The following is a 57,671-nucleotide window of genomic DNA, read 5'->3' as shown; positions in this document are numbered from 1 at the left end:
TGTGTCTTTTAGTATGGTTCACTTCTATTGGTTTTAGTGGCTAAATCCGATTTTTAACACTAAAAACTTAGGCTTAACTCACTCATTTTTGGGCAAAAAAATACCCCACCTATATAAGGAGGGGCATTGATAAGGCTAAATCACGTGTTGTAAGTGCTCTAACCTATAGCGATAAGTAGAGGAACTACTCTGAGTCGTTGTGCTCTTCGTCTGCTAACTCATCAATGATTTGATCAGCAAGCGCAGGCGCAAACCACTCATCCATCTTGGCACGCAGTTGGTCAACGCCGATGCCCTTCATTGAAGAGAAGACATCAACCGCAACATCACCACCGAAAGATTTTGCATCGTTACGGATTTTCAGTAGCTGTGCTTTACGCGCACCACTTTTCAGTTTGTCTGCTTTTGTTAACAAAACCTGTACTGGGATGCGGCTATCGATAGCCCAGTAGATCATTTGTTGGTCAAGGTCTTTCATTGGGTGACGGATATCCATCAATACCACTAAACCTTTCAGGCTTTCACGTCGTTGTAGGTATTCACCTAGCGACTTCTGCCATTTTTTCTTCATCTCAAGTGGTACTTGAGCAAAGCCATATCCAGGTAAATCGACGATATGACAACCGTCCGTTACCTTAAATAGGTTGATTAGCTGAGTTCGACCGGGTGTTTTACTGGTTTTCGCCAAGCTTTTTTGGTTTGTAACGCGATTTAGCGCGCTAGATTTACCAGCATTGGAGCGTCCTGCAAACGCAATTTCGATCCCTTCGTCTTCTGGTAAATGACGAATATCAGGTGCACTGGTAATGAAATGCGTGTTTTGATAATGAATTTTTACGCTCACTGTTAACTCCATCTCGACTTTGTGTAGTCGATTGATTACTTTTTTGTGAATTTGTGTAAAATAACCGTGCTCGGCATAAGGTCGCCTATTGTACCATGAGTGGCAACATAGAGTGGTACTGGAAGCTTGATAATTATAATGGAATGTCATGAAGAAATTAGCGCTAATTTTGAGTCTTTTAGCCAGCTGCTCAGTATGGGCTCAAGGTAGTATTGAAGCTGGTAAAGCCAAATCACAAACATGTGTTGCCTGCCACGGTGCTGACGGCAACAGCCTGATCACTCAGTACCCTAAGCTGGCTGGTCAACATGAGAAGTATCTAGAGAAGCAGTTAAAAGAGCTTAAGCTAGGTATGACAAGTGGTGGTAAGCAAGGTCGTTACGAACCCGTAATGGGTGCAATGGCGATGCCTTTATCTGAAGAAGATATGGCTGACCTAGCGGCATACTACGCCTCTCTACCTATCTCTAGTAACTCTACTCCTGAAAATGTAGTAGATGAAGGTAAGGTTCTTTACACAGCGGGTAACGCAGAACGCGGCGTAACGGCGTGTATTGCTTGTCATGGCCCTCGTGGTAATGGTACCGAACTTTCTGGTTTCCCTAAGATTTCAGGTCAGCACGCAGATTACATCAAGGCTCAACTTGAAAAATTCCGCGATGGTGACCGTAATAACGACATGAATGCGATGATGCGTGATGTAGCTAAAAAGTTAACAGACGCTGATATTGATACCTTATCGAAGTACGTTGGTGGTTTACACTAATTTGTCGGTTTCTTGCTCTTAGCCAGAGTAAAGGAATGTACGTTCGAGCGAGATTGAAGAGACGCCCCGATCAGTAATGGTCGGGGCGTTTTCTTTTGTATTGGTTTTATTAATGCGTTTTGTGTTTATGTCTGATTTATCAATGTGTGATCGATTTGTGTACAAAAGTGTGAAGTCGCACTCTTGTAGTCTTTTTGTAACACGGTAAAGTAACCGCCATCAGCTAGGAGCTGACTTAGATATGGATGATCATCTAGTCTAACGGTATAGACAGAAATGGATCAGGCTAGGACAGCCCAGCAACAAGGTGTTAGAAAAGGATAGCCAAAACTCATCAGGACGATGAACAACAAACAAATTTGGCATGGAAAGCACCAATAACAAATGGAGATTTGTGTACCAAGTTGAGTATGCAAATTTTGGCCGATATAGGCAGATTTAGAGAGCGATAGGTTTTCCTATCGCTTTTTTTATTGATTTGATGAAAAAACACCCAATACCTCTCCACTATAAACTCAGTTTCTGGTATGTTTCGCATCCCTGTTTAAGGATGTGCTATGTATACTTGTCCCTTATGCCATCACCAAGGCGTGAATCACTATTTTGAAGACAAACGCAGAGCCTATCTGCAGTGTCAGCAATGTGAACTGGTATTTGTTAAACCTGAACAAAGGTTAGAAGCAAAAGAAGAAAAAGCACACTATGATCTCCATGAGAACGATCCTAGTGATGCAGGCTATCGCCGCTTTTTATCTCGCATCGCGGATCCACTAACAGACAAAATTTCATCTAACTCACACGGGTTGGATTTTGGTTGTGGCCCAGGCCCTACGCTATCTATTATGTTAGAAGAAGCCGGACACACCATGGAGTTGTACGATATCTATTACCACCCAGAACCCTCTGTGTTGGAAAAAACGTATGACTTTATGACTGCCACGGAGGTGATAGAGCATCTTTATCACCCAGACAAAGTGTGGCAGCAATGGTTGAATTTAGTTAAACCCAAGGGCTGGATTGGTCTTATGACTAAACTAGTAATAGACGTAGACGCGTTTGCTGGTTGGCACTACAAGAATGACCCGACACATGTCGTCTTCTTTAGTCGTCAAACATTCCAGTTTTTGGCAGAGCGGGATAAGCTCGAACTAGAATTTTTTGGAAATGATGTAATTTTACTGAGGAAAGTGCAGTAATGGGTCGTAGTAAGAAATCAAGAAAGCCGGGAGCACTTGGCGCTCCGGAGCCTATGGTTACTCGTAACCGTAGTGAATCTGATGTTGAAGGTCGTGAACGTAAGCGTGTTAAAAAGCGTAAAGGCCTTAAGTCTGGCAGCCGTCACTCAGATGGTAGCGAAGCAAAACAGCGTAAAGCTGCACAAGCTCGTGATCCACGTTTAGGCAGCAAGAAAAAAATTCCGCTGATCGTTGAACCAGCGAAGAAGCCGACTAAACAAGAGCGCAAGCTATCTAACGAACAAGAGTTAGAGATGCTTGAGAATGACGCTCAACTGAACACACTCCTAGATCGTATCGAAAATGGTGAAAACCTAGGTGCTGGTCTACAGAAGTTTGTTGATGAGAAACTTGATCGTATCGAACACCTAATGGGACGCTTAGGTCTACTAGAGCCAGAAGACGATGAAGAAGAGATCTTCGAAGAAGCACCGGTTGCCTCTAAGAAGAAAGCGAGCTCTGACGAAGACTTGCTATCTCAATTCGAAGATTTCGATTTAGACAGCTTTAAAGGTTAATAGCCAGTGAACGTAACCTTATTAGCAATTGCTGGTGGAATTATCATTCTCGGCTTGGGCTCTTACGCAGGTTACCTTCTACTTCAAGTGAAGAAGCAGACGGAGTTGCAAAAGCAGCATCAAGCACTAGCCATTGAAAAACGCAACGCGACGATTTACGAAAACGTAAATACTTTGTGCTTAGCGGGCATTCAAGGGCAATGTGACTTACCTGAGATCAGTATCCGAGTGTGTATCATTATGGATAATGTTCAGGGTGATGAGCGTGTCGATTTTGATTCTGAGTATCCTGCTCTTTCTGAGCTGTACCATATCGTAAAAGATATGGCTCGCGGAGACGGAAGGCAGGAACTGACGAAGAAAGAGCGCATGCAGCAGAATCTCACACGCCATAAGGCGGAGACTCGCTTGAATGATGCGGTCATTGAAGATTTGAAAAGGTTGCAGGAGAAGGTTAAGCCTCTCAATAACCAAATCAACATTCAGATGATCTAGTCACTAAGACTTTTAAATATAGAGGCTTGTTTAACATTCCGTTTTTAGACGCGCTGCTTTTAATACCTATGCATTTAAGACTTTTCATCTTAAATGCATCTTGTTTTTAAGTCGCCTTATCTTTTAATAGACAATGTTAAATGAGCCTTCTTACCTTTTGCGTCTCGTTAATCCCGACGCTTTGTTAGTGATCAAGCTAGCAGTTCTGAGTTTTTGTCTGAAAAATTGATTTTGTCTTGGAACGACCTTACTGGTCGTGTGGCAAAATAACCCGTCTATATTTTAATGTATGTAAAATGATTTGAGAGACCTTAGGTTCTCGCGGATCTAAATTGGAATTACCGCTATGTCGAGCAAGCCAGTAACAACGAATCAGCAAATCGTTTGGGATCAAGAGATCTTAAACAAGTACAACTATTCGGGACCTCGTTACACTTCATATCCAACAGCGTTGGAGTTTCATGAAGCGTTTACCGTCGCTGATTACGACATGGCGTGTACTCAGTACCCTGAGCGTCCACTCTCTCTTTACGTGCATATCCCGTTCTGTCATAAGCTTTGTTACTACTGTGGTTGTAATAAAGTCATTACTCGTCACTCGCATAAAGCGGATGAGTACTTAGATGTGATTGAACATGAAATCCGCCAGCGCGCCTCTTTGTTGAATGGCCGTGAAGTGACGCAATTGCACTTCGGTGGTGGTACGCCAACGTTCTTGACCAAAACACAAATTACTCGCTTGATGATGATTCTGCGTGAGGAATTTAATTTCACTGCTGACGCTGAAATCAGTATTGAAGTTGACCCGCGTGAGATTGAGCTAGACGTACTTGACCACCTGCGTAACGAAGGCTTCAACCGCCTGAGCATTGGTGTGCAAGACTTCAATAAAGAAGTGCAGAAACTGGTTAACCGTGAGCAAGATGAAGAGTTCATCATTGCGATGGTTAAACGAGCGAAAGAGCTAGGCTTCCGTTCAACCAACCTTGATTTGATCTACGGCCTACCAAAGCAGACTCAAGCTTTGTTCGCTGAAACATTGAAGCAAGTGTTAGAAATGAAGCCGGGCCGTTTATCGGTATTTAACTACGCACACATGCCTCAGCTGTTTGCGGCGCAGCGTAAGATTAAAGACGAAGATCTACCTGAAGCGAAAGAGAAAATGGCTATCTTGCAAGATACCATCGAGACGCTAACGGGAGCGGGTTACCAGTTCATTGGTATGGATCACTTCGCACTACCTGAAGATGAGCTAGCCGTAGCACAGCGTGAAGGTATTCTGCATCGTAACTTCCAAGGCTACACCACCCAAGGTGAAGCTGACTTAATTGGTTTCGGTGTTTCTGCGATTTCTATGGTTGGTGATGCTTACGCACAAAATCAGAAAGAGCTGAAGAAGTACTACGCTCAGGTGAATGACCTGCGTCATGCACTTTGGAAAGGTGTTGCTCTAGACAGTGACGACCTTCTACGTCGTGAAGTGATCAAGCAGCTGATTTGTAACTTCAAGCTTGATAAAACAATGATCGAATCTGAGTTCTCGGTTAACTTTAATCGCTACTTCAAAGAAGATTTAGAGCTTCTACAAACCTTCATCAACGATGATTTGGTTGAAGTCGATGACAAAGAAATCCGCGTTACTCTGCGTGGCCGCTTGCTGATCCGTAACATCTGTATGTGTTTTGATAAATACTTACGTGCAAAGGCTCGCCAGCAGCAATTCTCTCGCGTTATCTAATCGCTCGATAGAGAATAGAACAATAAAAAATGCCAGCATCATGCTGGCATTTTTGTATCTGACTCATTCGATTTCTGCCTGGTTTAGGTGAGACTCTCAGTGGTATTTTGTTTGACCTTGGCACTTTGCTTGGAGTTGATGAGGTCGGTAGGCCATTGGTCAAACGGAACTGGGCGACTGTATAAGAAGCCTTGAGCAAGCGGGCACTGCAGCTGCTTGAGAAGTTCAGCCTGTTGCTGTGTTTCAACGCCCTCTGCCACCAAGCTTACTTTGAAGCCCTTAGTGATGTTAACGATGGCCGCGACGATGGAGCTATCTAGGTTCTCTTTATCAAGTTTGCTGACAAAGCTGCGGTCGATCTTAAGGCAGTCGAATGGCAGTTTGTGTAAGTAAGCCAGTGACGAATAGCCGGTACCAAAGTCATCAATCGCAATTGATATCCCTAGTGCTTTTAGAGTCAGCATGTTATCGATGATGGTCGGGTCGTTGTCGACGATGCGTGATTCGGTGATCTCTAGTGTCAGGTTGCTTGCTGGCAGATTTGTGTCTCGCAACGTGCCTTTTACTTGTTCCACAAAGCCACTTTCACTTAGCTGAACGACCGACAGGTTAACGTGAATAGAGAAGTCCTTGCTCCACTTTCCTGATTCAATCGCGATGGCAGTATCTCGACACGACTTATGTAGAATTTGCTTGCCGATATCGTCAATGAGCCCGCTCTCTTCCGCGAGAGGAATGAACTCGAGTGGCGAGATCACCCCTTCATCCGTTATCCAGCGAGCTAAAGCTTCTGCTCCTATGGTCGAGCCAGATTCCAGATCAATAATAGGCTGATAAAACGGTTCGAACTGTTGAAGCTCAATCGCTCGGTTCATCCGCGCTAACATCTTGGTGCGATGTCTCGATGCTTTGCCCATTTCAAGGCTATAAATACAGACACTGGTTTTGTCTTGTTTCGCATTGCTCAATGCAATGCTGCTGCTGCGTAGCAGGAGTGTAATGTCGTGAAGATTCGAGACATTCACTATCCCCATCGATACCTTAATCACCACGCTTTCCGATTCCATTGAAAATGGGGAAGCGAAGGTTTGAAGTAAGCGGTTAGTCAGCAGCTGAACATCATCGCTTTGCGTTACGTTTGGCGCGTAGATGGCAAACTCATCACCACCAGTGCGAGCTAGTAGGTATTCGGATGGCAGTGTGCCTCTTAAACGAGCGGCCGCAATGATAAGTAGCTGGTCGCCATTGTAATGACCTAGGCTGTCATTGATGTCTCGGAAGCGATCAATACCAATCAAATACAGTGTGCCTTTTTCGTTGTCGGGGTGTTTCTTGGCAGCGTCAATAAAGCCTTCACGGCTGTATAGCTTGGTTAATGAGTCATAGGTAAGTTGAGACTGTAATGCATGAAACGAAGCCTTTAAGTTGTTGGTCATTTCATTGAATGACTCGACCAACATGCTGGTTTCATATATATGCCCTGTTTTTGGCATGCTCGCGTCCCAATCGCCCTTAGCAAGGCGTTTTGCCGCATCCGCTGTCGAGGTGATGGGTTGGGTTGCGCGATTAAAGGCAATTAATCCTGCAATGACCCCAATGCAGCTCAGTGCTAGCCCAAGCAACCAACTGTTTCTTTGATTTTCTGGCAATTCACCGAGCAGATTGCTTTCAGGGATCGACACCCCAATAAACCACGTGAGCCCGTGCTCATCTTCGTATGGGGTGATTTGGTTGAAGTAGCGTTCGTTGTCTAGGCTAAAACTAAAGCGCTGCTCGCCCAAATTCTCGATTAGGTGGAATTGCTCTACGTAGCTAGCACTCTCACGTATGACTGGATTAGCACTCTCTGTTGCTAGTTTGCGTTGCCCTTTGTTGGTTTGTCCTGTGCCCCATGAAACGACACTGCCTCCGCCTGAGTGCGCGACCAAGCGTTGCTGCTTATCGATGATGTAAACAGAGGCATCCGTTCTATCTTTGAGCTTTCTGAGAAACGCATTGAAGGTATTGATTTTGATGTCGCTGACTACGACGGCTTTGAATTCATTATCATCATAGATAGGCGCTAGAGCAGATAAGGTGATTTCTTGACGTTCGTCAGCATTGGCATAAATTGGTGACCATAACGGTTTTTTCTGTGTCGCAATGGGTGTGTACCAAGGACGGATTCTAGGATCGTAACCTGAAATCACCGATCGAATGTCTTCACTAATTTTGCTGCCACGGTAAATGACCAGCTGATCATTGGTGCGTTCGTCTTGCACCATCAAGGTGTAGCCTTTGTTGGCTTCTTTGCGGAAACCGACGTAGTTACCATCTTCAGAACCAAAGCCGATCGCATCGAGTTGAGGTACAGCAGTGTAATGGTCTGAAAACGTATAAAAAATATAGTCTTGGACCTTACTAAGATTGCCTGCTTGATAAAGATGGTGGTAGCCGATGTTATGGCTGAGCGAGAGGTTGGCGTGAAATGGCTTTTCTAAAAAATTAGACAGGCTTTGATGAACATTGTCAGTCAGTGACGTCAGCTGGCGTGCACTAACATCACTCACCATCTCTTTGTAGCTTAGCTTTTGAGTGAAAACCATTACACCCATAGTGAACAGAAAAATCATCACGAATGGCAGAACCACTGCGGTTCTCAAAGTAATTTGTGTTTTCAAAGACATCTTTAGCTACAACTTTGGTGAATAGTGTACTGTAATTGTACCGACACTATTCAAACCAAGCGACACTTTTTTGGTTAAAAAGTAGCTGCATCGAGAATCATATAAGGTCTAGTACAGTTCTTTGAGTTTACGAGTTAGGGTGTTTCTTCCCCATCCCAAAACCTTAGCTGCATCCTGTTTATGACCATTAGTGTGGTGGAGTGCAGCTTCTAGCAGTATACGTTCAAATTCTGGCAGAGCATAAGTTAGCAGCTCTTTTTCTCCTGAATCAAGCGCACACTTTGCCCAATTAGCGAGCAGTTGCTGCCAGTTATCCCCAGAACCTGAAGTGGTCACGACTTTTTCTTCCAACAATTCCGGTGGTAGATCGGAAGGCAGTATCTCGCTGCCGCTAGCCATCACCGTTAACCAACGACAAATATTCTCAAGCTGACGTACGTTACCAGGCCAATTGAGCTGGTTGAGCTTCAAAATGGTCTCAGGATGCAGTGTCTTCACTTCAACACCGAGCTCTTCGGCGGCGGATGCTAGGAAGTGATGAGTCAGCTTTTCAATGTCTTGTTTACGTTCACGAAGTGCCGGGATATGGATTCGGATAACGTTGAGTCGGTGAAAAAGGTCTTCACGGAAGTCGCCTTCATGCACTAAGCGCTCAAGATCTTGGTGGGTTGCGGCAACGATACGAACGTCTACCTTAACTGCAGAGTGACCGCCGACACGATAGAACTGACCATCAGAAAGTACACGCAACAAGCGAGTTTGGATATCGAGTGGCATGTCACCGATCTCATCCAGAAAAAGCGTGCCGCCGTTGGCTTGTTCAAAGCGTCCTTGGCGAACGCTGTTAGCACCGGTAAAGGCACCTTTTTCGTGGCCAAACAGTTCAGACTCGATCAGATCTTTGGGGATTGCTGCCATGTTCAAGGCAATGAAGGGCTTCTTAGCTCTTGGGCTGTGACGATGCAGAGCGTGAGCGACCAATTCTTTACCGGTACCCGATTCACCATTGATCAGCACGGATATGGATGAGCGAGACAAACGGCCAATCGCTCGGAAAACCTCCTGCATTGCCGGTGCTTCACCGATGATTTCTGGCGCGTTGGTGTCTTCAGCGACCTCACTGGCTTGTTCGCGTTTCTGCTCTTGGCTGTGCGCGATCGCTCGTTCGACTAGAGTCAGTGTTTCATCAATATCGAACGGCTTTGGAAGATATTCAAAGGCGCCTTTTTGATAAGCATTCACCGCCGCATCAAGGTCTGAGTGCGCGGTCATAATGATCACGGGCAGGTCGGGAGAGCGTTGATGAACCTGATGCAACAGCTCAATCCCGTCAATGCCGGGCATGCGAATGTCAGACACCAATACGTCCGGTGTCTCGCGCTCAAGCGCAAGCAACACGCTCTCAGCATCAGCAAATGTTTCACACTTAATATCCGCAGATGAAAGTGTTTTCTCTACTACCCAGCGGATAGAGCTGTCGTCATCGACGACCCAAACGTATCCCTTACTCATAATTCAATTCCTTTGCAGCCAAATCTATTGTGATAATCATTGTTGTTTTTATGATGTCTTAATCTTTGTGTTACCGAGCTAAGCCTTTCATCTCGCTGTCCAATAGCGAGGTTCTTATGACCTAAATCGGTAGATAAATCGTGAATGTGGTGTTGCCTGGCCAGCTTTCAACATCAATTTTCCCATTGTGTTGATCGATCAGGTTTTGAGAAATCGATAGCCCCAGCCCTGTTCCACCTTCTCGTCCGCTGACCATTGGGTAAAACAGCGTGTCTTTTAAATCATCGGGGATGCCGGGGCCGTTATCGCTGATCTCAATGCGCGCTGCGAGTTTGTGTCGCTGCCCATGAATATTGGCTTGATGCACCGTTCTGGTGCGAATGGTGATTTTCCCTGATTCTTGGGCCTTTAAAATCTGTGCCGCGTTACTCACGATATTGAGCATCGCTTGTTCAACTTGTGCTGAGTCCATCAGAATGTCCGGTAAGCTCGGGTCGTAATCTCGTTCGATGGCGAGCGTTGAACCCGACTCGAGTTCCACGAGCTGTCTGACTTTCTCAAGTATCTGGTGTAGGTTCTCTTCTGACTTCGTCCCCGGTTTCTGAGGGCCAAGCAGGCGATCAACTAAAGCTCTTAGGCGGTCGGCTTGCTCAATAATGATCTGTGTATATTCATTAAGAGACTGATCAGGAAGCATTTTTCCAAGTAACTGCGCCGCACCTCTTAAGCCACCGAGTGGGTTCTTAATCTCATGTGCTAACCCGCGCACCAACAGCTTAGCTGCTTGTTGTTGTGCGTGTTGGTTGAGCTCTTGGCTGAGGCGTCTTTGCTGGTCTATCTTGCGCATCTCAACCAATAACAGCGTCTCTCGTTGCCAAGAGATTGGGCTAACCGTGACTTCAAGCATCAGTGGGCGGTTATCAACAACGAAGGTAACGTCACTGTCGGTAATGCTCTGGCCACTTTGTAGCGGTTGCGTCAACAGTGCCAAATCAAGTGAAGCGTGTTGGATAAGTTGGCTCAGTGGATGATCAACGATGCGTCGTGCGCTCTGTGAAAAGAGCTGCTCAGCGGCCGGATTGGCGTATCGGACATACAATTGCTCATCGAGCATCAATGTCGAAGTCACCATATTGTCGAGAATGGCGCTGGAAAGATGATGTGTATCTATGCTGTCGCTTTTGGCTGATCGATTCACTATTTCGTCCTTGAACTGGTGTTTTTCTCACTGCACCAAATTGGTGCGTGGCTAAGTTCAAGTATGGCGCATATCAACCAGAAGCTAAAGATAATTCATTAGAGTCGCTGAAAGCTGCTTCGATTAGGTGAAAAGTAGAGGTTATTTGGCCTCTTTTAACACATTGGCCTACTTGAGCGTCGCTCGATGTAAATACACGGTGACTGGACTAGTAGATGCAATAAGCTTGCCGCTTCTATGTGCTTGAATTGCAATGGTGTGAGTACCTCGATCGATACCTTTTAATTCCCAAATAGGTTGGGTCTGTGGGGCGCCATATCGACGGCCATCGAGCATCAATTGTAATTGCTCACCTATACCAAGCTTTCGGTTGAGTTCTATCTGAATCGGGATTAAGCCGCGATTACTACGAATGGTTTGATCATGAACTGGAGTCAACATGGTGAGGGCTAATTGAGTAGGAACCTCGCGCTTTGTGGTTTCGGTTTCTGCCTGAGTTTTGGCTGGCGTTGCCGTTTTAGTTGTAGAGGAAGCAGCAGCGTCAACCGGAGTTGAGGCCTCAAATTTAGGGGCGGGTGCTGAAGCTTGCACATCTGGCAGGCGAAGAGCCTCGGCATCTTGAGCGCTAGGGTTATCACTAAAGTGGAGCACGCCATCTTCATCTATCCAGGTATACACCGTTTGAGCAGAGCACGAGAGCGCGACTGTTAACCCGATTAGGAACAGTATGTTTTTCATATCTTTAGCCTCTTTTCACCGCTAGGTGATTTCACGTTTGGCGTTGGTTTTATTGTATTTAGCGCGACAGCCTCTGAGGGCTTTTGTCTAAGGTATGGTACGAGGAGGGGGGCGTCGAGAGAATAAAAAAAAGGCCCACCTGCGAGGCGAGCCTAATATTTTTTAGCACTTCTTACATGTTGCAGTAAGAGTCACTACACGATTATTAATCGAGGATTAAACTGAGTAGTACAGTTCAAACTCAAGTGGGTGTGTAGCCATGTTCACGCGTTGTACGTCGTCAGATTTCAGAGTGATGTAAGAATCGATGAAATCGTCAGAGAATACGCCGCCAGCTGTTAGGAACTCACGGTCTTCGCTAAGCGCTGCTAGAGCTTCTTGTAGAGATTCTGCAACTGTTGGGATTTCAGCTGCTTCTTCTGCAGGAAGGTCGTATAGATCTTTATCCATAGCTTCGCCTGGGTGAATCTTGTTCTTGATGCCGTCAAGGCCAGCCATAAGCATTGCTGAGTAGCATAGGTATGGGTTAGCTGCTGGGTCACCAAAACGTAGCTCGATACGACGTGCTTTAGGGCTTGGTACTACTGGGATACGGATAGAAGCAGAACGGTTACGTGCTGAGTAAGCAAGCATTACAGGTGCTTCGAAACCAGGTACAAGACGCTTGTACGAGTTAGTTGATGGGTTAGCAAACGCGTTGATTGCACGAGCGTGCTTGATTACACCACCGATGTAGTAAAGAGCCATTTCAGATAGGCCGCCGTACTTATCACCAGCAAACAGGTTAACGCCGTCTTTTGCTAGAGATTGGTGAACGTGCATACCAGAACCGTTGTCACCAACTAGTGGCTTAGGCATGAATGTCGCTGTTTTACCAAATGCGTGAGCAACGTTGTGTACAACGTACTTGTAGATTTGAGTTTCATCAGCTTTCGCTGTTAGCGTGTTGAAGCGAGTAGCGATTTCGTTTTGACCCGCAGTTGCTACTTCATGGTGGTGAGCTTCAACAACTAGGCCCATCTCTTCCATTACTAGACACATTGCTGAACGGATGTCTTGAGATGAATCTACTGGAGCTACTGGGAAGTAACCGCCTTTAACGCCAGGACGGTGACCTTTGTTACCGCCTTCGAAGTCAGAACCTGTGTTCCAAGCTGCTTCTACGTCATCGATCTTGAAGAAAGAACCAGACATGTCGTTTGAGAACTTAACGTCGTCAAATAGGAAGAATTCTGGCTCTGGACCAACTAGAACTGTGTCTGCGATACCTGTAGAACGTAGGTACTCTTCAGAACGTTTAGCGATAGAGCGTGGGTCACGGTCGTAGCCTTGCATTGTTGCAGGCTCAAGGATGTCACAACGGATGTTTAGTGTTGCGTCTTCTGTGAATGGGTCCAGTACAGCAGATGCTGCGTCTGGCATCATTACCATGTCAGATTCGTTAATGCCTTTCCAACCAGCTACTGAAGAGCCGTCAAACATTTTGCCTTCTTCGAAGAAGTCTGCATCAACTTGGTGAGAAGGAATAGAGATATGCTGCTCTTTACCTTTTGTATCAGTAAAACGTAAGTCGATAAATTTAACTTCGTTCTCTTGGATCAGGGATAGTACATTTTCTACTGACATCTTGGATAACCTCCAGTGTTATTAATTCGGTATTAGCTCGATTCGGTTGAAACTAGCATTGATTAATGTCTATAAGTGCATTAATCGATGCTGATTTATCTACTGCCAAAAACGTGCCAAAAAAATTATTCCATTAATTTCAATGATTTACTTGTTTTGCGGTTTTGCTTAATCTGGTTTTTGCACCAAAATGATCTCTAGTTGCACTTTATTGGTGCAGCTGTTTGTCTGTGCACCAATATGAGACATAAGCGAGCACCATTCAGCAATGAATTGCCTAAGTTGTCAATCCACTTTTGTTATTTTGCGGGAGATTTGGCTCGCCACTCGTAGGTGATACTTTTTTAGAGTCCTACGAATTTGGCTGCTCAACACTGTACTGAATCAAAGTTAAGCGGATATGAATCGCTAATAAAGAAAAAAGCCTTGGTTCAGATCACATATTTCTGGGTTTTTGTCTAGAATCTGGTATATTATTGACCGTTTTTTAAATCAAGCTAGCGGTTATTATCCAAACTTTTGAGATAAGTGACGGCTACTTTTATGAGTGAATCGAGAATCCATGTCTACTCCACAGATTGATAAGTTAAGAAATATCGCGATCATCGCGCACGTTGACCACGGTAAAACGACTTTGGTTGATAAACTGCTACAACAGTCAGGCACTCTTGAGTCTCGTGGTGAAGCTGAAGAGCGTGTCATGGATTCGAATGACATCGAAAAAGAGCGTGGCATTACCATTCTTGCTAAGAACACAGCAATCAACTGGAATGATTACCGCATCAACATCGTAGATACTCCGGGACACGCGGACTTCGGTGGTGAAGTTGAGCGTATCATGTCTATGGTTGACTCTGTTCTGCTTATCGTTGACGCAGTTGATGGCCCAATGCCTCAAACTCGTTTCGTAACGCAAAAAGCATTCGCACACGGTCTTAAGCCAATCGTTGTAATCAACAAGATTGACCGCCCAGGCGCTCGTCCTGATTGGGTTATGGATCAAGTATTCGACCTTTTCGACAACCTAGGTGCTACTGATGAGCAACTAGACTTCACAGTTGTTTACGCTTCAGCTCTAAACGGCTGGGCAACAATGACTGAAGGCGAAACTGGCGAGAACATGGAACCATTGTTCCAAGCTGTTGTTGATACAGTAGACGCGCCTGCAGTTGACCTTGACGGTCCACTACAAATGCAAATTTCGCAACTTGATTACAGCTCTTACGTAGGTGTTATCGGTGTTGCTCGTGTTACTCGTGGTTCTGTTAAACCAAACCAACAAGTAACTATCGTCAATGCAGAAGGCAAAAAACGTAACGGTAAAGTAGGTACAGTTCTTGGTTACCTAGGTCTTGACCGTCACGAAGTTGAGCAAGCTAACGCTGGCGACATCATTGCAATCACTGGTCTTGGTGAGCTGAAAATTTCAGACACTATCTGTGACGTAAACAATGTTGAAGCAATGACTCCGCTTTCTGTTGATGAACCAACAGTAACAATGACGTTCCAAGTAAACACTTCTCCGTTCGCGGGTAAAGAAGGTAAGTTCGTTACTTCACGTAACATCCTTGAGCGTCTAGAGAAAGAACTAGTACACAACGTTGCACTACGTGTTGAAGAAACTGATAACCCAGATCGTTTCCGTGTTTCAGGTCGTGGTGAACTTCACCTATCTATCCTGATCGAAAACATGCGTCGTGAAGGTTTCGAGCTAGCTGTATCTCGTCCAGAAGTTATCATCAAGAAAGACGAAGATGGCAACCTAACTGAACCGTTTGAAACTGTGACTATCGACGTGCTTGAAGAGCACCAAGGTGGCATCATGGAAAACATCGGTCTACGTAAAGGTGAGCTAACTGATATGTCTCCAGATGGCAAAGGCCGTGTTCGCATGGACTTCATGATGCCTTCTCGTGGTCTTATCGGTTTCCAAACTGAGTTCCTAACTCTAACGTCTGGTTCTGGTCTTCTTTACCACTCATTTGATCACTACGGTCCTCACAAAGGCGGCGTAATCGGTCAACGTAACAACGGTGTTCTAATCTCGAACGCAACTGGTAAAGCTCTGACTTACGCACTATTCAACCTACAAGAACGTGGTCGTCTATTTGCTGAGCACGCGGATGAAGTATACGAAGGTCAAATCATCGGTATTCACAACCGTTCAAACGACCTAACAGTAAACTGTCTGAAAGGTAAGCAGCTAACGAACGTTCGTGCATCTGGTACTGATGAAGCACAGGTTCTTTCGCCACCTATCCGTCACACTCTAGAGCAAGCTCTTGAGTTCATCGACGAAGACGAACTAGTAGAAGTAACGCCAGTAAGCATTCGTATCCGTAAGAAGCTTCTTACGGAAAACGAACGTAAGCGTGCAGCACGTCCAGCTAAGGCTTAATTGCCAGCTGACTAGCTTCTAGCTAAGTAGATAAGAAAGCCCTGAGTAGCCTAGCTGTTCGGGGCTTTTGTTTTATATGGCATTAGGATAGATACGGGTAAACGAGATGCGGGATACGAAGAGCGTGTTCCATACCTATTCATCGAATCGTCATTCCAGAATCGAGGGACGAGATATCTGGAATCTTTTTACGGCATGGAAGAGATTCCCTATCACGCTCGTTCCTCGCTGTAGGGAATGACGGTGGTTTGTTTAGTGCGAGTAGACGAGATGCGTGATACGAAGAGCGTGTTTTATATCTACTCATCGAATCGTCATTCCAGAATTGAGGGACGAGATATCTGGAATCTAGCTTTTGATTCCTAGGTGGCTTTCAACGAATTGAACTCGCTCAGCTACCGACATAAATGGCACTTCAACGATCTCATAACCTAGCTCTTGATAGACGTTGACCAGCGCGTGGTGAATCTCTAATGCTTCTTCAAAGGGGTAAGGGCGCACTTCATCTTGAACATAAATCGAAGCCTCAGGGCGACAGAACAACACTTGGGGGTGATAACCTTGGCTCGCTTCTCGGTAGGTTGTGTTTATCTCTAGTTTCGCCTGAGCCAAGTAGCCACAGATATCTGGAATGGCGCGATCGAGAAAGGCAACAGGATGCTGACTGGCTTGGTCTTTGTGTTCGCTCATGACGGTTAAACATAGGCGAGCAAAGCCTGGAAGGTCTAACCAAGGCAAGATACCGTTTTCAATCTGACTTTGTTCTTCGATCAGCTGGCGAGAGGACTCTGCGAAGGTTGGGTAACCCATGTCACCCAAGGCATTAATCAGAGTTGTTTTTCCGGCTCCGGGACCGCCAGTAATAATGATAGGCTGCATGGTGTTGTTTCTCTGTAGCGCTACTTCTGGTTCAGTTGAGCTAAGAACTTATCCGATTCTGCTATCGCCGCATTCATCTGTTCTATCGCGTAGGCGATGTCTTTTTCTAAGCTCATAAACTCTCCCTGCAATGAACCAACGGCACTCGCATTGAGGTTGTGCTTGAGATAAAGCGTGTTGTCGCGAAGAGTGTTGAGTACCGGATCCATTTTCTTCTCAGCTCTTTTCATTGCTGATAGCATGGTTTGGTAAGACGATTTGGTTTCACGCAGCTTTTTCTCACTTGAACGACGCAGTGAATCACTGGTGTAGAGATCTAACTCACCCTGCCACTCTTCAAATAGCGCATCGGACACATCTTCAATCGCAGCAATGCGGTCACTGACATTTTGTGCGGCTTTCTCGCTGTCTTGGTATTTATCGTTGATTTGGTTGTACATGTCTTCAAGGTCGCCGCCACTGAAGTTAGTCAGGCTGCTGAGTGCTTCAAGTGCGCTAGTAAACTCTTCCTGAGCATCCTGTTGCGACTCTTTAGCGTCTTCCACTCTATCGACCATAATGTCACGCTTGTGGTAACCCACTTGCTCCATTGCGGAGTAATAAGCTGATTGGCATCCAGTAAGAGCAAAAATAGAGAGGACTATAACTATTAAATAAGGCATCCTAGTTTCCTATAGTTAAGTAACGGAATATTAATTAGGACTATGAACGAGTTACAAGGGAGTTACAAGTTGAAGATAAAAAAGGTCGCCACACTCAGTATTCAGTTTTCTCGCTATCTTTTGGCGCGAATGACGCACGATAGAGTCAACGTGAATGCGGGCTACTTGGCGTACATTACCTTGCTCTCGATCGTACCGATGCTGACGGTTCTGCTCTCTATCTTGTCGTCATTCTCCATCTTTGCAGATGTTGGTATCGTGATTCAAAACTTCGTTATTACCAACTTTGTTCCCGCGTCTGGGGATGCAGTACACGGTGCTTTGTTAGAGTTCGTTGCCAATACCGGAAAAATGACGGCAGTCGGCAGTGTGTTCTTATTCATTGCAGCGCTGATGCTGATCTCGAATATTGATAAGAACTTAAACTACATCTGGCGTGTCGACGAGAAGCGTCGTGCGGTGCTGTCTTTCTCTATGTACTGGATGGTGCTCACGCTTGGACCTATTTTAGTTGGGGCGAGCATTGCAGCCACTTCTTATGTGACATCATTGAGCTTGCTGCAAAACGAGGTGGTGTCTGGCGCCTTTAATACCGTGATTCGCAAACTTCCTTTGATTCTCTCTTTCTTTGCGTTTTTCGGTCTGTATCTGTTGGTTCCCAACAAAAAGATACACTTTTCTCATGCGGCTGCAGGTTCTCTAGTGGCGGCTCTGTTGTTCGAACTCAGTAAGAAAGGCTTCGCGGCCTACATTACTCAATTCCCTTCTTACCAGTTGATTTATGGCGCATTGGCGGCAATACCAATTCTTTTTGTGTGGGTTTATTTGTGCTGGTTGATTGTGCTGGTGGGTGCTGAGGTGACCGCTGCATTGGGTGAGCAGGAACAGTGGAGTGACTCGAAAGAAATGGTACACTCGTCGGATAAAGACAAAATCACAGAGCAAGGAAACAACAGTGATAGCACTGATCCAGAGAGTAAGTGAAGCTGCCGTCCGTGTTGATGGCGAAGTAGTTGGTGAGATTGAGCAAGGCTTATTGGTTCTGTTAGGCGTAGAAAAAGGTGATGATGAAGCCAAAGCTAAACGTTTAATGGAACGAGTGACCACTTATCGTGTCTTTGGAGATGAAGACGATAAAATGAACCTCAACGTGAAGCAGGTAGAAGGTAAGGTATTAGTGGTGTCTCAATTCACTCTGCCGGCCGATACCAAGAAAGGGACTCGAGCAGGGTTCTCTCGTGGTGCTCACCCAGAAGATGCTGAGCGTCTTTATAACTATTTCTCTGACCAGTGTGAATCAGTGTTACCAACGGAACGTGGCCGATTCGCAGCCGACATGAAAGTGTCTTTGGTTAATGATGGCCCAGTGACATTCTGGCTGCAGGTTTAGGCTTAAAGGAATAAGCATGTTTAAACTCATAACACCAACCACCGAAAATCAACTGAACAAGTATTACCATTTTCGTTGGCAGATGCTGCGTGAACCTTGGCGAATGCCGGTAGGTTCCGAGCGTGATGAATATGATGCCATGAGTCACCATCGCATGATTGTCGATGGTCGTGGCCGTCCGATGGCGATTGGCCGCCTTTACATCACTCCAGATCTGGAAGGTCAGATCCGTTATATGGCGGTAAAGAACTCTCGTCGAAGTAAAGGCATGGGCTCATTGATTTTAGTGGCGTTAGAGTCACTGGCTCGCCAAGAGGGTGCCAAACGTCTAGTGTGTAATGCACGTGAAGATGCGATCTCATTCTATGAGAAAAACGAATTTGAGCGTCGTGGTGAAATTAATGACCAGCGTGGTCCAGTTCGTCATCAGCAGATGGTGAAGCACCTTGATCCGATGGCAGACGTTCTGCGTAAGCCTGAATGGTGTAATGAGCTACAACAGCGCTGGGAAAATCAAATTCCGATCAGTGACAAGATGGGTATCAAAATTAACCAATACACGGGTTATCAGTTTGAATGTAGTGCTCAGTTGAACCCAAACCTTAATCCTCACAACACCATGTTTGCAGGCTCAGCTTTCACCTTAGCGACCTTAACTGGTTGGGGTATGACTTGGCTATTGATGAAAGAACGCGGGCTGACCGGTGATATCGTGCTGGCAGACAGTAATATTCGTTATCGTCACCCGGTTGAGCAAAACCCTGTTGCTTCTACTTCATTGGATGGGATCAGTGGTGACTTGGACCGCCTTGCGTCAGGAAGAAAGGCACGTATCATCATTCACGTGACCATTCATAGCGGCGATGTGGAAGCGGTAGAGTTTACGGGAACCTATATGCTGATCCCTGATTATAAGAAAATACTATCGACGGATAGCAAGGCGAGTGAATAACTTCACGCTCGCTTGATGATAGATAGAATTATTGACTGAAAGCGCTACTCCTGAGGAGTGGCGTTTTTTTGTTGGCAGTCGTTAATCTCCGAATACTCAGCTTGGGTGAGCTTTCCTGAGATTTGATGGCATGGGTCCGATAGGGTAATCGAGAGGGTGTGTTGCTCAGCTTTAAGCAAGTCGAGTTCTCCAGAAGCCTCGCCATTGAGCGTTTGAACCCTTTGTTCGCCTTGCTCTGCTGATGATGCACCAATAATATGCATCGGTTCGAGAGTGAAGCGCCCACGGTCAAAATGCGCATTAAGCTCTGGAATTTCAAACACGTTATCAGTCGATGTTTCAGAAAGCTTGTCATTAAAGGTCATCACACCCTGGCGAACGCTGCCAGTGAGTTGCCCTGTGGTTGAGTAACCGAGCATCAGTGAGTCGCCATATAAACCTGCGGCTTGAAGTTCAAACTCGCCATAGCCGGTTGCATCGAGTGGTAATTCAAGTCGCTGCAGCATAGGCGCAATGGGTAACCCATCGGCAGAAATATCTAAGCTCCATGGCTTGCTGATTTGGTTAAAATCGAGCGTTGCATTGGCTTCAATGTAGCCATTCCTGAGTGGTGCAAACAGACGAGTCAGCGTCCATTTTCCTTGTTCGCTATTCATCTCAACCACAGGCTGTGCGCTGAGAATATTTTGGTAGCTGGCATCATTGGCGCTCGCCATCAGCTTCCCTTGCCACAAGCCCAGTTTTCTATCTTGCAGCAGTTGAACTTGATGCCCCTCGACATGTAATCCAGAGACCTGCCAGTAAGGCGTTTGTGCTAGTTGGATAAGTTGGCTGCGTTCTATATTAAGTCGGTTAATCTCGACGTTCTGGAGCTGTGTGAGCCAAGGCAATAGGCGAGCGGCCGGTAGAGGGCTATCTTGGTTTTCGGTAATCCACTTGATGCCTTGCAGGTCGAGCTGCGCCAATTGAATGCTGCTAGGGGCGACTTCGCCATTGAGCTGAACAGTGCCCTGCAGGAATTGAGTATAGAAATCCTCAATCAGAATCCGGTTTGCTTCTAGGTTGAGCTTGAGGCTTGGCTCGATGAACATGTCATCATCAATGGTCACTCCTTCTGCCTGTAGAGAAAAAATGGCTTTCTGTTGTTTCCAGATTTCAAAAGGCAGTTGGATATTTTCTAATGAGGCATCAAAGGCAGCGAGGTGGCCATCTTGCCACTCTACGTCGCTACGCAGAATAACTAAGCTATTGATGTGATTAATCTTAATGCCTGCAACATCCCACTCTTTGCTTAGTAGGTTTTGGGTCTGTTTCTGATTGAGTCGTAAGCCATCGACGGTCACATTCACCAACGACCAATCTTGTTGATATTGTTCAGCTTGCCCAGAAATCTTGGCGCCACGCCAGTCAAACGAAGCACCATAAAGCGTGCTGTCACTCGGCTTGAGGTCTAGATCAATCAACAGATTATCGAATGCCTCACCTTGCCAATACAGTTGTGAGGCAGAGAGTTGGGTTTTTCCATAAGGTAGCAGCGAGTTATCGTTGTTCCACGTTGGGGCGGAGATCTGTAGGTCGATGCCTCGCGCATTAAACTCTGGCGTCGAAAAGTCGAGATTGTTGATGGCCAGCTGGTGGAGCTTGATGTTTGGTTGGGTAAATAAAGAAGTCAGTGTTTTTAGATCGTCTGCCTCTAATTGTAGGCCGCTGATCAAAACAGATTCAAAGACCAGTTTGGCCTCTGTCATCGAGCTGGGGCTGAACCAAAGATCGATCTTGTCGATATACAGAGGTGTTTGCTTTTCTGGTTGGCTTTGGGTAATGCCCATTAAGGTGATGTGATAAGGCGCCTGATACTCAACATCTTCAATGAATACAGGTTGTTCAATCGTATGTTTGATAAAAAAGTTGGCAACATCCGCACGGTATTGGGTCTGCAGGCTTAATAGCAGCGCTGCGATAGTTGCAACGGCGATAGCCAACACAATGCCGAACACCATGAATACCTTTTTCATTCCCTGAAAGCCTTAAATTTCAATAGTCTTAAAACAGAGTGGAACAAAAAGGGTCAAGCATCAACAAAAAAGCCCCTCAAAAGAGGGGCTTGCTACAAAAATATCATTTTAAATTGGGCGTTTGCTTTTGGCTAAGCCCGAGCAGATGGTTGGATTAGTCCAGTTGAGGACCAGCTGCAACCAGTGACTTACCTTCAGCGTTGTCTGTGTACTTATCAAAGTTGTTGATGAAGCGCTCGGCTAGATCTTTCGCTTTGCTTTCCCATTGTAGAGGGTCAGTGTACGTATCGCGTGGGTCAAGGATCGCTGGGTCAACATCGTGCAGCGCTAGTGGCACTTCTAGGTTAAACATAGGGATAACCTTAGTTTCAGCGTTGTCGATTGAGCCATCTAGGATAGCGTCGATGATGCCTCGCGTATCTTGGATAGAGATACGTTTACCAGTACCGTTCCAACCTGTGTTCACTAGGTAAGCTTCAGCGCCAGCTGCTTCCATACGCTTCACAAGCACTTCAGCGTACTGAGTTGGGTGGAGAGTTAAGAATGCCGCACCAAATGCAGCAGAGAACGTTGGCGTTGGCTCAGTAATACCACGCTCAGTGCCCGCTAGTTTTGCAGTGAAGCCAGATAGGAAGTGGTACTTCGTTTGCTCTGGAGTCAGTTTAGAAACGGGTGGCAGTACACCGAATGCATCAGCAGTCAGGAAGATAACCTTTTGAGCGTGACCGGCTTTTGATACTGGTTTAACGATGTTATCGATGTGATGAATCGGGTAAGAAACACGAGTGTTCTCAGTTTTTGAACCGTCATCAAAATCGATAGAACCATCGCCACGAACCGTTACGTTCTCTAGTAGTGCATCACGACGGATTGCGTTGTAGATTTCAGGTTCAGCTTCTTTAGATAGACGAATTGTCTTCGCGTAACAACCACCTTCAAAGTTGAAGATACCATCGTCATCCCAACCGTGCTCATCATCACCGATTAGCTCACGCTTAGGATCGGTTGAAAGCGTAGTTTTACCTGTACCAGATAGACCGAAGAAGATGGCTACATCGCCTTTCTCGCCAACGTTTGCACTACAGTGCATTGAAGCAATACCTTGTAGAGGTAGTAGGTAGTTCATCATTGCGAACATACCTTTTTTCATCTCACCGCCGTACCAGGTACCGCCAATGATCTGAACACGTTCAGTCAGGTTGAAAGCGACAAAGTTCTCAGAGTTTAGACCTTGTTTCTCCCAGTTAGGGTTGGTTGTTTTAGCACCGTTCATTACCACGAAATCAGGTTCGAACGTTGCTAGTTCTTCGTCGGTTGGACGAATGAACATGTTCTTAACGAAGTGCGCTTGCCACGCTACTTCAGTGATAATACGCACACTTAAACGCGTATCTGGGTTAGCACCACAATAACCGTCGATGACAAACAGACGCTTGCCAGATAGCTGAGTTGTTACAAGCTCTTTCAGCTCGTCCCATACTTCAGTGGTAATCGGTTTGTTGTCATTTTTGCCTTGATCTGACCACCACATGGTATCGCGTGTTGTGTCATCTTTAACAATGTACTTATCTTTTGGTGAGCGGCCAGTAAAGATACCAGTATCAACCGCAACGGAGCCTAGTTCCGTTACTACGCCTTTTTCGTAGCCTTCTAGACCCGGCAGTGTTTCTTCAACGAATAACTGCTCGTAGCTAGGATTACGAAGAACTTCGGTAACGCCAGTCAGTCCGTGCTTAGTTAGATCAATTTGTGCAGCCTTAGTATGTTCCATAACGGTCATAGGTGCTCCTTGTAGGATATTTTGTAGGGATTTTGTAATAATTTTTTATTGTTATCTGCTCACCATGCTAGCAACGAGGCTCGGGGGAAACAGGGATACAGCTCAAAAAATATCCATATTAACCTTGGGGTTTTAAGCGCCTCGTCACATATTGGCCCAACTAGTCTATCCTGTACGCAAACCTTTGCGCTAGGGGCGAGAACATTATTAATTGATTAAAATTAAGCGGTGATTTTATTACGAGATGTTACGGAGTTTGCGCTATTTTGATCACAAAAAAGGCCAGCTGAGGGCTGACCTTTTTGGGGTAAATTACGTGTTTTTGGTACGCCGTAAATTAATGAACCGTATTGCTGCCTTTATCTGCTGCTTCTGCGTACAGTGCATCAACATCATTCTTGTCGAACGAGTAGTTTGTGCCACAGTAATCGCAGTGTAGACCAACGCTTCCTTCGGTGCTTAGGATGTCGTAGATCTCTTCTTGAGCAACAGTAATGATTGCTGCTGCACTTCGATCGCGTGAACAGCCACAGAAGAACTCAACCGGTTGTGGTGTGAATAGCTGTACTTTCTCTTGGTTGTACAAACGGTAAAGCAGTTCGTTCGCTTCTAGAGTGAATAGCTCTTCGTTTTTCACGGTGTCTGTTAGTTGCTCTAGGTGCTCGAAGTCGTCTGGAGTGCCGGTGCCGTCAGGCATTACTTGTAGCAACATACCTGCAGCGTGTGCTTTGCCTTCATGCTCGCCAGTGCGCAGCCATAGACGAGTCTTAAGCTGTTCAGAGTTAGCGAAGTAGCCTTCAAGCACTTGTGCAAGCGTGTCACCTTCAAGACCAACGATACCTTGGTAACGCTCACCTTTCTTAGGATCGATAGTGATCACTAGATGACCTTTACCCATTAGGGCGTGTAGACCTGCGTCGTCTGCGATATCGCCTTCAAAGCGAGCAACACCACGGATCTTCTGATCGTGATCGCCATTGATAACTGCTAGAGATACTGGGCCGTCACCTTGCAGCTGCATCGTGATAGAACCTTCAAACTTTAGGGTCGCCGTTAGTAGCGTCGTTGAAACCAGTAGCTCACCCAACAGCTTTTGTACTGGAGCTGGGTATTCCTTGCTAGAAATAATCTGTTGGTACGCTTCGTCCATCTGTACCAATTCACCACGTACTGATAGGTCTTCAAATAGGTAGCGATTTAAAACATTACTTGTAGACATTGGGTCTGCCATTTGGCTATTCCTTCTAGCTTATTGAGTCTTGAACTTGATGATGTCACGACGTTGCTTTTTATCTGGGCGACGTTCTGGTGCTGGGCTATGAGCATTTAGCTTGCGCTGTTGTGCAAACTCTTCTCTTTTTGCCAAGCTTTCGGTGGTTTCTTCATAGAGGGTTTGAGCGATCGGGGCTCCACCACGATGGGCTGAGATTTTCTCGATCGTTACCGTCTTTTCTTCATTACCTTGGCGCAGTGTAATCACAGCCCCAAGTTCGACAATTTTACTTGGCTTGCTGCGCTGACCATTATAGTGGACTTTGCCACCATCGACCATGTTGCGAGCAATAGACCGGGTTTTGTAAAAACGAGCTGCCCACAACCATTTATCGAGTCTGACAGCTTCATTAGCAGTTTTCATATAGGGCTGTGCCTTATTAAGTGAGAAATGAATGCGGTTTAACTGTAACGAACAGTGCGCAACATGTTTTTGATGATGCTTATCACATTAAGTAGAAGCTTAAAGTGGAGGCGGTTGGCATTTTTTTCAAGTCATAATACAAAATAGCCATGTTATGCCGATTTATCGATTTGCTATGATATAGTTCAGGATCTTATTGCTTAAATAAGCTTGGTATCGAACGAATGAATAAAAAAGCTGAAAGTTTAATGATTTGCAGCGTTTGTCGTCATGAAAAGGGACTAGGAAAGTGAACTTTTTAGAGCTCAAAAATCGCGTAGGGAATTCTCCTATGTTGAGCCGCTTATTAGAGAATGGATTTGTACTTCAGCAGAAACTAAGCTTAGCGACCTGTTGTGTATTGATTGCAGCTTCCGCATGGATCTTAGGGCAGCTTGCATGGTTTATCGAACCTGCTGAGCAAACTATCGCGCCTTGGACAGCAACGGCTTCATCGTCTTCAGCACCTCAATCGACCCTTGATATCTCTTCTTTGCAGCAGAGCAACATGTTTGGTGCTTACAACCCAAGCACGCCCGCTGTGGTTGAACAGCAAGTTATCCAAGATGCGCCTAAGACGCGATTAAACCTCGTTTTAGTGGGTGCAGTCGCGAGCTCGAATCCAAAACTGAGCTTAGCGGTGATCGCCAATCGCGGCACGCAAGCGACCTACGGAATTAATGAAGAGATTGAAGGCACTCGAGCCAAGTTAAAAGCGGTATTAATCGACCGCGTTATCATTGATAACTCAGGACGAGACGAAACCTTGATGCTTGAAGGTATTGAGTACAAGCGTTTGGCTGTATCAGCGCCTGCGCCACCTCGTAGCTCTTCTTCGGTTCGTGGTAATAATCCGGCTTCAGCAGAAGAGAAGCTTGATGAAATTAAAGCGAAGATAATGAAAGATCCGCAACAAATCTTCCAATATGTTCGACTGTCTCAGGTGAAGCGTGACGATAAAGTGATCGGTTATCGTGTGAGCCCTGGCAAAGATTCAGAACTTTTTAACTCTGTTGGGCTCCAAAACGGAGATATTGCCACTCAGTTAAATGGACAAGACCTGACAGACCCTGCTGCTATGGGCAACATATTCCGTTCCATCTCAGAACTAACAGAGCTAAATCTGGTGGTCGAGAGAGATGGTCAACAACATGAAGTGTTTATTGAATTTTAAAACTTTGCGTCTAACGAAGGACGAAAGTGTAGGAGAAGTACGTGAAGCATTGGTTTAAGAAAAGTGCATGGTTATTGGCAGGAAGCTTAATCTGCACACCCGCAGCCATCGCGAGTGATTTTAGTGCCAGCTTTAAAGGCACTGATATTCAAGAGTTTATTAATATTGTTGGTCGTAACCTAGAGAAGACGATCATCGTTGACCCTTCGGTGCGCGGAAAAATCGATGTACGCAGCTACGACGTACTCAATGAAGAGCAATATTACAGCTTCTTCCTAAACGTATTGGAAGTGTATGGCTACGCGGTTGTCGAAATGGACTCGGGTGTTCTTAAGATCATCAAGGCCAAGGATTCGAAAACATCGGCAATTCCAGTCGTTGGAGACAGTGATACGATCAAAGGCGACAACGTGGTGACACGTGTTGTGACGGTTCGTAATGTCTCGGTGCGTGAACTTTCTCCTCTGCTTCGTCAACTAAACGACAATGCTGGCGCGGGTAACGTTGTGCACTACGACCCAGCCAATATCATCTTGATTACCGGTCGTGCGGCGGTAGTGAACCGTTTAGCAGAAATCATCAAGCGTGTTGACCAAGCGGGTGATAAAGAGATTGAAGTCGTTGAGCTAAAGAATGCATCAGCGGCAGAAATGGTGCGCATTGTTGATGCTCTAAGCAAAACCACAGATGCGAAGAATACGCCTGCATTTCTACAGCCTAAATTGGTTGCCGATGAGCGTACTAATGCGATTCTTATCTCAGGTGACCCTAAGGTACGTAGCCGTTTAAGAAGGTTGATTGAACAGCTTGATGTGGAAATGGCAACCAAGGGCAACAACCAAGTAATTTACCTTAAATACGCCAAAGCAGAAGATTTAGTCGATGTGCTGAAAGGCGTGTCGGACAACTTGCAATCAGAAAAGCAATCTTCAACCAAAGGCAGCTCATCGCAACGTAACCAAGTGATGATCTCCGCTCACAGTGATACCAACTCGTTGGTGATTACCGCACAACCGGACATCATGAATGCGCTTCAAGATGTGATCGCACAGTTGGATATTCGTCGTGCTCAAGTATTGATTGAAGCCCTAATTGTCGAGATGGCAGAGGGTGATGGCATTAACCTTGGTGTGCAATGGGGTAACCTTGATACTGGTGCTGTGATTCAGTATGGCAACACAGGTGCGTCAATCGGTGGCGTAATGGTTGGTTTAGAAGAAGCGAAAGACACTGAAACGACCACCGCAGTCTATGATGATAATGGCGCCTTTTTGCGTAATGAAACGACCACAGAATCCGGTGACTACTCAACGTTAGCTTCTGCTCTTTCTGGCGTTAATGGCGCGGCAATGAGCGTAGTGATGGGTGACTGGACTGCCTTGATCAGTGCAGTAGCGACCGATTCAAATTCAAATATCCTATCTTCTCCAAGTATCACCGTGATGGATAACGGCGAAGCGTCGTTCATTGTGGGCGAAGAGGTGCCTGTTTTAACTGGCTCTACCGCAGGTTCAAGTAACGATAATCCATTCCAAACGGTTGATCGTAAAGAAGTGGGTATCAAGCTTAAAGTGGTGCCACAAATCAACGAAGGTGACTCGGTTCAGCTGCAAATAGAACAAGAAGTATCGAACGTATTAGGCGCGAACGGTGCGGTTGATGTGCGTTTTGCTAAGCGTCAGCTAAATACCTCAGTGATTGTTCAAGACGGTCAAATGCTGGTGCTTGGTGGTCTGATTGATGAGCGTGCATTGGAAAGTGAATCTAAGGTGCCATTCTTGGGTGATATCCCATTGCTAGGTCACTTGTTCAAATCTACCAGCACTCAGGTTGAGAAAAAGAACCTAATGGTATTCATTAAGCCAACCATCATTCGTGATGGCATGACAGCCGATGGTATCACTCAGCGTAAATACAACTTCATCCGTGCTGAGCAGTTGTACAAGGCTGAGCAAGGGCTGAAATTAATGGCAGACGATAACATCCCGGTATTGCCTAAATTTGGCGAAAGCATGAATTACCCGGCTGAACTTCAAGCCTTCATTGATCAGATGGAAACAGAATAATGGCTGAATTGGTAGGGGCGGCACGTACTTATCAGCGCTTGCCGTTTAGCTTTGCGAATCGCTATAAGATGGTGTTGGAGTATCAACATCCAGAGCGCGCACCGATACTTTATTATGTTGAGCCACTGAAATCGGCGGCGATCATTGAAGTGAGTCGTGTTGTGAAAAATGGTTTCACGCCACAAGCGATTACTCTCGATGAGTTTGATAAAAAACTGACCGATGCTTATCAGCGTGACTCGTCGGAAGCTCGTCAGCTCATGGAAGACATTGGTGCTGATAGTGATGATTTCTTCTCACTAGCGGAAGAACTGCCTCAAGACGAAGACTTACTTGAATCAGAAGATGATGCACCAATCATCAAGTTAATCAATGCGATGCTGGGTGAGGCGATCAAAGAGGGTGCTTCGGATATACACATCGAAACCTTTGAAAAGTCACTTTGTATCCGTTTCCGAGTTGATGGTGTGCTGCGTGATGTTCTAGCGCCAAGCCGTAAACTGGCTCCGCTGCTCGTGTCACGTGTAAAGGTTATGGCTAAATTGGATATTGCGGAAAAACGCGTGCCACAAGATGGTCGTATTTCTTTGCGTATTGGTGGCCGAGCGGTTGATGTTCGTGTTTCAACCATGCCTTCTTCGCACGGTGAGCGTGTGGTAATGCGTCTGTTGGACAAAAACGCCACTCGTCTAGACTTGCACAGTTTAGGTATGACAGCAGAAAACCATGAAAACTTCCGTAAGCTGATTCAGCGCCCACACGGCATTATCTTGGTGACCGGCCCGACAGGTTCAGGTAAATCGACGACCCTGTACGCAGGCCTGCAAGAACTCAACAGCAATGAACGAAACATTTTAACCGTTGAAGACCCGATCGAATTCGATATCGATGGCATTGGTCAAACACAAGTGAACCCTAAGGTTGATATGACCTTTGCGCGTGGTTTACGTGCGATTCTTCGTCAAGATCCCGATGTGGTAATGATTGGTGAGATACGTGACTTAGAGACCGCAGAGATCGCTGTTCAAGCCTCTTTGACCGGTCACTTAGTGATGTCGACCCTTCACACCAATACGGCAATCGGTGCAATTACGCGTCTGCGTGATATGGGCATCGAACCCTTCTTGATCTCTTCTTCGCTGCTGGGTGTTTTGGCTCAGCGCTTGGTTCGCACCCTGTGTAACGACTGTAAAGAACCTTACGAAGCGGATAAAGAACAGAAAAAACTGTTTGGGTTGAAGAAGAAAGACAGCCTAACACTTTACCATGCCAAAGGGTGTGAAAGCTGCAGTCACAAAGGCTATCGAGGCCGTACTGGTATTCATGAGCTATTGATGATTGACGATTCGGTACAAGAGCTGATTCACAGTGAGGCTGGCGAACAGGCGATTGAGAAAGCAATTCGTGGCACAACACCAAGTATTCGAGATGATGGCTTGAGCAAAGTTCTGAAAGGGGTAACGTCCTTAGAAGAAGTGATGCGCGTGACCAAGGAAGTCTAGTATGGCGGCATTTGAATACAAAGCACTGGATGCCAAGGGTAAGAGCAAAAAGGGCTCGATTGAAGCGGATAACGCTCGTCAGGCTCGCCAGCGCTTAAAAGAACAAGGCTTGATGCCGGTTGAGATGACCGAAGCCAAGGCCAAAACAGCGAAAGGTACACAGCCTTCGACTAGCTTTAAGCGTGGTATCAGCACGCCAGACCTTGCTTTGATTACTCGCCAAATTTCCACCTTGGTGCAATCAGGCATGCCGCTAGAAGAGTGCTTGAAAGCCGTGGCGGAGCAATCTGAAAAGCCACGTATTCGAACCATGTTACTGGCGGTTCGTTCGAAGGTAACGGAAGGTTATTCGCTAGCCGATAGCTTGGCTGATTACCCACATATCTTTGATGAACTGTTTAGAGCCATGGTCGCGGCTGGTGAGAAATCGGGTCACTTAGATGCGGTATTGGAGCGACTGGCTGATTACGCAGAAAACCGTCAGAAGATGCGCTCTAAGTTGCTGCAAGCGATGATCTACCCTGTGGTGCTGGTGGTGTTTGCGGTGACGATTGTTTCGTTCCTGCTGGCAACCGTGGTACCTAAGATCGTTGAACCGATTATCCAAATGGGCCAAGAACTTCCTCAATCGACACAATTTTTATTGGCATCGAGTGAATTTATCCAGAATTGGGGCATCCAATTACTGTTGTTGATCATCGGTGTGATTGTGTTGATTAAGACCGCTCTGAAAAAGCCGGGTGTTCGCATGAGTTGGGATCGCAAGCTATTAAGCATTCCACTGATCGGCAAGATCGCGAAAGGAATTAATACCTCTCGTTTTGCACGAACACTCTCTATCTGTACCTCGAGTGCGATTCCTATCCTTGAGGGGATGAAGGTTGCGGTTGATGTAATGTCGAATCACCATGTGAAGCAACAAGTACTGCAGGCGTCAGACAGTGTTAGAGAAGGGGCAAGCCTGCGTAAAGCGCTCGATCAAACCAAACTCTTCCCTCCAATGATGCTGCATATGATCGCCAGTGGTGAGCAGAGTGGTCAGTTAGAGCAAATGCTAACAAGAGCGGCAGATAACCAGGATCAAAGCTTTGAATCGACCGTGAATATCGCGTTAGGTATCTTTACGCCAGCACTTATCGCTTTGATGGCAGGCTTAGTGCTGTTCATTGTGATGGCGACTCTGATGCCGATGCTTGAAATGAATAATTTGATGAGTGGTTAATCAACTGCTCATAAGACGTTAGTTTTTGGATTAACGAGAAGAAGGACATTATTACCTTCAACTCGCTGTCTGTAATTTGGAGAAAATAATGAAAAACAGAATGAAGAAACAATCAGGCTTTACCCTATTAGAAGTGATGGTTGTTGTGGTTATCCTTGGCGTATTGGCGAGCTTTGTTGTACCTAACCTATTGGGTAACAAAGAGAAGGCTGACCAACAAAAAGCCATCACTGATATTGTGGCGCTAGAGAACGCGCTAGATATGTACAAACTGGATAACAGCGTTTACCCAACAACGGATCAAGGTCTTGATGCATTGGTTTCTAAGCCAAGCAGCCCAGAGCCTCGTAACTACCGCGACGGTGGCTACATCAAGCGTCTGCCAAACGACCCATGGGGTAACGAGTACCAATACCTAAGCCCTGGTGATAACGGCACTATTGATATTTTCACTCTTGGTGCTGATGGCCAAGAAGGTGGTGAAGGTATTGCGGCGGATATCGGCAACTGGAACATGCAGGATTTCCAATAAGCTTCAGCTTATTGTTTGATTCGTTATTGATGCTTGATACGTTATTGATGGTAGGACGTAAACAGATGGAGTCTAAAGGTGAAAACTAAGCAAACACAGCCAGGTTTCACCTTGATTGAGATTCTCTTGGTGTTGGTACTACTGTCAGTAACGGCGGTTGCGGTGATCGCGACCATTCCTACCAATAGCAAAGATGTTGCTAAAAAATACGCTCAAAGCTTTTATCAGCGAGTTCAATTACTCAATGAAGAGGCTATTTTGAGCGGCTTAGATTTTGGCGTTCGAGTTGATGAAAAGAAATCGACCTATGTACTGATGGCGCTTAAGTCTGAAGGCTGGCAAGAAGTCGATTTTGAAAAAATCCCCTCTTTAACTGAACTACCGGAAGAACTCGCATTGTCACTGACCTTAGGTGGTGGCGCATGGGAAGACGATGATCGGTTGTTCAACCCAGGAAGCTTGTTTGATGAAGATATGTTTGCTGATCTTGAAGAGGAAAAGAAGCCGAAACCACCACAGATCTACATCTTGTCGAGTGCTGAAATGACGCCATTTGTATTGTCGTTTTATCCAAATACCGGAGACACCATACAAGATGGTTGGCGTATTCGAGTATTGGACAATGGTGTGATTCGACTGCTAGAACCGGGAGAAGAAGATGAAGAGGAATAACCGTTCTCCTTATCGTTCTCGTGGTATGACCCTTGGTTCTCGAGGAATGACGCTGCTTGAGGTATTGGTTGCACTCGCTATCTTTGCGACTGCGGCGATCAGTGTGATTCGTGCTGTCACTCAGCACATCAATACCCTCAGTTATCTAGAAGAAAAAACCTTCGCGGCTATGGTCGTTGATAATCAAATGGCTTTGGTGATGTTGCATCCTGAGAAGCTAAAAAAAGCGCAGGGCACACAAGAGTTGGCCGAGAGAGAGTGGTTTTGGAAGGTCACGCCAATCGATACTAGCGATGATTTATTAAAGGCGTTTGATGTGAGTGTGGCAACCAGTAAACAAGCTTCTCCAGTGGTCACGGTGCGCAGCTATGTGGTCAAGTAAAAGCGTGGCGTTAGCTAAGAGCAAGTCGCTAAGTAAGAGCATGTCCGCCAATAAGCGTGTGCCTCGTAAACAAGGACTATCTTCGAAAGGGAGAGGCTTTACCTTAATTGAGGTTTTGGTCTCGATCGCTATCTTTGCCACGTTAAGCATGGCGGCTTATCAGGTAGTCAATCAGGTTCAACGCAGCAACGAGCTTTCAATCGAGCGCAGTGCTCGTTTAAATCAACTGCAACGTAGCTTAGTCATTTTAGATAATGATTTTCGCCAGATGGGGGTGCGACAATTTCGTACCAACGGTGAAGAAGCATCATCTAAGCTGATCTTAATTAAAGAGTATTTACTGGATTCCGACAGCGTTGGCATCATGTTTACTCGCCTTGGCTGGCATAACCCACAGCAGCAGTTTCCTCGCGGAGAAGTCACCAAAGTGGGTTACCGCATTAAAGAAGAAACGCTTGAGCGTGTGTGGTGGCGCTACCCCGATACTCCTGCAGGACAAGAAGGTGTGATTACGCCTTTGCTTGATGATGTTGAAAGCTTGGAATTCGAGTTTTATGACGGAAGCCGCTGGGGGAAAGAGTGGCAAGCCGACAAATCGCTACCGAAAGCGGTAAGGTTAAAGCTAACCTTGAAAGATTATGGTGAGATAGAGCGTATTTATCTCACCCCTGGTGGCACGCTAGATCAGGCCGATGATTCTTCAAACAGTGACTCTTCAAGTAGTAATGAGGGGAATAATGACTCATCGAACTAATAAGTTTGCACTGACAAGGTCTGCCATGGGGCGCAAGCAGCGAGGTGTTGCGCTGATCATTATCCTGATGCTACTGGCGATAATGGCAACCATCGCAGGCAGTATGTCGGAACGCCTGTTTACTCAATTTAAGCGCGTGGGCAATCAACTGAATTACCAACAGGCTTACTGGTACAGCATTGGTGTCGAAGCGCTGGTGCAAGACGGCATTAGGCAAAGCTACAAAGACAGTGATACCGTCAACTTGAGTCAACCATGGGCGTTAGAAGAACAGGTATACCCGTTGGATTATGGTCAAGTTAAAGGCCGTATTGTTGATGCTCAGGCATGTTTTAATCTCAATGCGTTGGCTGGTGTGGCGACGACTTCAAGTAACCAAACACCTTATTTAATTACGGTTTGGCAAACCTTGTTGGAAAACCAAGATGTTGAGCCTTATCAGGCCGAGGTTATCGCACATTCAAGCTGGGAATTTGTTGATAGTGATACCCGAACCACCTCTTCATCAGGTGTCGAAGACAGTACTTATGAGGCGATGAAGCCATCTTATTTGGCAGCGAATGGCTTAATGGCCGATGAGTCCGAGCTACGCGCGGTTTATCAAGTCACGGGTGAGGTGATGAATAAGGTTCGCCCCTTTGTTTGTGCTTTGCCGAGCGACGATTTCCGTTTGAATGTGAATACTCTTACGGAAAAGCAGGCGCCGTTATTGGAAGCGATGTTTGCCCCCGGCTTAAGTGAATCGGATGCCAAACAGCTGATAGACAAACGCCCATTCGATGGTTGGGATACGGTGGATGCGTTTATGGCTGAGCCTGCTATTGTGGGTGTGAGTGCCGAAGTCAGCAAAAAAGCGAAAGCATATTTAACTGTAGATAGCGCCTATTTTGAGCTAGATGCAGAGGTATTAGTTGAGCAGTCACGTGTACGTATACGGACGCTTTTCTATAGTAGTAATCGAGAAACAGTGACGGTAGTACGCCGTCGTTTTGGAGGAATCAGTGAGCGAGTTTCTGACCGTTCGACTGAGTAGCGAACCACAAAGCCCTGTGCAGTGGTTAGTTTGGTCGACAAGCCAACAAGAAGTGATAGCAAGTGGCGAACTGTCTAGCTGGGAGCAGCTGGATGAGTTAACGCCTTACGCTGAAAAGCGTAGCTGTATCGCTTTATTGCCGGGAAATGAATGCTTAATTAAGCGTGTTGAGATCCCGAAAGGTGCTGCTCGCCAGTTCGATTCTATGCTGCCGTTTTTATTAGAAGACGAAGTGGCACAAGATATCGAAGACTTACACCTGACTATTTTAGATAAAGACGCAACGCACGCGACAGTGTGTGGTGTCGATCGTGAATGGTTAAAGCAAGCGTTAGACCTGTTCCGCGAAGCCAATATTATCTTCCGTAAGGTGTTGCCAGATACACTGGCCGTGCCTTTTGAAGAGCAAGGCATCAGTGCATTACAGATCGACCAACATTGGTTATTGCGTCAAAGCAACTATCAAGCAGTGTCGATCAATGAGGCGTGGCTAGCGATGTTCTTACAAAGCGATTGGGTTGCCTTAGATGACGAAGAGCAATCACCAACGATTTTTAGCTACACCGCACTGCCAAGTGATGACGTTCAACTGCAAAGTGGCATTGAGTGGCAAGCTAAACCTGCTGAACTGGTGATGTCTTTACTGAGCCAACAAGCCATTACAAGTGGCGTAAACTTACTGACTGGCACCTTTAAAACCAAATCTTCATTCAGTAAGTACTGGCGTGTATGGCAAAAAGTAGCGATCGCTGCTTGTTTGCTGGTGGCGGTGATCGTCACTCAGCAAGCCTTAAAGGTTCAGCAGTACGAAGCACAAGCCGAAGCGTACCGAACGGAGAGTGAACGTATTTTTAGAAGCGTACTTCCGGGCAAGCAACGTATTCCGACGGTCAGCTACCTTAAGCGCCAGATGAACGACGAAGCTAAGAAGTATGGTGGCTCGGGTGATGGTGATTCCTTACTTGGATGGCTAGCGTTACTGCCAGAAACTTTAGGACAAGTGAAAGCCATCGAAGTGAATAGTATTCGCTACGACGGCAACCGCTCAGAGGTGAGATTGGAAGCGAAAAGTACTGACTTCCAATATTTCGAGACTGCGCGAGTGAAACTTGAAGAGAAGTTTACCGTTGAGCAAGGGCCATTGAATCGTAATGGTGATGCCGTATTTGGCAGCTTTACTCTTAAACCCCATCAATAACCTGCGTAAGGAGATCAGTGATGAGAAATATGATTGAGCCACTCCAAGCGTGGTGGACTTCAATAAGTCAAAGAGAGCAACGACTAGTGATTGGTTGCTCAATTCTATTGGTGGTCGGTGTCGTTTATTGGGGGCTAATCCAGCCACTCAGTCAGCGAGCTGAACTTGCGCAGACCCGCATTCAAAGCGAGAAGCAACTACTGGCTTGGGTAACCAATAAAGCCAATGAAGTGGTTGAACTACGAGGCAGTGGCGGCATTAGTGCCAGTCAACCTCTGAATCAATCTGTGCCTGCTTCTATGCGTCGCTTTAATATCGAGCTGATACGTGTGCAACCACGTGGCGAGATGCTGCAAGTCTGGGTGAAACCTGTGCCTTTTAATCAGTTCTTAGATTGGCTGACATACTTGAAAGAGAAGCAGGGTGTCGAAGTTGAGTTTATGGACATTGATCGCTCCGATAACCCAGGGGTTATTGAGGTCAACCGACTACAGTTTAAACGAGGTTAATGTGAAACGCGGTTTATCTTTGAAGTTAGGTTTACTTTTTGGCGGCATCTTTATTGTCTTTTTCTCGGTTAGTCTGTTGCTGCATCTACCGGCCTCTTTTGTACTCAAACATGCACCGGCTGTGCGTGGCTTGAATATTGAAGGTGTTGAAGGAACGGTTTGGCAGGGCAGCGCTAACAACATCGTGTGGCAGCGCATCAATTACGGTTCAGTGCAGTGGGATTTCCAGTTTTCTAAGCTATTTCAAGCCAAAGCAGAACTGGCGGTTCGTTTTGGTCGTAACAGTGACATGAACTTATCAGGTAAAGGGCGTGTCGGGTACAGCATGAGCGGCGCGTATGCGGAAAACTTAGTCGCATCAATGCCTGCTATGAACGTGATGAAATACGCTCCAGCTATTCCAGTACCGGTTTCTATTGGTGGACAAGTTGAACTGACGATCAAGCATGCGGTTCACGCTCAGCCTTGGTGTCAATCTGGCGAAGGTACACTGGCTTGGTCTGGTGCCGCAGTCGACTCTCCTGTTGGCTCGCTAGACCTTGGCCCTGTGATTGCAGACATAACCTGTGAAGACAGCACAATTGCAGCGAAAGGCACTCAGAAGAGCGATCAGGTAGACAGTGAGTTTTCAGCGAGCGTAACACCCAACCAACGCTATACATCTGCAGCGTGGTTTAAACCGGGTGTTGAATTCCCGCCAACGATGCAAAATCAGCTTAAATGGTTGGGTAATCCTGATAGCCAAGGTAAGTACCAGTTTACTTATCAAGGTCGTTTTTAGCTAAACGGCTAAGGGTCACTAAATTACGAGATATAAAAAACGGGCACCTCACTGAGGTGCCCGTTTTGTTTGTTCTGAGAATCTAGAGGATATCTGACAGTTAAAGGGAGCAAACTCGCCTAGTCTTTGCCTTGCAAAATTTCTACCCACGGTAAATCTGCATCACCGAGTACAATGAAGTTCGGGTTTTCTAGCGTTTCTCTTTCATTGTACGAAAGCGGTTCTAGTTGAGTACTTAAGATACGTCCGCCAGCTTCTTCAACAATGCACTGCGTTGCGGCGGTATCCCACTCTCCGGTTGGTCCAAGGCGCAGATAACAATCCACAGCGCCTTCTGCGACTAAACAGGCCTTAAGCGCTGCTGAGCCTAGAGGAACCAAATCATAATTCCATGCTGAGCTCATACGGCTAGTGATGCGATTGATGTCCTGGCGACGGCTGATCGCCATGGCGATTGACTGGTTTGGCAGCTCGTGACGATGCGTTTTGATTTTCACGCTGTCATTAAGGTCTGGGATCTTCCAAGCGCCTTTGCCACTGTAAGCGTAATAGCTCACACCTGAAACGGGTGCGTATACCACGCCCATCACTGGCTTGTTATGCTCGATTAGGGCGATAATTGTCGCGAAATCACCACTTCGTGCGATGAACTCCTGGGTGCCGTCCAGTGGGTCAACTAACCAGTAGCGATCCCATTGAGAGCGTTGCTCTAGGCTGATGTCGGCGTCTTCTTCGGATAATACGGGAATATCAGGCGTCAATTCACTGAGTTTTTTTAATATCAGCTTATGTGCTGCAAGATCGGCACTGGTTACTGGAGTGTCATCACTCTTAATGAACTCTTCGTAATCCTTTTTCTCGTAGATCTCTAAGATGAGTTGACCAGCAGAGCGAGCAATCTCAATGACAGAGGGTAGGAGGTGAGACAAATCTTTTGTTATTGGCATAAATGTTCTCTTACTCTTAGAGCGAGCCTGAATGTTCTAGTTATTGTTTAATACACGAAGGCTTAAAAGCAGGGCTGTAATACTCCGAGCCTCACAGAAATCGAGATGTGTTAACAGTTCTTCGGCTTGAGCAAGTGGCCAGCGCACAATATCGAGAGGCTCTGGCTCATCACCTTCTAGCTTTTCTGGGTAGAGGTCTTCTGCAATAAACAGCGTCATTTTGCTAGAGAAGTAAGAGGGTGCAAGGATCACTTCCTTCAGCGGAGTAAGCTTGTTGGCACCGAAGCCTATCTCTTCTTTGAGTTCGCGAACGGCGGCTTCGTTTGGCTGCTCACCTGGATCAATCAGCCCTTTTGGAAAGCCAAGTTCGTAGCGTTCAGTTCCCGCTGCATATTCACGTACTAATAGAATATCGCCTTGCTCAGTAATAGGAACCATCATCACTGCGTTGCGCCCGCTGGGCTTCATGCGTTCGTAAGTGCGCTCTTCGCCGTTTGAAAAGCGTAAGTCGAGAGACTCGATAGAGAATAGTCTTGATTGAGCGACAGTTTGTTTAGCCAAAATCTCTGGCTTGGTCCTTTTCGTCATTGCGCTCGCTCCTTAGCTCATTGGAATTCTTTCTTATAAAGTCATTCTAATATAGGGGAAATGACCTTGAGTTCCTAGATCCGAGTTTTCATATCCGAAAATTATTGAAGCAGGAATCGATTACGATCACTTGAATACCTTACTCAAGATGGTAACGAGGTGAAAATATGGTTGTATAGCAAAAGAGTATAGAGAGAACGCGATAGTCCTAACTTGCTTATCCACATAACAAAAAAGGTTGATGCTTGCGCATCAACCTTTCAAATAACAACTAACACTAAATCAGTGATTAGTAGTAAGAGTGCTCACCACGATCGTGCTCAGTTGCATCACGAACAGCAGTCAGTTCACCTTCAAACTGTTGAAGAAGTTCTTTCTCGATGCCTTCTTTTAGCGTTACATCAACCATAGAACAACCGTTACAACCACCACCGAATGCTACAATAGCTGCGCCGTCTTCAGTGATTTCTACCAAGCTAACGTGACCGCCGTGACCAGCAAGTTGCGGGTTAACTTGTGTTTGAATTGCGTATTCAACACGTTCTAGAAGTGGTGCATCGTCTGCGACTTTACGCATCTTAGCGTTTGGTGCTTTAAGCGTTAGCTGAGAGCCCATTTTGTCAGTAACGAAGTCAATTTCAGCTTCATCTAGGAACGGTAGGCTTAGCTCATCTACGTATGCAGAGAAAGCTTCGAATTTAAGCTCTGTGTCAGACGCTTCGATAGCATCTGTTGGGCAGTAAGAAACACCACACTCAGCGTTTTGTGTGCCTGGGTTTACCACGAACACACGAATGTTTGTACCTTCAGGCTGCTGTGACAGCAGATTGGCAAAGTGAGTTTGAGCTGTTTCTGTAATAGTAATATTTGACACGACGAATACCTGAGTAGATTTGTAGGTTATTAGCGCCATTCTACTCCTGTCAGATTTGTAATTCAGCCCTTTTTTGTTGGATTGCTGTACAAGTAGTGATTCACAGCTTTTATCCAGAGGGCTCAGGAGTGCGGCAGATGCAGTAAATATCAATCCTTTTAACGTCCACTTCAAGTAGTAATTGGCATAATTGATACACAGTACTGCCGGTGGTTACAACATCATCAATTATCGCGACGTGAGAGGGGATAGTTCCTTGAACGTCTTGTTTTCGCAGCGCAAAAGCGCTCTTTAGATTGTGTAATCGTACGGATTTAGTCAGCCCCTGCTGGGAAGCCGTTGAGCGAATTCGACGAAAGAGCACATCACTTTCAACGCCAAGCTCTTGAGCCGTGTAGTCGGCTAGCAGCTTACTTTGATTAAAGCCGCGATGAGTATATCGACGCCAATGCAGCGGCACGCTGGTGATCAGCGGAGCAGGATATTCGATACGTGATGCCAATAGCTTAGATAGATCACGTGCAAACCAAAACTTATCAGCGTACTTCATTTGCTGAATGTAACCTGCTGTAGGGAAGGTGTAATCGCCGACACAGTAGAGGCGATGCCAAGGTGGAGGTTGAGATAAGCACTGTCCGCACTGCTCTACTGTGAGCAGTGTTTTTAAACCACATCGTTGGCAGCGTGGTACTGGCTGAAAGAGTTTGAGACAAGAATTGCACCATCGAGGATGTGTATCACTGGGCAGTTTATCAAGTTTGCACAGGTGGCATTGAGGTGTGACCAGACGTGGTGTGTGTTTTTGTAGCCAATCGGATAACATAGCTCGTGATGCTTTTGGGTTATGGTGTTCCTTTTGCTCACCATACTGAAAAGCGCGGATTATCGCTGATGGAAAAAGTAGGGAATATTGAGAATGAGTGACGCGTTATATTGGCATGTTTCTGGGCAAGGGCCTGATTTAGTACTGGTTCACGGCTGGGGAATGAACGGTGCGGTATGGCAACAAACCGTTAATGCATTACAAGCTGATTTTCGAGTGCATGTTGTCGATTTACCAGGGTATGGACACAGCGCGCACTGCCACGCTCAAGATCTTGAAGAGATTGCTCAGCAGCTTTTGGCCGAAGCACCAAAGCAAGCGATTTGGGTGGGTTGGTCACTTGGAGGCTTGGTCGCAACGCACATGGCTCTCCATCACTCAGATTACGTGAGCAAGCTGGTGACTGTCGCCAGTTCTCCCAAATTCGCCGCTGCAAAAGAGCCCGTGTTATGGCGAGGCATTCAGCCCAACGTATTAAGCGCATTCACCGAGCAACTGGTTGAAGATTTCCAAACCACCATCGAACGCTTTATGGCATTGCAAGCCATGGGCAGCCCTTCAGCAAGGCAAGATGTAAAACAACTCAAGCAAGCGGTGCTGTCTCGCCCGTTGCCGAACCCTGACTCATTATTGGCAGGATTAAAGATGCTGTCGGATGTCGATCTGCGTGAACAACTGCCTGAGATTTCAGTACCAATGCTACGCTTGTATGGTCGATTAGATGGATTGGTGCCAATCAAGGTTGCGAAAGACTTAGGCACAGCCTTGCCTCATACCGAGCAATACATATTTACCCAGTCTTCGCATGCACCGTTTATGACCGAAGCGGATGCCTTTTGCAGTGAGCTTGTCAGCTTCGCACAAAAATAATTGTTAAATATATATCCGGCTTGGTCGATATATAAGCTAATACCAATCACAGTAAGTAAGTGTTCAAAAATAGCGTAGGTAAAAGGCTTGAGAACAAGGCAGCTTTTTTTTGACAAGTAGTTTCGATAAGTAGTTATTCTACAATCAAAAAATTTAACGCCGTTATCGAGCATTTTAACAAGCTAGGATGATCAGTTATTTACTACGATTGGTATAACACCAACGTGTTGCATGATACTCAGACCTAACTCTCTCCAGAGCTGATTGCGCTAAGTTGGGCTATGCCTGTTGTGCGTTCTCGGTACAACAGTGTTATGGCAATATTGATGGGCGATTCTTGAGGAGAGTTCGCGATGATTGTGTCACCTGCAACTGCAGTGAGTGTGCCACTAATCGCCCCGTCCGTTAATGTGCAAACAGAGCAAGTTGCGCGTGATAATAGAGTCCGAGAACCTATTGCTCCCGCAGTAGCATTGGCGAGAACCAATGCAGAGCGTAAGGTAAAATCAGACGATAAACGAAGGCAGCAGTCGGCTTGGGATCCTTCAGACCATCCAGGTTATGAAATGGAGAACGAGTCAGAGGCCAATTCGGTTAGCCAAGAAGAGCCACAAGACCCTTTTGATCGGCTGTTCAGCTTATTGGCACTGAAAACATACAGTGCTGATCAAGGCAAAGGCTATACCATGCGTTTCCGCCTGCCAAAGCATGTTTTAGATGCGGCGATTCAGGAAGGACAGATGGAGAAACGACGTAAGGTCATAAAGTATCATTATGGTCATGCTGTTGCGCCTCATGCTCCGTCAGAGATGTTGGTCGTATTATAATTATACTCTTCATACTTGAAGCTGCAGCGTTGTTAACTGCGTAAGTTCACCCTAATCACATAGAACCCCTATGCTCATAGGGCTGAACTTACTTGTTGCCTAGCTGCAACTCCAATTATTTTGAGTATAAACACGAAGAATACAACCAAGCTTCGATGTCTTTTTTGAACACATAATAAAAAAACCTGCATACCCTAAGGGATGCAGGTTTTCTGTTTTTAAGCTAATCCGTTTTTTAGGTGAGCTAACGGATTACTTTTTCGCTTTAGCAAATGCAGCAGCGAACGCACCACCCATCGCCGCGTTTTGTTGCGGCTCTTCGCGACGGCGTTGTCCGCCTTGTGAATTTTGGTTCGGGCGGTTTTGCGTGCGAGGTGCACTTGAACGTTGCGCGCGGTTGTCTTGGCCTGGTTCATCTTTCATACGCATGCTTAGTGCAATACGCTTACGCTGAACATCCACTTCCATCACCTTCACTTTCACGATGTCGCCCGCTTTAACCACTTCACGTGGGTCAGAGACAAAGCGATCGGTGAGCGCTGAAATATGCACTAAGCCATCTTGGTGAACACCAATATCAACGAAGGCACCAAAGTTAGCCACGTTCGATACCACACCTTCTAAAATCATGCCCGGTTCTAGATCTGAAACACTGTTTACGCCATCGGCGAAGGTTGCAGTCTTAAATTCAGGGCGAGGGTCACGGCCCGGTTTATCGAGCTCTTTGATGATGTCGCTGACCGTTGGTACACCGAAGTTCTCATTGGTGTAATCGATGGCGTGTAAGCCACGTAAGAAGTCTGTGTTACCCACCAGAGATTTGATGTCTTTGTGGTTTTTCTCGGCAATGGTTTTCACTACTGGGTAAGCTTCTGGGTGAACCGATGATGCATCCAGTGGGTTTTTGCCATCCATAATGCGTAGGAAGCCGGCACACTGTTCAAAGGCTTTTGGACCTAAGCGAGCGACTTTCTTTAGCGTAGTACGTGCTTCGAAGCGACCATTCTCATCACGGAAATCCACGATGTTCTGAGCGATGGTGCTAGAAAGGCCGGCTACGCGAGTAAGTAGCGCGGCAGACGCTGTATTCACATCAACGCCTACGGCGTTTACACAGTCTTCGACAATCGCATCTAGGCGCTTAGCGAGCATAGTTTGGCTCACATCGTGTTGGTATTGGCCCACACCGATCGATTTAGGGTCAATCTTCACTAGCTCTGCCAGTGGATCTTGCAGACGACGAGCAATAGACACCGCACCACGAATTGATACATCCATGTTCGGGAACTCTTTTGCAGCTAGTTCAGACGCGGAATACACCGATGCGCCCGCTTCGCTAACAATGATCTTTTGCGCTTTTAGGTTGCCGCGTTTAATTACGTCAGCCACAAAGCTGTCGGTTTCGCGTGAAGCCGTACCGTTACCAATCGCAATCAAATCAACATTGAATTGACGAACCATCTGCTCAACCACGTGTGCCGATTTGTCGTATTGCTTTTGAGGTGGGTGAGGGTAAATAGTTTCTGTTGCCAAAACCTTACCGGTTGAATCCACGACAGCGATTTTCGAACCGGTACGTAAACCTGGGTCCAAGCCTAAGGTTGCTCGAGGACCAGCTGGCGCTGCCATGAGTAGGTCTTTTAGGTTGGTTGCGAATACTTCAATCGCTTCGATCTCTGCACGCTCTTTCATTGCGCCCATCAATTCAGTTTCCATGTGCATAGAAACCTTGATGCGCCATGCCCAGCTAATCACTTGCTTACGCCAAGCATCCGCAGGAGCACTGCTCAGAGTAATGCCGTAGTGATCAGAGATAATGTTCTCACAGTAAGAACCACGAGCGCCTTCTTCTTGCTCAGGATCGGCATTCATCGCCAGTGTTAGGAAGCCTTCATTGCGGCCACGCAGCATGGCAAGTGCACGGTGAGAAGGCACTTTGTTGAGTGTTTCGTTGTGTTCGAAGTAGTCTTTGAACTTCTCGCCTTCTTGCTCTTTACCTGTCACTACACGAGCGACTAGCTCTGAGTTGCGTGTTAGGTGTTGGCGAATCTTTTCTAGTAGGTTTGCGTCTTCCGCAATGCGTTCCATGATGATCGCACGAGCACCATCGAGAGCAGCTTTGGTATCGGCAATGCCTTTATCGTTGCTGATGAAGTTCGCCGCTTCCGTTTCTGGATCGTGCTGTGGTTCATTCCACAGTGTGTCGGCAAGTGGTTCTAAGCCCGCTTCAATCGCGATCTGGCCTTTAGTACGGCGCTTTGGTTTGTATGGCAGGTATAAATCTTCTAGGCGAGTCTTGCTGTCTGCTTGAGTGATATCACGCTCGAGTTCTGGCGAGAGTTTTCCTTGGTCTTGAATCGACTTAAGAATTGTTTGGCGACGATCGTCTAGCTCGCGAAGGTATGAAAGGCGGCTATCAAGGTTACGTAGTTGGGTATCGTCTAAGCCACCCGTGACTTCTTTACGGTAGCGGGCAATAAAGGGAACGGTGTTACCGTCGTCAATTAGGTTTACTGCGGCAGTGACTTGCTCAGAACGGACATTCAGTTCTTCAGCGATCAGTCGACAGATAGCTTGGCTCATCCGATGAATCTCTTATTTAATATCATGACAAATACATGGGGGTGAGCGTACGCTTTTTCTAGCTTTGGCTGTGTAATTATCCTGTCAGAAGTCGAATTTCCGTTTCTGATACCCGCTTTGTGCGAGATCTCTTACAAGTGATGTGAGACTAAGTCGCTTTAGACCGATGAAATCGTCTTGATGTTACACTAAGTTGCTGATTTTATTTGATTGTGTGTTTGTGGGCGTATTTCTCACCTGAAATGTTTTTTAAGACTATCTAGGAAACACGGCCATTTGCCGTAATATTTAACTTGTCGACAGGGAGTTGGCAGGAACAGGAAAAAGCCTAATGGACTAGGTATCTTCAGGATGAAGATTTGATTACTTAGGATGAGTGGTCAGCAAGGAAGTGATAATCTCTGGATGAGATTCGCCAGTCAGGATGACAGGCTAGAATGGACACCGCTAGGATGGCGATGAACAAAAAGGAAATTGGTTAAAGGATTTAGCCACTATCAAGGAAAGATGCAGGGAGCACCTTATCTCGAAGAGATAAACAGTAGCCGGATTGCTGCGATAGAGACTTAACCCCGCTAGGCGAAAGCCTTGCGGGTTTTTCTTTTATCTGGAGTTTGGGTTTGCTGAACACTCAGTTTATCGCTAAGTGTTTATTAAGTTTGGTTATTCGTTGTCTGCGTAGCGAATCGAGTTAATGAACCACTCTTTGTCGCCTTCCGGTGTTTTTACCGTAAACTCGTCATCTACTTCTTTCTTGAGCAGAGCTCTAGCCATTGGTGAGTCGATAGAGATATAGCCTTTAGCATCGCCGTAGATCTCTTCTGGGCCGACAATTCGAAACTTCTTAATTTCCCCATCATCATTCTCAATTTCGACCCAAGCACCGAAAAATACCTTACCTTCTTGTTGTGGCGAGTAATCAACGATCGTGACATCAGGTAGGAACTTTCTTAAAAAACGCACTCGGCGATCGATCTGACGAAGTAGACGCTTATTGAAGGTGTAATCTGCGTTTTCTGAGCGATCTCCAAGGCTTGCCGCCCAAGTGACTATCTTAGTAATTTCAGGGCGTTTCTCGTGCCATAAGTGGTCATGTTCTGCTTTGAGTTTGTTATAACCTTCTCGAGTAATAAGTTTGGTTTTCATAAATCTGACTTAATGAAATGATGATCTAAGATAGAATATATAGAAAGGCAACATACGTTAACAATTATTTAGGCGACTTTTTCTCCAATAATGTTACATTTTTAATGTCTTATACCAATATACAATTTACCAAGAATGCTTAACCTTAGGTTTAAGCTTTAATAGGTGGAACCATTACATGCAAGAAAACTACAAAATTTTAGTGGTCGATGACGATGCTCGTTTACGTGCACTGTTAGAGCGCTATCTGTCAGAGCAGGGCTTTCAAGTGCGTAGCGTGGCAAACAGTGAGCAGATGGACCGCCTGTTAACCCGTGAAAATTTTCACTTGATGGTATTGGATTTAATGTTGCCGGGCGAAGATGGTCTATCGATCTGTCGTCGTCTACGAAACGCAAACAACTCGCTACCAATCCTGATGCTTACTGCAAAGGGTGATGAAGTGGATCGCATTGTGGGCTTGGAAGTGGGTGCTGATGATTACCTGCCAAAACCATTTAATCCACGTGAACTGCTTGCTCGTATTAAAGCTGTACTGCGTCGCCAAGTCATTGAAGCACCGGGTGCACCAAGCACAGAAGAGTCTGTGGTTGAGTTTGGTGAGTTCCGCTTGAACTTAGGTACTCGCGAAATGTTCCGCGGTGAAGAGCCAATGCCGCTTACTTCGGGTGAATTTGCGGTTCTTAAGTCCTTGGTAACGAATGCTCGTGAGCCAATGTCTCGCGATAAGCTGATGAACATGGCTCGTGGCCGTGAGTATTCAGCAATGGAACGTTCTATCGATGTTCAGATTTCACGTCTGCGTCGTCTAGTTGAAGAAGATCCAAGCAAACCTCGCTACATCCAAACGGTGTGGGGCTTGGGTTATGTATTCGTTCCAGATGGCAAAGCAGTGTAATTCAGCTTAATAAGCTCTACAGTAGCTTTATCGATTCTGTGAATCTTACGGGTCATCTCATTAATATGCGATGGCCCGTTTTCTATTCAGCACAATGGTTTAGAGTTATAGTCATATAACACTTTCTTTATCTTTCTACATCTCGGGTGCCCCATGCGTATACGTAGCTCCTTTACTCAGTCGATAGTGCTTTTCTTAACGCTATTGGTCGCTAGCCAAATTTTTTCTTATTACGCGGTGTTTAACTATGCGTTGATGCCAAGTTTGCAGCAGTTTAATAAGATTTTGGCTCACGAGCTAAACCTGGTATTGGACCAAGGCAGTGATATCGAGATCGATGCGCCATTGCGTCAGCGTGTGCTTGAACAGCTCGGGGTAACCGTTCACGCCAAGGACAGCGAAGCGGCGGGTGAGTATTACCATGCGGTCGCAATCGACCTGATGAGTGAGGAGATGACCAAGGAGCTGGGTTCTGAAACTGAAGTGCGGCTGATCTTGGGTAAAGAGAGCTATGTGCTTTGGATGGACATTGCGCAGTTACCCAACTCTTTAATTCGTATTCCGTTATCAGAGCTGCAAGAAGAGGATTTTGCACCACTGTTTCGTAACAGTCTGATCATGGCGCTGTTGATTGTCGCAGGTGGTTGGCTGTTTATCCGATTGCAAAACCGTCCGTTGATAGCGCTAGAGAAAGCGGCGCAAGGTGTCGGGCGAGGTGATATTCCACCGCCATTGCCAGTTCAAGGCGCACAAGAGATTCGCTCGGTAACTCGAGCCTTTAACCAGATGTCGAAAGGCATCCAAGAGCTAGAAGAAGACCGCGCCTTGTTGATGGCGGGTATCAGCCATGATTTACGTACTCCGTTAACGCGTATTCGCTTAGCGACTGAGATGATGTCACCAGAGGATGCCTACTTAGCTGAGGGGATTATCAGTGATACCGAAGAGTGTAATGAAATCATCAGCCAGTTCATGGATTACCTAAAGCCTGTCGACCGAGATTCATTCCAAGCGGTGTTTGTCGATGATATTGCTCGTGAGGTATCGAGCTCTGAGGGTGGCTACGAGGTTCAGATTGAAACCGATATTCCAGAATCGATGAAGCCAGCGCTAGGTAATCCGATCGCGATGAAGCGTGCTGTGAGCAACTTGGTGGTGAATGCGCTGCGTTACGGTAATGGTTGGGTCAAGGTATCAACTGGTATGACGGCGGATAACAAGCTTGCTTGGGTGACGGTAGAAGATAACGGGCCGGGTATTCCACAAGACCAGATCGGAAAGCTGTTTGAACCTTTCACGCGTGGTGACACGGCTCGTGGTAGCGAAGGAACGGGCTTGGGCTTAGCAATTGTGAAACGTATCGTTAGCCAGCATCAAGGTGCTGTTGTGGTCAATAACCGCAGTGAAGGTGGCTTAAAAGCGCAGGTCAGTTTCCCGGTTAAGCCCTAGTTATCATCAGTCCGTTTGATGACGATAAGTTCGGTTCGGGGAACGGTTAAGAGATCCCCGACTCGGTCATTCTTCCCTCTCCGAGGATGACGAATTGCTAACCATGGACTTTGATGATGAAAGTTTACTTTGATCGTCATTCCCTATCGTGAGGAACGAGCGAATAGGGAATCTCGCTCTTGCTTGATGAAAGTAACGCACACTAAAAAGGCTTCCTTGAGGAAGCCTTTTTTACGTTTGAATACGGTCTCAGTGTTAACTATGCCTTAGTGTTAACTACGCCTTAGAGTAAACATCGCGTTCACCCAACCAACGGTTGATGATCGCCTTAGCATTGTCTGGGTAGCTATCGTGAATATGACGCGCAATACGCTGCACTTCAGGTATCAAACGTTGGTCACGAATTAGATCGGCGATCTTGAAATCAGCCAAGCCAGTTTGTTTGGTACCGAGCAATTCACCGGGACCACGGATTTCTAAGTCGCGCTGTGCAATCACAAAGCCATCGTTACTTTCACGTAGCACACCTAGGCGTTTCTGAGCGGTTTTAGACAGCGGAGAGTGATACAACAATACACAATGACTTGCGACCGAACCTCGGCCGACACGGCCACGCAGTTGGTGCAGTTGCGCTAGGCCAAGACGTTCTGGGTTCTCGATGATCATTAAGCTCGAATTCGGAACATCCACGCCCACTTCAATCACGGTTGTCGCAACCAATAGATGCAGCTTGTTCTCTTTGAACTCTCTCATCACCGCCTGTTTCTCGGCGGGTTTCATTCGGCCGTGCACCAAGCCAATTTTTACATCTGGTAGTTTGCGTTGCAGCTCTTCTGCAGTGTCGGCCGCGGCTTGCGCTTCTAATACTTCGGATTCATCAATTAGCGTACATACCCAGTAGGCTTGTTTGCCTTCATTGAGACACGCATTACGCACCCGTTCGACAATATCATCACGTTTAGTATCAGGGATCGCTACGGTTTGAATTGGTGTTCGCCCCGGTGGCAGTTCATCAATAATCGAAGTTTCGAGGTCGGCATAGGCCGTCATTGCTAACGTTCGTGGGATTGGGGTGGCGGTCATGACCAACTGATGGGGGTAGTAGCCTTGCTTTGCGCCTTTCTCACGTAGCTCTAACCGTTGGTGGACACCAAATCGGTGTTGCTCATCAATGATCACTAAACCAAGGTTTTTGAACTCGACATGCTCTTGGAACAGGGCATGAGTACCGACCACCATTTGCGCTTCGCCACTGGCAATACGTGTTAGTTCAGTTTCACGAGCTTTGCCTTTGAGCTTACCTGCTAGCCATCCAACTTGAATACCCATTGCCTCAAACCAGTTGGCAAAGTTAATCGCGTGTTGTTCTGCGAGTAGTTCAGTGGGTGCCATAAGTGCTACTTGTTGACCGTGTTCCAATGCGCGAACCGCCGCCAGTGCAGCGACTAAGGTTTTACCAGAGCCCACATCACCTTGCACTAAACGCATCATAGGATGCGGCTTTTCCAAGTCAGCTTCGATCTCTTTGGTCACTCGTGCTTGGGCATTGGTTGGTGAAAACGGCAGCTGAGCCAGTAGCTTATCTTTAAGGGTGTTTACTGGAGGAAAAGGCATTGCCTTGTCTTGCTGCCCTTTGCTACGAACAGACAACATAGACAGGTTTTGAGCCAGTAACTCTTCCATAATTAGGCGCAGTTGCGCAGGGTGCTTGCCTTCATCAAACAGCTCTAGGTCAATGCCCGGGGGCGGCCTGTGAATGGTATGCAGTGCTTGTGCGAGGGTAATTTGGTGGTCGTATAAACCTGATGGGAGAAGCTCGTTAACTGCGGCCTTGTCGATTAGCTCTAAGGCTTGATCGGTAAGATTACGCAGCGTGACTTGTCTTAGCCCTTCGGTGGTTGGGTACACCGGAGTCAGGTTGGCTTCAACGTCTGGTTGTTGCCTAGGAGCAAAGAATTTGTAATCCGGATGGACAATCTCAAGCCCCATATTGCCGCGCTTGATCTCACCATAAGCATGCACTTGTTTGCCTTCGGCAAAGTTATTCTTCATGCCTGCAGTGAAGTTGAAAAAACGCAGTGTAATAGTGCCATTACCATCACTGATCTTTACTGCGAGCATCTTACGTTTACCGAAAATGGTATCGACGTGCATTACCTTGCCTTGCACTGCTGCCCATAAACCAGCATGCAGTTTTACGATTGGATAGATACGCGTTCGATCTTCATAGCGCAAAGGCAGGTGAAATAGCAGGTCTTGTACATTGTTAAGCCCAACCTTCTCTAGTTTCTCTGCGACTTTAGCGCCGACTCCAGATAAAGAGTTGAGAGGGATAGCAGATAAAAGCTGTGACATAACAAGGCTCATAAACGTAAGAGAGATGATCTATTCAAGCATTTTACTGGATTTTTGTACAGGCAGGAATGGGAGGGAGCGCGGTAAATACTAGGATTACGGTTATAAAAATCCCCTTAAGCGATAAAGCATTAAGGGGATTTAAATTCTTGGCAAAACTATTATCAAGTTTAAACGTTAGTTCTTACGACGTCTTACTTTCAGCGCGTGTGGCATCACACGTAGCTTTTTCATAATACTTGCAAGATGAACACGATCTTTGGTGGTCAGCAAGATAGTCACTGTGTACAGGCGTCCATCACGTTCTTCAGTTGAAATACCGTGAATGTTCGAGCCTGTTTTCGAGATAACGTTAGTTAACTCAGCCAGTGCACCTTGGTGATTCTGCAGATCAACCTGAAGTTCAGCAGTGAACTCTTGGTCGTAATCGTCAGACCATTCAACCGCCATGTATTTGTCTGGTTCTTTCTGGTAACCACGAACGTTTGGACACGTTTCACGGTGAACCACAAGGCCACGACCTGGCGATACATGGGCAATGATGTGATCATCTGGAATTGGGTGACAACAGTTAGCGAACGTCAGTAGTAGACCTTCAGCACCACGGATAGCCAATTTCTTCCTTGGTGTGTCGCTGTTGTTTTCCACTTCAGTCAGTTCGTCAGCATCACCCAGTAGACGACGAGCAATAACGATACTCATCAGCTCACCAAGACCAATCGATGCCAGTAAGTCTTCAATACTGTCGAGACGAAGATCAGACAATACGTGGTCGATATTCTCTTGGCCGATATCGCCAATAGAGTGTTCGCCAAGTGCATGATTCAGTAGACGACGGCCTAGCGTGATCGACTCTTCACGACGCATCGTTTTCAGAACCTGACGGATCTTAGTACGTGCACGCGATGTCACCACGTAGTTGAGCCATGCTGCGTTCGGGCGTGCGCCCGGAGCACTGATGATCTCAATGGTTTGGCCATTCTTCAGCGATTTGCTCAGTGGGTAAGGGTTCATGTCTACACGAGCACCTACACACATGTTGCCGACATCGGTATGTACCGCGTAAGCAAAATCGACCGCTGTTGCGCCTGCCGGAAGCTCGACAATGCGCCCCTTCGGCGTGAACACGAAGATCTCATCTGGGAACAGATCAGACTTAACGTTTTCAATGAATTCGAATGAGTTACCCGCGCTTTGTTGCAGCTCAAGTAAGCTCTGCATCCAACGTTGTGCTTTAACCTGTGCGGTTGTGCCATTACTGCTGCGTGAGCCGTTGCCTTTGTAAGACCAGTGCGCTGCGACACCTTTGTCTGCCATTTGATCCATATCTTCAGTACGGATCTGAACCTCAACTGGCACCCCGTGAGGGCCGATCATTGACGTGTGCAGAGATTGGTAGCCGTTGGCTTTTGGTACCGCAATGTAATCTTTCATGCGGCCAGGGCGAGGCTTGTACAGGCTGTGAGCCTGACCAAGTACGCGATAACAAGTATCTGGGGTATCAACCACGACGCGGAAAGCGTAGATGTCCATAATGGTGTGGAAGCGCTGCTCTTTAGTTTTCATCTTGTTGTAGATGGAGAACAGGTTTTTTTCACGACCAAGTACGCGAGCAGGCAAACCGACCTCTTCAAGGCGGCCTTCAATTTCGCTATGGATACGTTGGATCATTTCCTTACGGTTACCACGCGCAGCTTTCACTACGTTTTTAAGTACGCGATAACGGTTAGGATAGAGGGCTTCAAAGCCCAGCTCTTCTAGTTCGGTCTTGATGTTATGAATACCAAGACGGTGAGCTAGTGGAGAATAAATCTCTAGGGTTTCACGAGCAATACGACGCTTTTTGTCAGGACGAAGTGCCCCAAGCGTGCGCATGTTGTGAGTACGGTCAGCTAATTTGATCAAGATAACGCGGATGTCTTGCACCATGGCGAGAACCATCTTGCGGAAGTTCTCTGCTTGCGCTTCTTTGCGATCACGAAATTTAAGCTTATCCAGCTTAGATACACCATCAACCAATTCAGCAACGGTATTGCCAAATTTTTCCTCTAGATCTTCTTTAGTGACATCACAGTCTTCGATGACATCATGAAGCAGAGCAGCTTGCAGGGTTTCGATATCCAGACGCATTTCTGCCAGGATTCTTGAAACAGCTACAGGGTGGATAATGTATGGTTCACCGCTTGAGCGGGTTTGCCCTTCATGGGCGTCTCTCGCTACCACATAAGATTGACGCAGAGCCTCAATTTGAGGCTCTGTTAGGTATTCTTGGGCAACGTCTTTGAGGCTATCGAATAGATACAAATTAAAGGCCCGGAAGGTTAATTAGTTCGAATGACGCTTTTTGCGAATATGAGCTAACGAGTGTGAGCGATGCTGCTTACTGCTGCAAGTTCAGCCGCTTCTTGCTCTTGTTGCTCTTGACGTTCACGAGCATCTAGTACGTCTTTAGTGATAAGACCTTCTTCGATTTCGCGAAGAGCGATAACCGTTGGCTTATCGTTTTCTTCAGGCACTAGTGAATCTTTACCGCCAGTTTGCATTTGACGTGCGCGGCGAGCCGCAATAAGAACTAGGTCGAAACGGTTGCCAACTTTTTCAACAGCGTCTTGAACAGTTACGCGTGCCATGAGGACTCCAAATAGTAATTAACTAATAAATTTTTGATGACGAGAAAGTATACAAGTTTAACTAGATACTTTCTAGATCACCGTATACTTATCTCAATAGAAAATCTAGAGGATCTAGATTATTCCGCTAATAAAGCAGTAAGCATGCCGCTGTATTTCGCTGCTTGCTTATCTTCTTTTAAGCGTTCCGCACGAATGATAGCTCTGAAGTCCATTAGGGCTGCATCAAAGTCGTCATTCACGATCACATAATCATATTCTGCATAGTGAGAAATCTCTGATTTTGCTTCGCTCATGCGTTTCGCAATAACTTCGTCGCTGTCTTGACCGCGAACATTCAAACGACGCTCTAGCTCACCATTTGATGGTGGAAGAATGAATACACTCTTCGCTTGAGGCATTTGTTCACGGATCTGACGAGCACCTTGCCAGTCGATATCTAGGAATACATCGATACCGCGGTTTAGGTTTTCTTCAATCCAAACGCGTGAAGTACCGTAGTAGTTGCCGAACACTTCAGCGTACTCTAGGAATTCACCTTTAGTAATAAGGTCTTCAAAATGATGCTTCTCTACGAAGTGGTAGTGAACACCATTTTCTTCACCAGGGCGCATACCGCGAGTGGTGTGTGAAACAGATACCTTCATTGCGTAGGTTGGATTGGTTTCTAGCATTGCTGAGATCAAGCTCGACTTACCTGCGCCACTAGGTGCAGATACGATGTAAAGAGTACCTTTGCCCATCTGTATATTTCCACTGTTGGTTGGATTGAGTGAAGGCAATAAACCCACACTTTAAAAGATAGCACTGACTCTAATTTTTGTTCCGATGGCGCATCTACTAATTGTGCCGTTGGTTACGTCTATAAAGAGATAACGAGTAAAACTAATAGAAGCAACTGGTGAAAATTAGGTCAGAAAAATGGAGGCGAAGAGTAGCATATTTAGATGATTGAGAACAACTGGCTTGATCGTTATTTATCAGCAAATGATCTTCTCAAAGATCTTTGTATAAATGTAATGACTCGTCATCGGTACTTTTTTATGTGATCTGGACAAAATTTGTTGAAGTTTTAATCTCAATCCTTACAATCCGCGCAAACGATTAAATGCTGTATATATCTAGGGTCTGTTGACCTTTCGCGATGGAGTTTTGTTCGAGAAAAAATCGTTTTAGGCGCGGCAAGGAGTTTGTAACCTAGCATTCTAAGTAAAGACTCCTTAACAAAGCATAAAACGATTTTAGCCGAACCCTTCGGGCAGCGTTTGTTGGTGATTTCTACTGCGTTATCGACTTCTTATGTAGGCTAGCTACACATCAAAGTCTCTGCCTTGTAGAAAACTCCAACAACTCGCTGCAAAAATCATCTCGAAGGGCCAACAGACCCTACTAGACTAGATGTTTCTACTACCGAGCCTACCTTGGTGACTACAGTTTTTAGTGTAGAGACCTCTCTATTCTCACAGCATTTGAATCACCAAATTCTTAATTTATTGCAAAGGTTTTGTTGTGAGTACCGATTCCACCCTGAAAGCCCAGAACACCTCTGGCTCGCTTGATTCGATGTTTAAAATCACTGAAAGAAAAACCACGATTGGCACTGAGCTGTATGCGGGTTTCATTACTTTCTTGGCGATGAGTTACATTCTGGCGGTTAACCCAGCAATTTTGGGTGATATTCCAGGCATGGACAAAGGTGCCGTGTTTACTGCAACGGCTCTGTCTGCGGCAATCGCAACCCTAATTATGGGCATTTGGGGCAACTACCCTGTAATGCTAGCGCCGGGCATGAGTATGAACGGCTTTTTCAAAGGTCTGCTGTTAAGTGGATCTGTTGCCGTGCTTTGGAATGAAGCGCTGTTCGGTATCTTCCTATCTGGTATTTTGTACCTTGCGTTCTCATTGACCAATATTCGTAAATCGATGATTGAATCGATTCCTGAAGATTTGAAGTTGGCGATTACCGTGTCTCTCGGACTGTTCATTGCTTTCTTAGGTCTTAAGAATGCGGGCATCATCGTTTCTAACCCATTCGTATTGGTAGGCTTAGGCGACATTTCTGATCCAAAAGTGATCATCGCTTACGTGAGCATCTTCATCGCACTGGGTTGTATGGTTCGTGACATCAAGCTAGCAACGTTCATCTCATTCGTTTCTGCTATCGTGTTGACGATTCTTGCTGACGTCTTCATGGGCACTTCAAACGCACCAATCCCAGAGCAGTTCATTGCTATGCCACCAAGCATGGCTGGCAGCTTCGGCGCTATCTTTGATTTCTCTGCTTTCACGCCAGAGAAAATGTTCGACCTACTGTTTATCGTGCTTATCTTCCTGATTGTCGATTTCTTTGATGGCTTGAGCACGATTGTCGGCGTTGGCCGTGATGCGGGCATCATCGATAAAGACGGCAAGGTGCCAAACGCGAAATCGGCTCTAGTAGCAGATGCGGGCGGTACTGTGATTGGTTCAATTCTTGGTACCACATCGATCACTGCTTTCTCTGAGTCTGGCATCGCTTCTTCTCAAGGTGCAAAAACGGGTTTGGCAGCAGTCATGGTGGCTGGTCTGTTCCTAATCTCGCTATTCCTATACCCAATCTTCTCTATCTTCTCGGCTGCAATGGTTGCACCGGCGATGGTAGTAGTCGGCATCTACATGGTAGGTCGTCTTGGTCAGATCAACTGGGAAAAGAAAGAGTCACGCATTGCAGCCTTCTTTACCATCATGTTCACAGTGCTAAGCTTCTCTCCAGCGAACGGTATGGCGATGGGCTTCATCAGCTACGCATTCACAATGGTTGTGGCAGGTAAGCGCAAAGAAGTACACCCGCTTATCTACGGACTGTGTGTGGTGTTCTTAACTTACCTGATTCTGCTTTAAGGCTAATTAGCCACTAAGAAGTCGCTAAGTAAAAGACAAACAGATGGCTCTGCAGTGAATGCGGGGCCATTTTTGTATTTGTTGCTTTTTACCGTTGCTTCTTAATGTTGGTTACCGATGAGTTGATGGCGTTAGCCTAAAGTCGGTGCTTTGACAGTACGCGACTTATATTGATGCATGCTATTGTAGAGACTGGATTAATTATTTTTTGAAGAGTGACTATGCCTTCTCACTTACCTAAATCTTTTAGTAAGCCGTTTTTAAAAGTATTCCACATTATGGAAGCGGTATTGCTGGTGGCGATCACGCTCGCGACCTTGTTTGCGATGGTCGAAGAGTTCATGCATGTCTTCGCTGAACGCCGAGTGCAATTGACCGACATTCTGCTGATGTTTATCTATTTAGAAGTGTTGGCGATGGTTCAGCAGTTTGTGATGAACGGTAAGATCCCAGTGCGATACCCAATCTATATCGCGATGATGGCGATTGCTCGTTACATCACTTTGGGCATGAAAGAACTCGATGCGGTATTGATCGTTTGGTTATCTTTAGCGGCATTTATCTTAGCAGCAGCAACTCTGTTGATTCGAGTCGGTCACCATTACTGGCCATATGTCGATCTCAGAACTAAGCAGCCGGACGAGTAAATTTTTTGAGATCAAAGTCTTACAAATCAAGCCCGGCGACCTAGCTGGGCTTGAATTCAAGCCAACCGAACAAAAAAACATCAAATTGTCCAAATAACGCTTTACAAGCAGGCTCAGATCACCAAGAATGGCGTCGCTCTGTTCTCAGGGTTATTAAATGAAACATCCAGTTGTAAAGTAGAACCCTTAGTATTGCTTCATTGTTATTCTCAGTGTTTCCCTTAGCTTCATAGATACATTAAATAATTCAAGCTTTCAGCGCATCGCACTTTTGGCGATTAATTTTTTATTTTTATATAAGGGACACATCATGTCTAACAAAGTAAACGGCGTAGTAAAATGGTTTAACGAAGAGAAAGGCTTCGGTTTCCTAACTCAAGACAACGGCGGCGCTGACGTATTCGTACACTTCCGTGCAATCGCTTCTGAAGGTTTCAAGACTCTTAAAGAAGGCCAACAAGTGTCTTTCGAAGTAGAGCAAGGCCAAAAAGGTCTTCAAGCTGCAAACGTTGTAGCTCTATAAGATTTTAAGTCGGCGCAGGTTGCAACAGCAACTTGCGTCACTTTCTCTCTCAAATTTGTTTCCCCCCTCAGTTTTACCGCAACACTCTTCTCCATTAGCAATACCCTCTCTAAGTATTCAAAAATCCTGTTTTACGTCCGTTATCTCGTTCTAACTATCGTTGTATCTGTTCTTTGCTCTAACTCAACCTTCTACGTAACAACCAGTCACTTGCTCATCCTGATTACTATTACTGTATCCATAAAAAAAAGCCCCTAAAATTAGGAGCTCATTTTGATCTAATCAACACTGATTAAGCTGATTATTCTTTATCGTGTACAGCTTACAGACTGTTATTCAATGTTTTGGATCTGCTCACGCATCTGTTCGATAAGAACCTTAAGCTCTACGCCCGATGCTGTGATGTCTGTGCTGATAGACTTAGACGCTAGCGTGTTTGACTCACGGTTGAACTCTTGCATCATGAAGTCTAGCTTACGGCCACAAGCGCCACCTTTCTTCAGTACTGCATTTGCTTCTTTCACGTGAGAATCTAGACGGTCTAGCTCTTCTGCTACGTCTGACTTCTGCGCAAGTAGGATAAGCTCTTGCTCAACACGAGAACCTTCAAGTTCGATTTTCGCATCTTCAAATTTGGTAAGAAGACGCTCACGTTGCCACTCTAGGATCTCAGGCATGCGTGCACGAACTTTCACTACTTCTTCAGTGATTGCATCTAA

General features: G+C 46.1%; 51 protein-coding genes (1 of these 51 only partly in view). 28 read left to right on the top strand and 23 right to left on the bottom strand.

All coding sequences use genetic code 11. The features are described from left to right. Positions 1–184: 184 nt before the first annotated feature. The gene (gene yihA, locus AB6D58_RS07280; protein WP_017060162.1) at positions 185–844 is read right to left on the bottom strand and encodes a ribosome biogenesis GTP-binding protein YihA/YsxC; all 660 of its coding nucleotides are present in this window, start codon (positions 842–844) and stop codon (positions 185–187) included. A gap of 148 nt (positions 845–992) precedes the next feature. Between yihA and AB6D58_RS07275 the strand changes: the two genes are divergently transcribed. The 5 genes from AB6D58_RS07275 (at position 993) to hemN (ending at position 5,596) form a co-directional block, all read left to right on the top strand. Beyond that, complete coding sequence (locus AB6D58_RS07275) at positions 993–1,610, top strand: cytochrome c (protein WP_012602993.1); 618 nt, start codon at positions 993–995, stop codon at positions 1,608–1,610. A gap of 557 nt (positions 1,611–2,167) precedes the next feature. After that, on the top strand, positions 2,168–2,806 hold the full coding sequence (locus tag AB6D58_RS07270; RefSeq protein WP_010433503.1) for a class I SAM-dependent methyltransferase: 639 nt from the start codon (positions 2,168–2,170) through the stop codon (positions 2,804–2,806). Continuing rightward, a complete protein-coding gene (yihI, locus tag AB6D58_RS07265; RefSeq protein ID WP_017060163.1) occupies positions 2,806–3,363 on the top strand; it encodes a Der GTPase-activating protein YihI in 558 nt (185 codons plus the stop codon). Before AB6D58_RS07270 ends, yihI begins: the two co-directional genes overlap by 1 nt. A gap of 6 nt (positions 3,364–3,369) precedes the next feature. Then, complete coding sequence (locus AB6D58_RS07260) at positions 3,370–3,858, top strand: DUF2489 domain-containing protein (protein WP_017079341.1); 489 nt, start codon at positions 3,370–3,372, stop codon at positions 3,856–3,858. A 346-nt stretch (positions 3,859–4,204) separates the two neighbouring features. After that, complete coding sequence (gene hemN, locus AB6D58_RS07255; protein WP_102332593.1) at positions 4,205–5,596, top strand: oxygen-independent coproporphyrinogen III oxidase; 1,392 nt, start codon at positions 4,205–4,207, stop codon at positions 5,594–5,596. 83 nt (positions 5,597–5,679) lie between these two features. Here hemN and AB6D58_RS07250 read toward each other — a convergent pair whose 3' ends face one another. The 5 genes from AB6D58_RS07250 to glnA all read right to left on the bottom strand — a co-directional run bounded on the left by AB6D58_RS07250 (position 5,680) and on the right by glnA (position 13,336). Continuing rightward, on the bottom strand, positions 5,680–8,262 hold the full coding sequence (locus AB6D58_RS07250; RefSeq protein ID WP_017059225.1) for a GGDEF and EAL domain-containing protein: 2,583 nt from the start codon (positions 8,260–8,262) through the stop codon (positions 5,680–5,682). 108 nt (positions 8,263–8,370) lie between these two features. Further along, positions 8,371–9,774, bottom strand: a complete 1,404-nt coding sequence (gene glnG, locus AB6D58_RS07245) for a nitrogen regulation protein NR(I) (protein ID WP_017063059.1) — start codon at positions 9,772–9,774, stop codon at positions 8,371–8,373. 121 nt (positions 9,775–9,895) lie between these two features. Beyond that, the gene (gene glnL, locus AB6D58_RS07240) at positions 9,896–10,972 is read right to left on the bottom strand and encodes a nitrogen regulation protein NR(II) (RefSeq protein WP_017079339.1); all 1,077 of its coding nucleotides are present in this window, start codon (positions 10,970–10,972) and stop codon (positions 9,896–9,898) included. 168 nt (positions 10,973–11,140) lie between these two features. Continuing rightward, positions 11,141–11,710, bottom strand: coding sequence for a DUF4124 domain-containing protein (locus AB6D58_RS07235; protein WP_017059222.1), 570 nt, complete (start codon positions 11,708–11,710; stop codon positions 11,141–11,143). A 216-nt stretch (positions 11,711–11,926) separates the two neighbouring features. Further along, positions 11,927–13,336 carry a glutamate--ammonia ligase gene (gene glnA / locus AB6D58_RS07230; RefSeq protein WP_017059221.1) on the bottom strand — a complete coding sequence of 470 codons (1,410 nt, stop codon included), beginning with the start codon at positions 13,334–13,336 and terminating at the stop codon, positions 11,927–11,929. A 562-nt stretch (positions 13,337–13,898) separates the two neighbouring features. Between glnA and typA the strand changes: the two genes are divergently transcribed. Further along, positions 13,899–15,734: a translational GTPase TypA gene (gene typA / locus AB6D58_RS07225; protein ID WP_017059220.1), complete on the top strand. Its 1,836-nt coding sequence runs from the start codon at positions 13,899–13,901 to the stop codon at positions 15,732–15,734. Positions 15,735–16,082: 348 nt separating this feature from the next. On the opposite strand, the gene AB6D58_RS07220 is transcribed toward typA, so the two are convergent. After that, the gene (locus AB6D58_RS07220; RefSeq protein WP_372156870.1) at positions 16,083–16,613 is read right to left on the bottom strand and encodes an AAA family ATPase; all 531 of its coding nucleotides are present in this window, start codon (positions 16,611–16,613) and stop codon (positions 16,083–16,085) included. Positions 16,614–16,633: 20 nt separating this feature from the next. Next, positions 16,634–17,275 carry a DUF2959 domain-containing protein gene (locus AB6D58_RS07215; RefSeq protein ID WP_372156868.1) on the bottom strand — a complete coding sequence of 214 codons (642 nt, stop codon included), beginning with the start codon at positions 17,273–17,275 and terminating at the stop codon, positions 16,634–16,636. Positions 17,276–17,317: 42 nt separating this feature from the next. Between AB6D58_RS07215 and AB6D58_RS07210 the strand changes: the two genes are divergently transcribed. The 3 genes from AB6D58_RS07210 to AB6D58_RS07200 are packed head-to-tail and all read left to right on the top strand — an operon-like array spanning position 17,318 to position 19,617. Further along, positions 17,318–18,259 (top strand): virulence factor BrkB family protein, encoded by a 942-nt coding sequence (locus AB6D58_RS07210; protein WP_019826491.1) that lies wholly within the window; start codon positions 17,318–17,320, stop codon positions 18,257–18,259. Beyond that, the gene (gene dtd, locus AB6D58_RS07205) at positions 18,231–18,665 is read left to right on the top strand and encodes a D-aminoacyl-tRNA deacylase (protein WP_004735590.1); all 435 of its coding nucleotides are present in this window, start codon (positions 18,231–18,233) and stop codon (positions 18,663–18,665) included. The genes AB6D58_RS07210 and dtd overlap by 29 nt, the downstream gene beginning before the upstream one ends. A 16-nt stretch (positions 18,666–18,681) precedes the next feature. Beyond that, positions 18,682–19,617: a YiiD C-terminal domain-containing protein gene (locus tag AB6D58_RS07200; protein ID WP_372156866.1), complete on the top strand. Its 936-nt coding sequence runs from the start codon at positions 18,682–18,684 to the stop codon at positions 19,615–19,617. Between the two features lie 44 nt (positions 19,618–19,661). On the opposite strand, the gene AB6D58_RS07195 is transcribed toward AB6D58_RS07200, so the two are convergent. The 4 genes from AB6D58_RS07195 to hslR form a co-directional block, all read right to left on the bottom strand. Further along, entirely contained in the window at positions 19,662–21,632 is a 1,971-nt protein-coding gene (locus AB6D58_RS07195; protein WP_372156864.1) for an AsmA family protein, read from the bottom strand. A gap of 154 nt (positions 21,633–21,786) precedes the next feature. Further along, complete coding sequence (pckA, locus tag AB6D58_RS07190) at positions 21,787–23,412, bottom strand: phosphoenolpyruvate carboxykinase (ATP) (RefSeq protein WP_136977385.1); 1,626 nt, start codon at positions 23,410–23,412, stop codon at positions 21,787–21,789. A gap of 337 nt (positions 23,413–23,749) precedes the next feature. Further along, positions 23,750–24,643 (bottom strand): Hsp33 family molecular chaperone HslO, encoded by an 894-nt coding sequence (gene hslO / locus AB6D58_RS07185; RefSeq protein WP_017063067.1) that lies wholly within the window; start codon positions 24,641–24,643, stop codon positions 23,750–23,752. Between the two features lie 18 nt (positions 24,644–24,661). Next, positions 24,662–25,048, bottom strand: a complete 387-nt coding sequence (gene hslR, locus AB6D58_RS07180; protein ID WP_017062490.1) for a ribosome-associated heat shock protein Hsp15 — start codon at positions 25,046–25,048, stop codon at positions 24,662–24,664. A gap of 331 nt (positions 25,049–25,379) precedes the next feature. Between hslR and gspC the strand changes: the two genes are divergently transcribed. The 12 genes from gspC (at position 25,380) to AB6D58_RS07120 (ending at position 36,912) form a co-directional block, all read left to right on the top strand. Next, a complete protein-coding gene (gene gspC, locus AB6D58_RS07175; RefSeq protein ID WP_017062489.1) occupies positions 25,380–26,261 on the top strand; it encodes a type II secretion system protein GspC in 882 nt (293 codons plus the stop codon). Between the two features lie 41 nt (positions 26,262–26,302). Further along, the gene (gspD, locus tag AB6D58_RS07170) at positions 26,303–28,327 is read left to right on the top strand and encodes a type II secretion system secretin GspD (protein WP_102394589.1); all 2,025 of its coding nucleotides are present in this window, start codon (positions 26,303–26,305) and stop codon (positions 28,325–28,327) included. After that, complete coding sequence (gene gspE / locus AB6D58_RS07165) at positions 28,327–29,829, top strand: type II secretion system ATPase GspE (protein WP_065585034.1); 1,503 nt, start codon at positions 28,327–28,329, stop codon at positions 29,827–29,829. The genes gspD and gspE overlap by 1 nt, the downstream gene beginning before the upstream one ends. Before the next feature lies 1 nt (position 29,830). Continuing rightward, on the top strand, positions 29,831–31,051 hold the full coding sequence (gspF, locus tag AB6D58_RS07160; RefSeq protein WP_372156862.1) for a type II secretion system inner membrane protein GspF: 1,221 nt from the start codon (positions 29,831–29,833) through the stop codon (positions 31,049–31,051). Between the two features lie 88 nt (positions 31,052–31,139). Continuing rightward, positions 31,140–31,583 carry a type II secretion system major pseudopilin GspG gene (gene gspG, locus AB6D58_RS07155; RefSeq protein ID WP_017062485.1) on the top strand — a complete coding sequence of 148 codons (444 nt, stop codon included), beginning with the start codon at positions 31,140–31,142 and terminating at the stop codon, positions 31,581–31,583. Between the two features lie 78 nt (positions 31,584–31,661). Continuing rightward, positions 31,662–32,255 carry a type II secretion system minor pseudopilin GspH gene (gene gspH / locus AB6D58_RS07150; protein WP_017062484.1) on the top strand — a complete coding sequence of 198 codons (594 nt, stop codon included), beginning with the start codon at positions 31,662–31,664 and terminating at the stop codon, positions 32,253–32,255. Beyond that, positions 32,242–32,637 carry a type II secretion system minor pseudopilin GspI gene (gspI, locus tag AB6D58_RS07145; protein ID WP_048612449.1) on the top strand — a complete coding sequence of 132 codons (396 nt, stop codon included), beginning with the start codon at positions 32,242–32,244 and terminating at the stop codon, positions 32,635–32,637. Before gspH ends, gspI begins: the two co-directional genes overlap by 14 nt. Further along, a complete protein-coding gene (gene gspJ / locus AB6D58_RS07140) occupies positions 32,624–33,391 on the top strand; it encodes a type II secretion system minor pseudopilin GspJ (RefSeq protein WP_372156860.1) in 768 nt (255 codons plus the stop codon). The genes gspI and gspJ overlap by 14 nt, the downstream gene beginning before the upstream one ends. Further along, a complete protein-coding gene (gene gspK, locus AB6D58_RS07135; RefSeq protein ID WP_102398531.1) occupies positions 33,375–34,424 on the top strand; it encodes a type II secretion system minor pseudopilin GspK in 1,050 nt (349 codons plus the stop codon). The genes gspJ and gspK overlap by 17 nt, the downstream gene beginning before the upstream one ends. Further along, positions 34,393–35,622, top strand: coding sequence for a type II secretion system protein GspL (gspL, locus tag AB6D58_RS07130; RefSeq protein ID WP_372156858.1), 1,230 nt, complete (start codon positions 34,393–34,395; stop codon positions 35,620–35,622). The genes gspK and gspL overlap by 32 nt, the downstream gene beginning before the upstream one ends. A gap of 20 nt (positions 35,623–35,642) precedes the next feature. Next, positions 35,643–36,131 carry a type II secretion system protein M gene (locus AB6D58_RS07125; protein ID WP_017062479.1) on the top strand — a complete coding sequence of 163 codons (489 nt, stop codon included), beginning with the start codon at positions 35,643–35,645 and terminating at the stop codon, positions 36,129–36,131. Between the two features lies 1 nt (position 36,132). Beyond that, positions 36,133–36,912 carry a type II secretion system protein N gene (locus AB6D58_RS07120; RefSeq protein WP_372156856.1) on the top strand — a complete coding sequence of 260 codons (780 nt, stop codon included), beginning with the start codon at positions 36,133–36,135 and terminating at the stop codon, positions 36,910–36,912. Positions 36,913–37,031: 119 nt separating this feature from the next. Here the strand turns inward: AB6D58_RS07120 and cysQ are convergent, their stop codons facing one another. From cysQ to AB6D58_RS07100, 4 genes are all read right to left on the bottom strand, one after another. Continuing rightward, the gene (gene cysQ / locus AB6D58_RS07115) at positions 37,032–37,859 is read right to left on the bottom strand and encodes a 3'(2'),5'-bisphosphate nucleotidase CysQ (RefSeq protein ID WP_017062477.1); all 828 of its coding nucleotides are present in this window, start codon (positions 37,857–37,859) and stop codon (positions 37,032–37,034) included. 36 nt (positions 37,860–37,895) lie between these two features. After that, entirely contained in the window at positions 37,896–38,447 is a 552-nt protein-coding gene (gene nudE / locus AB6D58_RS07110) for an ADP compounds hydrolase NudE (RefSeq protein WP_017062476.1), read from the bottom strand. 289 nt (positions 38,448–38,736) lie between these two features. Continuing rightward, positions 38,737–39,321 (bottom strand): Fe-S biogenesis protein NfuA, encoded by a 585-nt coding sequence (nfuA, locus tag AB6D58_RS07105; RefSeq protein WP_004741449.1) that lies wholly within the window; start codon positions 39,319–39,321, stop codon positions 38,737–38,739. 109 nt (positions 39,322–39,430) lie between these two features. Continuing rightward, positions 39,431–40,144 carry a ComF family protein gene (locus tag AB6D58_RS07100; protein WP_170962350.1) on the bottom strand — a complete coding sequence of 238 codons (714 nt, stop codon included), beginning with the start codon at positions 40,142–40,144 and terminating at the stop codon, positions 39,431–39,433. A 93-nt stretch (positions 40,145–40,237) separates the two neighbouring features. Between AB6D58_RS07100 and bioH the strand changes: the two genes are divergently transcribed. After that, positions 40,238–41,014 carry a pimeloyl-ACP methyl ester esterase BioH gene (gene bioH / locus AB6D58_RS07095; protein WP_017063077.1) on the top strand — a complete coding sequence of 259 codons (777 nt, stop codon included), beginning with the start codon at positions 40,238–40,240 and terminating at the stop codon, positions 41,012–41,014. Between the two features lie 353 nt (positions 41,015–41,367). Beyond that, positions 41,368–41,841, top strand: coding sequence for a hypothetical protein (locus AB6D58_RS07090; protein WP_017066129.1), 474 nt, complete (start codon positions 41,368–41,370; stop codon positions 41,839–41,841). A gap of 252 nt (positions 41,842–42,093) precedes the next feature. On the opposite strand, the gene AB6D58_RS07085 is transcribed toward AB6D58_RS07090, so the two are convergent. Further along, a complete protein-coding gene (locus tag AB6D58_RS07085) occupies positions 42,094–44,424 on the bottom strand; it encodes a Tex family protein (protein ID WP_372156854.1) in 2,331 nt (776 codons plus the stop codon). Positions 44,425–45,087: 663 nt separating this feature from the next. Continuing rightward, positions 45,088–45,570: a transcription elongation factor GreB gene (gene greB, locus AB6D58_RS07080; protein WP_017062470.1), complete on the bottom strand. Its 483-nt coding sequence runs from the start codon at positions 45,568–45,570 to the stop codon at positions 45,088–45,090. Between the two features lie 178 nt (positions 45,571–45,748). On the opposite strand from greB, the gene ompR reads away from it, so the two are divergent. Both ompR and envZ read left to right on the top strand, forming a co-directional pair. Beyond that, positions 45,749–46,468, top strand: coding sequence for a two-component system response regulator OmpR (ompR, locus tag AB6D58_RS07075; RefSeq protein WP_008218409.1), 720 nt, complete (start codon positions 45,749–45,751; stop codon positions 46,466–46,468). A 153-nt stretch (positions 46,469–46,621) separates the two neighbouring features. Beyond that, complete coding sequence (gene envZ / locus AB6D58_RS07070; protein ID WP_372090295.1) at positions 46,622–47,917, top strand: two-component system sensor histidine kinase EnvZ; 1,296 nt, start codon at positions 46,622–46,624, stop codon at positions 47,915–47,917. A 276-nt stretch (positions 47,918–48,193) separates the two neighbouring features. On the opposite strand, the gene recG is transcribed toward envZ, so the two are convergent. From recG to gmk, 4 genes are all read right to left on the bottom strand, one after another. Next, positions 48,194–50,272, bottom strand: a complete 2,079-nt coding sequence (gene recG, locus AB6D58_RS07065) for an ATP-dependent DNA helicase RecG (RefSeq protein WP_017062468.1) — start codon at positions 50,270–50,272, stop codon at positions 48,194–48,196. Positions 50,273–50,449: 177 nt separating this feature from the next. Next, the gene (spoT, locus tag AB6D58_RS07060) at positions 50,450–52,576 is read right to left on the bottom strand and encodes a bifunctional GTP diphosphokinase/guanosine-3',5'-bis pyrophosphate 3'-pyrophosphohydrolase (protein WP_372156852.1); all 2,127 of its coding nucleotides are present in this window, start codon (positions 52,574–52,576) and stop codon (positions 50,450–50,452) included. A gap of 53 nt (positions 52,577–52,629) precedes the next feature. Next, the gene (rpoZ, locus tag AB6D58_RS07055; RefSeq protein ID WP_009848003.1) at positions 52,630–52,902 is read right to left on the bottom strand and encodes a DNA-directed RNA polymerase subunit omega; all 273 of its coding nucleotides are present in this window, start codon (positions 52,900–52,902) and stop codon (positions 52,630–52,632) included. Positions 52,903–53,021: 119 nt separating this feature from the next. After that, entirely contained in the window at positions 53,022–53,645 is a 624-nt protein-coding gene (gmk, locus tag AB6D58_RS07050) for a guanylate kinase (protein WP_017062466.1), read from the bottom strand. Positions 53,646–54,411: 766 nt separating this feature from the next. Here gmk and AB6D58_RS07045 point away from each other — a divergent pair. The 3 genes from AB6D58_RS07045 (at position 54,412) to AB6D58_RS07035 (ending at position 56,952) form a co-directional block, all read left to right on the top strand. Further along, positions 54,412–55,782 (top strand): NCS2 family permease, encoded by a 1,371-nt coding sequence (locus AB6D58_RS07045; protein ID WP_017062465.1) that lies wholly within the window; start codon positions 54,412–54,414, stop codon positions 55,780–55,782. Between the two features lie 221 nt (positions 55,783–56,003). Then, entirely contained in the window at positions 56,004–56,429 is a 426-nt protein-coding gene (locus AB6D58_RS07040) for a phosphate-starvation-inducible protein PsiE (protein ID WP_017062464.1), read from the top strand. A 310-nt stretch (positions 56,430–56,739) separates the two neighbouring features. After that, positions 56,740–56,952, top strand: a complete 213-nt coding sequence (locus tag AB6D58_RS07035; protein WP_017071067.1) for a cold-shock protein — start codon at positions 56,740–56,742, stop codon at positions 56,950–56,952. A 332-nt stretch (positions 56,953–57,284) separates the two neighbouring features. On the opposite strand, the gene AB6D58_RS07030 is transcribed toward AB6D58_RS07035, so the two are convergent. Then, on the bottom strand, positions 57,285–57,671 hold the final stretch of the coding sequence (locus AB6D58_RS07030; RefSeq protein WP_372156850.1) for a YicC/YloC family endoribonuclease. 480 nt of this gene lie beyond the right edge of the window; only the last 387 of its 867 coding nucleotides appear in the window; its start codon lies beyond the right edge, outside the window; its stop codon occupies positions 57,285–57,287.

This window comes from Vibrio sp. 10N.239.312.D08, assembly GCF_041466145.1.
GTDB lineage: Bacteria > Pseudomonadota > Gammaproteobacteria > Enterobacterales > Vibrionaceae > Vibrio > Vibrio crassostreae_C.
This window is presented reverse-complemented; position numbering and strand designations above follow the sequence as displayed.

What these genes read in the sequence shown, in the direction of transcription:
- gspK (WP_102398531.1), top strand. Translation starts at nt 33,375, where the DNA reads ATGACTCATCGAACTAATAAGTTTGCACTGACAAGGTCTGCCATGGGG.
- glnA (WP_017059221.1), bottom strand. Translation starts at nt 13,336, where the DNA reads ATGTCAGTAGAAAATGTACTATCCCTGATCCAAGAGAACGAAGTTAAA.
- gspG (WP_017062485.1), top strand. Translation starts at nt 31,140, where the DNA reads ATGAAAAACAGAATGAAGAAACAATCAGGCTTTACCCTATTAGAAGTG.
- typA (WP_017059220.1), top strand. Translation starts at nt 13,899, where the DNA reads ATGTCTACTCCACAGATTGATAAGTTAAGAAATATCGCGATCATCGCG.
- AB6D58_RS07275 (WP_012602993.1), top strand. Translation starts at nt 993, where the DNA reads ATGAAGAAATTAGCGCTAATTTTGAGTCTTTTAGCCAGCTGCTCAGTA.
- yihI (WP_017060163.1), top strand. Translation starts at nt 2,806, where the DNA reads ATGGGTCGTAGTAAGAAATCAAGAAAGCCGGGAGCACTTGGCGCTCCG.
- ompR (WP_008218409.1), top strand. Translation starts at nt 45,749, where the DNA reads ATGCAAGAAAACTACAAAATTTTAGTGGTCGATGACGATGCTCGTTTA.
- AB6D58_RS07040 (WP_017062464.1), top strand. Translation starts at nt 56,004, where the DNA reads ATGCCTTCTCACTTACCTAAATCTTTTAGTAAGCCGTTTTTAAAAGTA.
- AB6D58_RS07270 (WP_010433503.1), top strand. Translation starts at nt 2,168, where the DNA reads ATGTATACTTGTCCCTTATGCCATCACCAAGGCGTGAATCACTATTTT.
- gspI (WP_048612449.1), top strand. Translation starts at nt 32,242, where the DNA reads ATGAAGAGGAATAACCGTTCTCCTTATCGTTCTCGTGGTATGACCCTT.
- AB6D58_RS07125 (WP_017062479.1), top strand. Translation starts at nt 35,643, where the DNA reads ATGAGAAATATGATTGAGCCACTCCAAGCGTGGTGGACTTCAATAAGT.
- AB6D58_RS07100 (WP_170962350.1), bottom strand. Translation starts at nt 40,144, where the DNA reads ATGTTATCCGATTGGCTACAAAAACACACACCACGTCTGGTCACACCT.
- AB6D58_RS07235 (WP_017059222.1), bottom strand. Translation starts at nt 11,710, where the DNA reads ATGAAAAACATACTGTTCCTAATCGGGTTAACAGTCGCGCTCTCGTGC.
- gspE (WP_065585034.1), top strand. Translation starts at nt 28,327, where the DNA reads ATGGCTGAATTGGTAGGGGCGGCACGTACTTATCAGCGCTTGCCGTTT.
- nudE (WP_017062476.1), bottom strand. Translation starts at nt 38,447, where the DNA reads ATGACGAAAAGGACCAAGCCAGAGATTTTGGCTAAACAAACTGTCGCT.
- gspC (WP_017062489.1), top strand. Translation starts at nt 25,380, where the DNA reads ATGTTGAGCCGCTTATTAGAGAATGGATTTGTACTTCAGCAGAAACTA.
- bioH (WP_017063077.1), top strand. Translation starts at nt 40,238, where the DNA reads ATGAGTGACGCGTTATATTGGCATGTTTCTGGGCAAGGGCCTGATTTA.
- gspF (WP_372156862.1), top strand. Translation starts at nt 29,831, where the DNA reads ATGGCGGCATTTGAATACAAAGCACTGGATGCCAAGGGTAAGAGCAAA.
- AB6D58_RS07220 (WP_372156870.1), bottom strand. Translation starts at nt 16,613, where the DNA reads ATGCAGCCTATCATTATTACTGGCGGTCCCGGAGCCGGAAAAACAACT.
- hslR (WP_017062490.1), bottom strand. Translation starts at nt 25,048, where the DNA reads ATGAAAACTGCTAATGAAGCTGTCAGACTCGATAAATGGTTGTGGGCA.
- pckA (WP_136977385.1), bottom strand. Translation starts at nt 23,412, where the DNA reads ATGACCGTTATGGAACATACTAAGGCTGCACAAATTGATCTAACTAAG.
- glnG (WP_017063059.1), bottom strand. Translation starts at nt 9,774, where the DNA reads ATGAGTAAGGGATACGTTTGGGTCGTCGATGACGACAGCTCTATCCGC.
- AB6D58_RS07035 (WP_017071067.1), top strand. Translation starts at nt 56,740, where the DNA reads ATGTCTAACAAAGTAAACGGCGTAGTAAAATGGTTTAACGAAGAGAAA.
- AB6D58_RS07215 (WP_372156868.1), bottom strand. Translation starts at nt 17,275, where the DNA reads ATGCCTTATTTAATAGTTATAGTCCTCTCTATTTTTGCTCTTACTGGA.
- AB6D58_RS07085 (WP_372156854.1), bottom strand. Translation starts at nt 44,424, where the DNA reads ATGAGCCAAGCTATCTGTCGACTGATCGCTGAAGAACTGAATGTCCGT.
- AB6D58_RS07250 (WP_017059225.1), bottom strand. Translation starts at nt 8,262, where the DNA reads ATGTCTTTGAAAACACAAATTACTTTGAGAACCGCAGTGGTTCTGCCA.
- AB6D58_RS07200 (WP_372156866.1), top strand. Translation starts at nt 18,682, where the DNA reads ATGTTTAAACTCATAACACCAACCACCGAAAATCAACTGAACAAGTAT.
- AB6D58_RS07195 (WP_372156864.1), bottom strand. Translation starts at nt 21,632, where the DNA reads ATGAAAAAGGTATTCATGGTGTTCGGCATTGTGTTGGCTATCGCCGTT.
- rpoZ (WP_009848003.1), bottom strand. Translation starts at nt 52,902, where the DNA reads ATGGCACGCGTAACTGTTCAAGACGCTGTTGAAAAAGTTGGCAACCGT.
- cysQ (WP_017062477.1), bottom strand. Translation starts at nt 37,859, where the DNA reads ATGCCAATAACAAAAGATTTGTCTCACCTCCTACCCTCTGTCATTGAG.
- greB (WP_017062470.1), bottom strand. Translation starts at nt 45,570, where the DNA reads ATGAAAACCAAACTTATTACTCGAGAAGGTTATAACAAACTCAAAGCA.
- envZ (WP_372090295.1), top strand. Translation starts at nt 46,622, where the DNA reads ATGCGTATACGTAGCTCCTTTACTCAGTCGATAGTGCTTTTCTTAACG.
- gmk (WP_017062466.1), bottom strand. Translation starts at nt 53,645, where the DNA reads ATGGGCAAAGGTACTCTTTACATCGTATCTGCACCTAGTGGCGCAGGT.
- gspJ (WP_372156860.1), top strand. Translation starts at nt 32,624, where the DNA reads ATGTGGTCAAGTAAAAGCGTGGCGTTAGCTAAGAGCAAGTCGCTAAGT.
- hslO (WP_017063067.1), bottom strand. Translation starts at nt 24,643, where the DNA reads ATGGCAGACCCAATGTCTACAAGTAATGTTTTAAATCGCTACCTATTT.
- hemN (WP_102332593.1), top strand. Translation starts at nt 4,205, where the DNA reads ATGTCGAGCAAGCCAGTAACAACGAATCAGCAAATCGTTTGGGATCAA.
- AB6D58_RS07090 (WP_017066129.1), top strand. Translation starts at nt 41,368, where the DNA reads ATGATTGTGTCACCTGCAACTGCAGTGAGTGTGCCACTAATCGCCCCG.
- recG (WP_017062468.1), bottom strand. Translation starts at nt 50,272, where the DNA reads ATGTCACAGCTTTTATCTGCTATCCCTCTCAACTCTTTATCTGGAGTC.
- AB6D58_RS07210 (WP_019826491.1), top strand. Translation starts at nt 17,318, where the DNA reads ATGAACGAGTTACAAGGGAGTTACAAGTTGAAGATAAAAAAGGTCGCC.